This is a genomic window from Pseudomonas sp. No.21, assembly GCF_054558415.1.
On the sequence record NZ_BAAJNO010000012.1, the window covers coordinates 1 to 54,754 of the forward strand.

A 54,754-nucleotide genomic window follows, 5' to 3' on the forward strand; every position below is an offset into this window, starting at 1 on the left:
CAGCGCGGCGGGTGCGGGAACGGCCGGCGGCGGGGCCAGGGCTTCGCCACCCGGGAGCGGCGCGGCGGCCGCCTGGGGCTCGTCGGCGCTGTCGCCCTGGCCTCCGAACAGGCGCTGCAGCAGGCCGGGCTTGGGCGCGGCGGATTCGGCATTGACGATTTCGTCGAGGGCGCGCTGTTGCAGGCCGCTGAGCTCACCGAGGAGGGCGGGCATCTCCCGCGCCTGGCTGGCGCGCTCGTCGATGCGCTTGGCGAACTGCTTGAGGGCCTTGCGCACGTCACGCGGCACATCCAGCTTGAGCAACTGGTTGGTCAGCCCGGTGAGGGCGCCGACGTTCTGGTCGATGCGTTGCTGGCGGCGCTGCTCGGAGTCCAGCACGGCCTTTTCCAGGCGCGGGATCAAAGCGGAGAGGCCGGCGTCGATCTGGTCGCCACGGATGATCTCGCGCAGCTCCTGCATGCACTGGTCGACGGCCTTGTCGGTGCCTTCGGCGGCGAGGGAGCTGCGCACCAGGCCACGGCGCAGGAGGTCGAGGCGGGCGTCCCAGCGACGCTCCAGCTTCTCCTGCTGTTCGAGGCTCTGCAGGTACTTTTCTTTCCAGCGCTGGCCGTCGTCGCTCATGAAGGTGTTCCGTGGGGGGTGTCCACCAGGGCCGGCAGCGCATCCCCGGCGAGGGAGGCGGGCAAGCGGATGTCCACCGCCACTGGCAGGTGGTCGGAGATGGGTTGGCTGAGCACCTGCACGCGCTCCAGGGTGAGGCTGGGGCTGAGCAGGATGTGGTCGAGGCAGCGCTGTGGGCGCCAGCTCGGGAAGGTGGCCTCGACCTGCGGCGCGAGCAGCCCGAGATCACGCAGGGGCGAGGTCTTCAGCAGGTCGTTGGCGTGGGTGTTCATGTCGCCCATCAGTACCTGGTGGCGGTAGCCGCCGATCAGCTCGCGGATGTAGGCGAGCTGGCGGGTACGGGCCTTGGTGCCGAGGGCCAGGTGCATCATCACCACCACCAGCGCGTCCTCGCCCTCGCCGAAGCGCAGGAGGATGGCGCCGCGACCGGGCGGGCCGGGGAGGGGGTGGTCTTCGAGGCAGGTGGGCTGCAGGCGGCTGAGCAACCCGTTGCTGTGCTGGGCGATGCGCCCGAGGTTGCGGTTGAGCTGCTGGTACCAGAAGGGAAACGCGGCCAGGTGGGCAAGGTGCTCGACCTGGTTGACGTAGCCCGAACGCAGGCTGCCGCCGTCGACTTCCTGCAGGGCCACGAGGTCGAAATCGCCGAGCAGGGCACCGATGCGTTGCAGGTTGCTGGCACGGCCGGCATGGGGCAACAGGTGCTGCCAGCTGCGGGTCAGGTAGTGCCTGTAGTGGCCGGTGCTGATGCCGACCTGGATGTTGAAGCTGAGCAGCCGGAGGCGGCCGTCCTGGGGCAGGCCGCCGGAGTCGCAATGCGGGTTGACCTGCGGAGTCCGCAGGCCAGCGGTGCGATCGTTGCTCCAGCGGCGCAGCATCTTCGCTCTGCCGGGCGCCGCTTACTTCGCGGCGCGCTCCTTGGCGATGAGGAAGTCGGCAACCTGGGTGGCCTGCTCGGGGCCGCCGGAGGAGCCGATGTCGAAGCGGTATTTGCCGTTGACGATCAGGGTCGGCACGCCGGAGATCTGGTACGCCATGGCGAGCTTCTTGGCCTTCTCCATCTGGCTCTTCACGCCGAAGGAGTTATAGGCCTTGATGAAGGCGGCCTTGTCCACGCCCTGGCCAGCGAGGAACTCGGCCATCTCGTCGGGGGTGGAGAGCTTCTTGCCTTCCTTGTGGATGGCCTCGAACACCGCCTTGTGCACGGCGTGCTCGACGCCCATGCTCTCCAGGGTGATGAACAGCTGGCCATGGACGTTCCACACGCCGCCGAACATGGCGGGGATGCGCACGAAGTTGACGTCTTCGGGCAGCTTCTCGGTCCAGGCGTTCAGGGTGGGTTCGAATTGGTAGCAATGGGGGCAGCCGTACCAGAACAGTTCCACCACTTCGATCTTGCCGGGCTTGGACACCGGGACCGGGCTGCTCAGTTCGACGTACTGTTTGCCGGCCTGGATGTCCTCGGCCTGTGCGGTCATGCCGAAGAGGCTCGCACTGGCAAGAACGGCGGAAAGAATCAGGTTACGCATGCTTAACTCCTAAGCGGTCAGTATGGTTCTGCGGCGGGCCTTGCTTCGACCGATCGCGGTGCGACGGGTTCCGGCAATTGTAGCGGCGGAACCAATGAAAAAGGGTGGCCATGGCCACCCTTTTATTTACCGATTTCTACCGCTGGGTCGGACTCAGTGCAGACCCTGAATGTAGCTGGACACGGCTTCGATGTCCTTGTTGCTCAGCTTCGCGGCGATGGCGCGCATGATCATGCTGTCGCCGTCGTTGGTGCGGTTGCCTTCGCGGAAGTCGGTCAGCTGCTTGGCCACGTACTGGGCGTGCTGGCCACCCAGGTGCGGGAAGCCGGCGGCGGCATTGCCGGCACCGTTGGGGGAGTGGCAACCGGTGCAGGCGGGCATGCCTTCTTCCAGCTTGCCGCCACGGAACAGGGCTTCACCCCGGGCGACCAGCTTGGGATCGGCGGCGCCGACGCTGCCGGACTGGCTGGAGAAGTAGGCGGCGATGTCGGCCAGGTCCTGGTCGCTCAGGTTGGTCAGCAGGCCGGTCATTTCCAGCACTTGGCGGTTACCGGACTTGATGTCGTGCAGCTGCTTGAGCAGGTAGCGCTCGCCCTGGCCAGCCAGTTTCGGGAAGTTGGGGGCGGCGCTGTTGCCGTCCGGACCATGGCAGGCACCACATACGGCAGCTTTCGCCTGACCGGCTTTGGCGTCGCCAGCGGCGTGGGCCAGACCGGTGATGCCCAGGGTCAACAGCAGACTCACGAGTACTTTGTTCATCAGCTAATCCAATTACGGCTAAGGGTGAAAGAGTTAGCGCCGGGCTACCTTGATTATTGGCTCATCCACTGGATGACCGCTTGGTAGTCCTCGGCACTGCAGTCCATGCACAAGCCTCGGGGAGGCATGGCGTTCAAACCATTGGTGACGCTCTTGACCAGAGCATCGTTGCCCTTGGCCAGACGCGGCTCCCAGGCGGCCTTGTCGCCTTTTTTCGGCGCCATAGGCAGTTGACCGTTGTGACAGGCACCGCAGGCCCGGTTGAAAACCGCTTCCGGATCCTGGGCGGCCTGAGCGCCAAAGGCCAGCGCCGCAAGGCTTGCGACGAGTAGCACTTTCTTCATGATCAACCTCATCAGAGGGGCCCTGCCATGCGTTCTGTCGCGCAACGGTCAGTCCCGTGGACACTGAACCCTGGGGGATAAAGCGCACACTAAATCTGCGGCATTATATACTGGCGATGCTCAAACGGAAACGAAACAGCCCCCTGCGACACCGCGTCGCACCCGTGGACACCTCATGTCATTCAAGAACCCGATCATCGGCCTGTGCCAACAGGCCCGCTTTCTCATCAGTGCCGCCAAGGTCGACCAGTGCCCTCCCGACGAAGGCCTGGAAGTGGCGTTCGCCGGGCGTTCCAACGCCGGCAAGTCCAGCGCGCTGAATACACTCACCCACGCCAGCCTGGCGCGCACCTCGAAGACCCCGGGGCGCACCCAGCTGCTCAACTTTTTCTCGCTGGACGAGCAGCGGCGCCTGGTCGACCTGCCCGGCTACGGCTACGCCAAGGTGCCGATCCCGCTCAAGCAGCACTGGCAACGCCACCTGGAAGCCTACCTGAGCAGCCGCGAGAGCCTGGCCGGGCTGATCCTGATGATGGACATCCGCCACCCGCTGACCGACTTCGACCGCCTGATGCTCGACTGGTCCGCCGCCGGCAACATGCCCATGCACATCCTCCTGACCAAGGCCGACAAGCTGGCGTTCGGCGCCGCCAAGAACGCGCTGCTCAAGGTTCAGCAGGACATCCGCAAGGGGTGGGGCGAGGGCGTGACCATCCAGCTGTTCTCGGCACCCAAGCGCCAGGGCATCGAGGAAGCGCAAGCGGTGCTGGCCAACTGGCTGCAACTGGGCGAGGAATTCGAGCAGGTCGAGCCGGAGGCCTGAATCGCAGGCAAAAAAAACCCCGAGCTTCGTATGGGGAGGGGGAAGTTCGGGGTTCAAGTCTGAACCGCTAGGGCGGGGTCCAGATATCTGCCAACACTAAACACAGCAAAAGGAGCATCGAAGGCTTCACCAGCCATTCCCGAACTCTGACTCTGCGCTCAGTGGAAAAGTTCACCCTCTTTCTGAAATCCGTTCGTTATGAAGGCCTCCGGCGTTATGCGCCGGAGGCCTAAGCCAGGGCTGGCGCCGCCTCAGTGCGCCTCGTCCCAGTTGTCACCCACCCCGACTTCCACCAGCAGCGGCACGTCCAACTGCGCCGCGCCGCTCATCAAGGGGCGGATGGCCTCGCGCACCTGTTCCACCAGGTCTTCGCGCACCTCCAGTACCAGTTCGTCGTGCACCTGGAGGATGACCCGCGCATCCAGGCCGGATTCGCTCAGCCAGTTATCCACAGCCACCATGGCGCGCTTCATGATGTCGGCGGCGGTGCCCTGCATCGGCGCGTTGATCGCGGTGCGTTCGGCGCCCTTGCGCATGGCCTGGTTCTTCGAGTTGATCTCCGGCAGGTACAGGCGCCGACCGAACAGCGTCTCGACGAAGCCCTGCTGCGCCGCCTGCTCGCGGGTGCGCTCCATGTAGGCGAGCACGCCGGGGTAGCGGGCGAAGTAGCGGTCGATGTACGCCTGGGACTGCTTGCGGTCGACGCCGATCTGCTTGGCCAGGCCGAAGGCGCTCATGCCGTAGATGAGGCCGAAGTTGATCGCCTTGGCGCTGCGTCGCTGGTCGTTGCTCACCTGCTCCAGCTCGACGCCGAAGACTTCCGCCGCCGTGGCCCGGTGCACGTCGCGGTCGTGACGGAACGCGTCCAGCAGGCCTTCATCCTTGGCCAGGTGAGCCATGATGCGCAGCTCGATCTGCGAGTAGTCCGCCGCCAGCAGCTTGTAGCCCTTGGGCGCGACGAAGGCCTGGCGGATGCGCCGGCCCTCGGCGGTGCGGATCGGGATGTTCTGCAGGTTCGGGTCGGTGGAGGACAGCCGCCCGGTGGCCGCCACCGCCTGGTGATAGGAGGTGTGGATGCGCCCGGTGCGCGGGTTGATCTGCTCCGGCAGCTTGTCGGTGTAGGTGCTCTTGAGCTTGCTCACGGTGCGGTACTGCATGATCACCTTGGGCAGCTCGAAGTCCTGCTCGGCCAGCTCCGCCAGCACGTTCTCGGCGGTGGACGGCTGGCCGGTGGCGGTCTTGGACAGCACCGGCAGGCCCAGCTTCTCGTAGAGGATGGCACCGAGCTGCTTGGGCGAGCCGAGGTTGAACTCCTGGCCGGCCAGCTCGTAGGCCTGGCGCTCCAGCTCCACCATGCGGGTGCCCAGCTCGATGCTCTGCTGGCCGAGCAGCTTGGCGTCCACATAGGCGCCGTTGCGCTCGATGCGCGCCAGCACCGGCACCAGCGGCATCTCGATGTCACGGAACACGGAGGCCAGCGACGGCGTGGCCTCGAGCTTCTGCCACAGGGTCTGGTGCAGGCGCAGGGTGATGTCGGCGTCCTCGGCGGCGTAGGGGCCGGCCTGCTCGATGGCGATCTGGTCGAAGGTCAGCTGCTTGGCACCCTTGCCGGCGATGTCCTCGAAACGGATGGTGCTGTGGCCGAGGTACTTCAGCGACAGGCTGTCCATGTCGTGGCGGGTCGCGGTGGAATCCAGCACATAGGACTCGAGCATGGTGTCGAACGCGATGCCCTGCATGAAGATGGGCGTCGAGGCGTTGGCCAGGACGTTCATGTCGTACTTGGCGTGCTGGCCGATCTTGCCCTTGGCCGGGTCTTCCAGCAGCGGCTTGAGGGCCTTGAGCACGGCGTCGCGGTCCAGTTGCTCGGGCCCCCCCATATAGGAGTGGGCCAGCGGCACATAGGCCGCCTCGTGCGGGCTGACGGCAAAGGACACGCCCACCACCTGCGCCTGCTGCGGGTCGAGGCTGGTGGTCTCGGTGTCGAAGGCGAACAGCGGCGCGTCCTGCAGCTTCTTCAGCCAGGCATCGAACTGCGCCTGCTCCAGCACGGTTTCATAGCGGGTCTCGACCGCATCGGCCGGCTGCGCGGGCGGCGGCAGCGTCTCGCCGGCGGCCTTGGCCTGGCGCTGCAGGTCATCCAGGCCGGTCTTGAACTCCAGGGTGCGGTACAGCTCGGTCAGGGCCTCCACGTCCGGCTCGCCGGGGTGCAGCGCCTCGATCTCGACGTTCAGCTCGACGTCACACTTGATGGTCGCCAGCTTGTAGGAGAGGTAGGCCATCTCCTTGTGCTCTTCGAGCTTGGCCGGCAACCCCTTGGCACCGCGGATCGCCAGCTCGGGCACCTTGTCGAGGTTGGCGTAGAGCACGTCCAGGCCACCACCGACGCCGGTCAGCAGGCCCAGGGCGGTCTTCTCGCCGACGCCGGGCACGCCGGGGATGTTGTCGACCTTGTCGCCCATCAGGGCCAGGTAGTCGATGATCAGCTCAGGACCGACGCCGAATTTCTCTTTCACGCCATCGATGTCCAGCACGCTTCCGGTCATGGTGTTGACCAGCGTAATGTGCCCGTCGACCAGCTGCGCCATGTCCTTGTCACCGGTGGAGATCACCACCGCACGGCCCAGCGCCGCGCTCTGCCGGGCCAGGGTGCCGATCACGTCATCGGCCTCCACGCCCTCCACGCACAGCAGCGGCAAACCCAGGGCACGCACGGTGGCGTGCAGCGGTTCGACCTGCACCCGCAGCTCGTCGGGCATCGACGGCCGGTTGGCCTTGTACTCGGCGAACATCTCGTCGCGGAAGGTTCCGCCCTTGGCGTCGAAGACCACTGCGAAGGGGCTGTCCGGGTACTGCTTGCGCAGGCTCTTGAGCATGTTCAGCACGCCCTTGACCGCACCCGTCGGCAGGCCGGCGGAGGTGGTCAGCGGAGGCAGGGCATGAAAGGCACGGTACAGGTAGGAGGAACCGTCCACCAGGACGAGAGGGGCTTGGCTCATGCGTGAATTCAACCTTTATTCGCCGGACCCGCAGTAGAATGGCCCGATCATTGACGATAAGGGACAAGGTTACCACCATGCGCGCCATCAACCGCCTGTTGCTTGCCAGCCTGCTGGTCGTCGCCCCGGCCGGCGTATTCGCCGCCGACGACGCCCCCTCTGCCGAGCCCGACGTGACCATCCGCCAGGACGGCGACAAGACCATCCAGGAATACCGCGTCAACGGCTTCCTCTATGCCATCAAGGTCACCCCCAAGGGTGGCAAGCCCTATTTCCTGGTCCGCGCAGACGGCGACAGCAACTTCATCCGGTCGGACAACCCGGACATGCTGATCCCGCAGTGGGAAATCTTCAGCTGGTAAGGCCGCCGTGCCGGCCGTAACAAGGTAGTCCAATGTCCGTTTTCACCCCGCTCGAACGCCCTGAACTCGAAACCTTCCTGGCCCCCTACGGGCTGGGGCGCCTCAAGGACTTCAAGGGCATCGCCGAAGGCTCGGAGAACAGCAACTTCTTCGTCAGCCTGGAGCGGGGTGAATACGTGCTGACCCTGGTGGAGCGCGGCCCCAGCCACGACCTGCCGTTCTTCATCGAGCTGCTCGACGTGCTCCACGACGCCGGCCTGCCGGTGCCCTACGCCCTGCGTACCGCCGATGGCCAGGCCCTGCGCGAGCTGGCCGGGAAGCCCGCACTGCTGCAACCCCGGCTCGCCGGCAAGCATGTGCGCGAGCCCAACGCGCATCATTGCAGCGAGGTCGGCGCACTGCTGGCCCGCCTGCACCTGGCCACCCGCGCACACCCCATCGAGCGCAAGAGCGACCGCGGCCTGGACTGGATGCTCAAAGAGGGCCCGTCCCTCGCCCTGCAGCTGGACGCCGCCGCGCTGCCGCTGCTCCGTGACGCCCTCAAGGAAATCGCCGAGCTCAAGCCGCGCATCCTCGCCCTGCCCCGCGCCAACCTGCACGCCGACCTGTTCCGCGACAACGTGCTGTTCGACGGCCCGCACCTGGCCGGGCTGATCGACTTCTACAACGCCTGCTCGGGGCCGATGCTCTACGACCTGGCGATCTGCCTGAACGACTGGTGTTCCGACGACGAAGGCCGCCTGGACGCCCAGCGCGCCCGCGCCCTGCTTGGCGCCTATGCCGCCCTGCGCCCCTTCAGCGCCGCCGAGGCGGAACTCTGGCCGGCCCTGCTGCGCATCGCCTGCGTGCGCTTCTGGTTGTCGCGCCTGATCGCCGCCAACGCCTTCGCCGGCCAAGACGTGCTGATCCACGACCCCGCCGAATTCCAGCGCCGCCTGGCCCACCGCCAGGACGTGCACCTGCCGCTGCCCTTCGCGCTCTAGCTGGAAGGCTCGTCCACCACCGCCCAGCCGAAGGCGGGGTACAGCGCGCCGTCCGCGTCGCGCTGGGCCACGCCGAACAGGCCGCCCACCAGGCGGGCATTGCGCTTCGTGCCGGTGGTGAATTCATCGATCAGCAGCGCCGCGCTCACCAGGCTCTTGGGGATGGCCTGCAGGCCCGGCCCCTGGGCCTGGTCCGCCATCAGCCAGTCACCGTTCAGCGCCGCGGCACCCGCCCGCTCGAAGCGTGCCTGCCAATCCCCCAGGTAGGGGTTCGGTCGCAGCGCGTCGGTGGCCGTGTCGACGATGTAGGGGAAGAGCGTGAGGATCCAGCCCGTCAGCTCCGACGGGCCCGAACCGCTGCGATAGCGGAAGAAGGACTCCCAGAAGGCGCGATCCACCTCGCCGGCCGCAGTGCGGGCGATCGCCTCCAGCACCGGCTTCAGGCTCGCCACCCAATGACCCAGGCCGTAACCCTCCAGGGCAGTGAAACGCTCGATGATCAGGCGCCAGTCATCCTCGCTGCCCTGCAGCTCGATTTCGGGGATGCCGCAGCCGGCCAGCATCTCGTAGTCGAAGTAGCCGCTGAAGGCATCCATCCAGCACAGCGAGAAGGCCGCCTGCTCGATGGGCCCGGTGGTGGAAAAGGCCGTGGCGATGAAGTCGGAGAACGGCGGGATCTCCCCGGCGATCTGCCGGGAGAAATCACCGAACAGCTCGACCCAGCGGCTGTTATCGGCGAAGGGGTAGTCGGGGCAGAACACCGTCAGCGTCTTCTTGCCCTGATGGCTCACCAGGTCGGGCCGCAGCTGCTCGCCATGCAGGGCCATGTGGTTCGCGAAGCCCTGGGCAATGCAGAACCAGATGTCGTCCGGGCGGATCACCAGCGGGTGATGCCCATAGAAGGCACGGCACGCGGCCTTGGCGAAGGCGTTGCAGTTGTCCTCCTCCAGCAGCTCGGCGGCCGCGCAATCCAGCGCCTCCACCGGCCGGTTGAGCAGCGTGCGCATGACGGTATCCGCCGGCAGGCGCCGATAGGCCGCACCGTGTTCTACATCCGAAAGGGTGAAGCGGATCATTCGGGTTCTCCCTGAACCTGGAAAAGCGCCATGGTGCCGGTTTGCCGGAAGCGGTGCAGCTACCTACGTCCGACTCTGGAGCCACGAAATGGCACGGACAGAGGGCAGATGTAGCCTGGGCTTCAGCCCAGGAAATGCGCGCGAGGACGAAGCATGCTTGTCCGAGGAAAGGTAAAGCCCGCTGTAGACGTCCCTGTCGGTGTTCCGCTGCCTCGGTTCGACCCCGGCCCGGCCATCCTTGGCCGGGCGTTCGCCGGCGCAACGCATGCTTGTCCGAGAAAAGGTAAAGCCCGCTGTAGACATCCCTGTCGGTGCTCCGCTGTCTCGGTTCGACCCCGGCCCGGCCATCCATGGCCGGGCGTTCGCCGGCGCAACGCATGCTTGTCCGAGAAAAGGTAAAGCCCGCTGTAGACATCCCTGTCGGTGCTCCGCTGCCTCAGTTCGACCCCGGCCCGGCCATCCATGGCCGGGCGTTCGCCGGCGCAACGCATGCGTTGCGAAAACCCCGGCTCACCCACATTTCGAATGCCCGCAGTTGAGGCAGGTGGCGCAGCCGTCCATCTGCACCACGGCCTGGGTGTTGCACTTGCCGCAGAGCTGGGAGCCGGGCGGGAAGCCTTCGCCGGGTTCGGCGGTGCTGGTGCCCAGGCTGGCCTCGTAGGCGGCGCGTTTCTCGGCGAGGTAGAGCTTCTGCTCCTCGTCCAGTTGCTGGCCTTCCATCAGGCCGATGGCGATCAGGTGGCGCTCCAGCACCGCGCCGATCTCCGCCACCAGCGAGGGCATGTAGATGCCGCCGCGCTTGAGGTAGCCGCCGCGCGGGTCGAACACCGCCTTCAGCTCTTCCACCAGGAAGGTGCAGTCACCGCCCTTGCGGAACACCGCCGACATGATGCGGGTGAGGGCGACTATCCACTGGAAGTGCTCCATGCCCTTGGAGTTGATGAAGATCTCGAAAGGCCGGCGCTGCTCGTAGGCCGTGCCGGGGTTGAGCACCACGTCGTTGATGGTCACGTACAAGGCATGCTCGAACAGCGGCGACTTGATCTTGTAGGTGGCACCCACCAGGGTTTCCGGGCGCTGCAGGGTCTCGTCCATCTGCACCACGGCAGCGGCTTCCTCGGCGGCCAGGCGCACGCGCTCGGCCTCGACGTCGACCACCTTGAAGCCCTTGATCTTCTGGCTGATCTTCACGCTCATCACGGCCTCCGCCAATCAGTACTTGCCGTAATAGCCTTCTTTCAAGGCGTCGAAGAGGTTGGCGGCGCTGTGCAGCTCGCCGTCGTACTCCACCTGCTCGTTGCCCTTGAGCTCCACCACGCTGCCGTCTTCCAGCTCGAAGCGGTAACGGGTCTTCTCCAGGTCCGCGTCCTTCACCAGCACGCCCTGGAAGGCCGCCGGGTTGAAGCGGAAGGTGGTGCAGCCCTTGAGGCCCTGGCGCCAGGCGTAGCGGTAGATGTCCTTGAAGTCTTCGAAGGGGTAGTCGGTGGGCACGTTGGCGGTCTTGGAGATGGACGAGTCCACCCACTTCTGCGCGGCCGCCTGGATGTCCACATGCTCGGCCGGGCTGATGTCGTCGGCGGCGACGAAGTAGTCCGGCAGCTTCTGCGCCGCGGCCTCGGCCCCCGGCACGGCATGGGCGTTGACCAGGGTGCGGTAGGCCAGCAGCTCGTAGCTGCACACCTCGATCTTTTCCTTGGTCTTGCGTCCGGGGCGGATCAGGTTGCGCGAATAGGCATGGGCGAAGCTCGGCTCGATGCCGTTGGAGGCGTTGTTGGCCAGGCTCAGGCTGATGGTGCCGGTGGGCGCGATGGAGCTGTGGTGGGTGAAGCGCGCGCCGACCCGGGCCAGCTCCTCCACCAGCTCCGGCGCGTACTCGGCGATGCGCTGCATGTAGCGCGAATAGCGCGCGTGCAGCAGGCTGCCGGGCACCTCGTCGCCCACCTTGAGGCCGTCCGCGGCCATCTCCGGGCGCTTGCGCAGCATCTCCGCCGTCACCGCGAAGCGCTGGGCCAGCAGCGGCGCCGGGCCTTTCTCCCGGGCCAGCTCCAGGGCCTGCTGCCAGCCCACCAGGGCCATCTCGCGGGCCACTTCCTCGGTGAACACGCAGGCTTCCGGGCTGCCGTAGCGCAGGCGCAGCAGGGTCAGCGCCGAGCCCAGGCCGAGGAAGCCCATGCCGTGGCGGCGCTTGCTGGTGATCTCCTCGCGCTGCTGCGCAAGCGGCAGGCCGTTGATCTCCACCACGTTGTCGAGCATGCGGGTGAAGACCTTCACCACCTCGCGGAAACGGTCCCAGTCGAAGCGCGCATCCTCGCTGAAGGGCGCCTCGACAAAGCGGGTCAGGTTGATCGAGCCCAGCAGGCAGGAGCCATAGGGCGGCAACGGCTGCTCGCCGCAGGGGTTGGTGGCGCGGATCGCCTCGCACCACCAGTTGTTGTTCAGGTCGTTGACCCGGTCGATGAGGATGAAGCCCGGCTCGGCATAGTCGTAGGTGGAGACCATGATCATGTCCCACAGGTGCCGCGCCTTGAGCCGGCCATAGACGCGGCAGGCCACCAGAGCGTCCTCGCGCACCTGGTAGCCCTCGTGCACCGGCCACTCGCGCCACACCACCTGCTCGGGGTCGCCCAGGTCCACCTCGCCCAGCTCCTTGGCGTGCACGGGGAATACCAGGGGCCAGTCGTCGTCGGTCTCCACCGCCTGCATGAAGCCGTCGGTGATCAGCAGGCTGAGGTTGAACTGGCGCAGGCGCCCGTCCTCGCGCTTGACCCGGATGAACTCGCGTACGTCCGGGTGGCTGACGTCGAAGGTGCCCATCTGCGCGCCCCGGCGGCCGCCGGCGGAGCTCACCGTGAAGCACATCTTGTCGTAGATATCCATGAACGACAGCGGCCCGCTGGTATGCGCGCCGGCGCCGGAAACATAGGCGCCGCGCGGGCGCAGGGTGCTGAATTCGTAGCCGATGCCGCAGCCGGCCTTGAGGGTCAGCCCGGCCTCGTGGACCTTGGCCAGGATGTCGTCCATGGAGTCGTGGATGACCCCGGAGACGGTGCAGTTGATGGTGGACGTGGCCGGCTTGTGGCCCAGGGCGCCGGCGTTGGAGATGATCCGCCCGGCGGGGATGGCGCCGTTGCGCAGCGCCCAGAGGAAGCGTTCGTACCAGTGCTCGGGGTCGTTTGCCTCGACCTCGGCCAGGGCCTTGGCGACCCGCTGCCAGGTGTGGTCGAGCGTGGCGTCGACCGGGGTGCCGTCCTTGTGCTTGAGCCGGTATTTGCTGTCCCAGATATCTTCCGAAGCGGGCTGCAGGGCGATGCCCTCGCGCGCCTGGATCGTGGTGCCTGTCTTGGCCATTCGCCGGAACCTCCTGTCGTCTGGATGAACCCTTGGAAGCGGCTCACCCTATCAACATGTAGTGCCAGATCGATGACGCATATCAACATCTTGTGTCACCGAGCCAAAATCCTCGATGACACCTTAGTCGCTGGAACGCCCCCTCGCCGGGCGTTCCGTCCGAACCTTCAGAGCGCTTCCAGGCAACCGGCCAGGCCGTCGCCCAGGTTCTCCAGCAGCTTCTCGTAGCCACCGGCATCCAGGGTTGCCTGCATGCCCAGGGCGTCCAGCTCGGCCAGGCGCACCGGCAGGCCGGCGGTCAGGGTTTCGGCCAGGCGCGGACGCACCGGCGGCTCGTTGAACACGCAGCTGGGGCCGGCTTTTTGCAGCCGCGCGCGCATGGCGGCAACGTGACGGGCACCGGGCTGCACCTCAGCGGCGACGCTGAAGACCCCGGCGTGGCGCAGGCCGTAGGCGGACTCGAAGTAATCGAAGGCCTCGTGGAAGACGAAGAACGGCTTGCCCGACACGGCGGCCATGCGCGCCTTGAGGCGCTGGTCGAGCTGGCCCAGGCGCTCGTCGAAGGCCTTGAGGTTGGCCTGGTAGCGGGCGGCGTTGGCCGGGTCGGCGACGGCCAGGTCGGCGGCCATGCGCGCGGCGATCACCCGCGCATTGGCCGGCAGCAGCCAGAGGTGGGCGTCGAGTGAGCCGGGGCGGTGGTCGTGGTCATGCTCGTGTTCATCCTCGGCCCCGTGCTCATGCTCGTCGTGGCCGATGGCCTCGAAGTGGCGCAGGGTCATGCCGGGCAGGGACTGCACTGCCACCGCCGGCTTGCCGCGGCCTTCCAGCACGCGGGGGAGGAAGCCTTCCAGGTCCGGGCCGACCCAGTACAGCAGGTCCACCTCGCGCACGCGCCGCACGTCGGAGGGGCGCAGCGCGTACTGGTGCGGCGAGGCGCCCGGGGGCAGCAGCACCTCGGGCTGGCCGACGCCGTCCTGCACGGCGGCGGCGATCAGTTGCAGCGGCTTGATGCTGGCCAGCAGGCGCACGTCGGCCTGGGCCGGAAGGGCCAGGCAGGCGAGGAAAAGAAGGGGCAACAGACGTGACACGGGAACAGACTCCGGCTCGAAAGCGTAATAGAATAACGTCTCTTTGCCCGGACGTCGCCGCCCATGCTCAAGCCCATCAAGACCAAAGCCCCCCTGGCCTGCATGCCCCACGACCATTCCCATTGCGTGCGTGATGCCCTGGCCGAAGCCGAGGTGCTCTGCGCTCGCGACGGCCTGCGCCTGACCACCCTGCGCAAGCGCGTGCTGGAGCTGGTCTGGGCCAGCCACAAGCCGCTGGGCGCCTACGACATCCTCGGGGTGCTCACCGAGGAAGACGGTCGCCGCGCCGCGCCGCCCACCGTCTATCGGGCGCTGGATTTCCTCCTGGAAAACGGCCTGGTGCACCGTATCGCTTCCCTCAACGCCTTCGTCGGCTGCAACCACCCGGGCGACGCCCACCAGGGCCAATTCCTCATCTGCCGCGAATGCCAGACCGCCATCGAGCTGGAACAGCCGACCATCAGCAACGCCATCGTCGCCAGCGCCCAGGCCGTGGGCTTCGCCGTCGAAGGGCAGACGGTGGAGATCGTCGGCCTCTGCGCCACCTGCCGGGAGGCGGCATGAGCGATCCGCTGATCCGTCTCGACGGCGTCGGCGTCAGCTTCGCCGGCCAGGCGGTGCTGCAGGACGTCGGCCTCAGCCTCAAGCCCGGCGAGATCGTCACCCTGATCGGCCCCAACGGCGCCGGCAAGACCACCCTGGTGCGCACCGTGCTCGGCCTGCTCAAGCCCGAGCGCGGCAGCGTCTGGCGCAAGCCGCGCCTGCGCATCGGCTACATGCCGCAGAAGCTCCAGGTGGACGCGACCCTGCCGCTCTCCGTGCTGCGCTTCCTGCGCCTGGTGCCGGGGGTGGACCGCGACGCCGCCCTGGCCGCGCTCAAGGAAGTGGGCGCCACCCACGTCATCGACAGCCCGCTGCAGAGCGTTTCCGGCGGCGAGCTGCAACGGGTGCTGCTGGCCCGCGCGCTGCTGCGCCAGCCCGAGTTGCTGGTGCTGGACGAGCCGGTGCAGGGCGTCGACGTCGCCGGCCAGGCCGAGCTCTACCGCCTCATCACCCGCCTGCGCGACCGCCTCGGCTGCGGCGTGCTGATGGTCTCCCACGACCTGCACCTGGTGATGAGCACCACCGACCAGGTGGTCTGCCTGAACCGCCACGTGTGCTGCTCCGGCCACCCCGAGCAGGTCAGCTTCGACCCGGCCTTCGTCGAGCTGTTCGGCCAGGACGCCAAGAGCCTCGCCGTCTACCACCACCATCACGACCATGCCCACGACCTGCATGGCGAGGTCGTGGCCACCCCCACCTTCCCCGAGGGCACCCGCTTCACGCCCGTCCACAAGCACGGCCCCGACTGCAACCATGGCTGATTTCCTCGTCAACGCGCTTCTCGCCGGCCTCGCCCTGGCCCTGGTGGCGGGCCCGCTCGGCTCCTTCGTGGTCTGGCGGCGCATGGCCTACTTCGGCGACACCCTGTCCCACGCCGCCCTGCTGGGCGTCGCCCTGGGCCTGATGCTGGATGTCAGCCCGACACTGGCGGTGACCGTCGGCTGCGTGCTGCTGGCCGTGCTGCTGGTCACCCTGCAGCAACGCCAGCCGCTGGCCTCGGACACCCTGCTGGGCATCCTCGCCCACAGCACCCTGTCCCTCGGCCTGGTGGCCCTGAGCTTCATGAGCGAAGTGCGCATCGACCTGATGGGCTACCTGTTCGGCGACCTGCTGGCGGTGAGCCCCACCGACCTGGCCTGGATCCTCGGCGGCAGCGCCCTGGTGATGCTGATCCTCGTCCCGCTGTGGCGGCCGCTGCTGGCCATCACCGTGCACGAGGAACTGGCGCGGGTGGAAGGCCTGCCCGTGGCGGCCATCCGCCTGGCGCTGATGCTGCTGATCGCCGTGGTCATAGCCGTGGCCATGAAGATCGTCGGCGTGCTGCTGATCACCTCGCTGCTGATCATTCCCGCCGCTGCCGCCCAGCGCCATGCGCGCACCCCGGAGCAGATGGCCGCCGGTGCCAGCCTGCTGGGCCTGGTGGCGGTGTGCGCCGGCCTGGCGCTGTCCTGGTTCAAGGACACCCCCGCCGGCCCCTCCATCGTCGTCTCGGCGGCGGCGCTGTTCCTCCTCAGCTTCGCCCTGCCCAAGCGCGCCTAGCCGCTCACCACCTGCGCCACGGTCGCCTTCGCAGCGCCCGTGGCCGCGTCTTCCAGGATCATCCGCGCCGCCTTCTCGGCGATCATCAGGGTCGGCGAGCAGGTGTTGCCGGAAACGATGGTCGGCATGATCGACGCGTCCACCACCCGCAGCCCCGGCACCCCGTGCACCCGCAGGCGCGCGTCCACCACCGCCTCGCGGCCCTGGCCCATGCGGCAGGTGCCCACCGGATGGAAGATGGTGGTGCCGATGTCGCCCGCCGCCTGGCGCAGCTCCGCCTCGCTCTGCAGGGCCGCGCCCGGCAGGTACTCCTCCGGCTGGTAGCGCGCCAGCGCCGGTGCGCCGGCGATGCGCCGGGTCAGGCGGATGGCGTCGGCGGCCACGCGCAGGTCCTCGTCCTCGCTCAGGTAGTTGGGCTGGATCAGCGGCGCCGCACTGGCCTCGGCGGCGCGGATATCCACCCGCCCCCGGCTGGCCGGGCGCAGGTTGCACACCGAGGCGGTGAAGGCCGGGAAGGCGTGCAGCGGCTCACCGAAGCGCTCCAGCGACAGCGGCTGCACGTGGTATTCGAGGTTGGCGCGGTCCTGCTCCGGGCCGCTGCGGGCGAAGGCGCCCAGCTGGCTCGGCGCCATGGCCAGCGGGCCGCTGCGGCTCAGCAGGTAGCGCAGGCCCATGCCGGCCTTGCCCCAGAGGCTGCCGACCAGCTGGTTGAGCGTCGGCACGCCGCTGACCTTGAAGATCAGCCGCAGTTGCAGGTGGTCCTGCAGGTTGCCACCGACGCCGGGCAGCTCGTGGCGCACGGCGATGCCCAGCCCTTCCAGCAACGGGCGCGGGCCGATCCCCGAGCGCTGCAACAGGGTGGGCGAGCCGATGGCCCCGGCGCTGAGGATCACCTCGCGGGCGCGGAACTCCCGGGCCTGGCCCTGCCAGCGAGCCAGCACGCCCCGGGCGCGGCCGTCCTCCAGCAGCACCCGCTCGGCCTCGACGCCGGTGAGCACGGTGAGGTTGGGGCGCTGGCGCGCGGGGCGCAGGTAAGCCTTGGAGGCATTCCAGCGCACCCCGGAGCGCTGGTTGACCTGGAAGTAGCCGCAGCCTTCGTTGTCGCCGGTGTTGAAGTCCTCCACCGCGGCGATACCGGTCTCGCCCGCCGCCGCGCGGAAGGCGTCCAGCAGGTCCCACGACAGCCGCTGGCGCTCCACCCGCCATTCGCCGCCGGCGCCGTGGTGCTCGGAGGCGCCGCCGTGGTGGTCCTCGCAGTGCTTGAACAGCGGCAGCACGTCGCTCCAGCCCCAGCCCGGGTTGCCCAGCGCCGCCCAATGGTCGTAATCCGCCGCCTGGCCGCGCATGTAGATCATCCCGTTGATCGACGAACTGCCACCCAGCACCCGCCCGCGCGGGTAGCCCAGGGCACGGCCGTTGAGGCCCGGCTCGGCCTCGGTGCGGTAGCACCAGTCGGTGCGCGGGTTGCCGATGCAATAGAGGTAGCCGACGGGGATGTGGATCCAGGGGTGGTTGTCGCGGCCCCCGGCTTCCAGCAGCAGGACCCGATGCCGCCCGTCGGCCGAAAGCCGGTTGGCCAGCAGGCAACCGGCGGGGCCGGCGCCGACGATCAGGTAGTCGTAGTGGCTGTTGTCAGGCTGCATCGGAACCTCGCCAGAGCATGTAATTGTTGTCGTTCACCATGGTAGGGAAGCCGCCGCAGAAATACAGGACGAACGGCGAACGGCGCGCGGGCCGCCGGGTCTGATAGCACGCAGATGGCAAAAAAGTGGCCCCGACTTTTGTCCTGCCCGGTCGCGCAGTGTAGAATTGCGCGTTTTTTGAGCAACACGAGACTTGCAGGAATGATGCTGTTCGCAACCCGATACCTTCCCGTTATCGCGATTTCCCTGCTGTTAGCCGCGTGCCAGAGCAAACCGCAGGTGGCCAGCCTGCCCACCGACGATTTGGTCACCAGTTTCCGTCAACTGGACCTGAGCCTGAACAACGGCCAGTTGGCCGATGCCGAGACCCAGCTCAAGGACCTCCAGCAGCGCGCCGCCGGCGACACCCGCCTGGAGCAGTACCAGCGCCAGCTCACCGAAGCCTGGCTGAAGAAAGGCCAGGCCGCGCTGCAGCAGGGCGACCTGGACACCGCCACCACCGCCCTCAGCCACGCCCGCAGCCTGATGCCCCAGGCACCGGCGCTGACCACCGGCCTCGACGGCGCCATCGCCCAGGCCCGCGCCAGCGAGCTGGACCGCGCCCAGCAGGCCCGCACCGCCAGCGAGCAGGCCGCCGCCAAGGAAGTCGCCGCCCGCACCGAGCAGGCCCGCCAGCAGCGCCTCGCCCTCGAGCGCCAGGCTGCCGAGGCCGCCAGGCTGGTCGCCATCCAGCCCGCCGCCAAGCCGGCCGAACCCGCCAAGCCGGTGCGCCGCGTGGCCAACCAGGTAGCGCTGCCGATGCTCGACAACGACGACAACGAGCGCCTGCGCAGCCTGCTCGACGCCGTGGCCGCCGACGTGGTCGCCTTCGACTGCGGCGTGCGCCTGCAGGTGCGCGAAGCCAGGCAGTACCCCTGGGTCGTGGCCCTGCTTTCCGCCCGGGTGAAGAAGCTCGACCCCAGCTACAAGCTGCGCGTGGACCACAGCATCGACCCCGCCAAGGTGCCGAACCTGGTGCTCAGCCCGAAGAGCTGAAGCCCGGCCAGCGCGCGCCGGGTTCCACCCGACCTGCGTCACGCAACGCTGATCCGTAGGGCGGGTGAACCCCGTGTTCACCCCCGCCTTGGCGTGACGTTGGCGGGACGCGCGCACCTCCATTCTTATTCCAACTGGCTATAGCCATAGGCCGACAAAGATTTCCGGCGCCTATGCGTGAACAGGTAAACTAGCCGGCTTTTTAGGCCCACCCGGCCCCCGAGAACCCACAAGGTTTCCCCCGTGATCGAATTCCATGACGTCCATAAGGCGTACCGCGTCGAAGGCCGCGAGATTCCGGCCTTGCAGCCCACCGACCTGCGCGTCGAGCAGGGCGAGGTGTTCGGCCTGATCGGCCACTCCGGCGCCGGCAAGAGCACCCTGCTGCGCCTGATCAACCGCCTGGAAGAACCCAGCGGCGGACGCATCGTCATCGCCGGCGAAGACGTCACCGCCCTCGATGCCGAAGGCCTGCGCCGCTTCCGCCAGCGCGTCGGCATGATCTTCCAGCACTTCAACCTGCTGTCCTCCAAGACCGTCGCCGACAACGTCGCCCTGCCGCTGAAGCTGGCCGGCGAGCTGTCCCGCACCGAGATCGACGCCCGCGTCGCCGAGCTGCTGGCCCGTGTCGGCCTCAGCGACCATGCGAAGAAGTACCCCGCCCAGCTTTCCGGCGGCCAGAAGCAGCGCGTCGGCATCGCCCGCGCCCTGGCCACCCAGCCGAAGATCCTGCTCTGCGACGAGGCCACCAGCGCCCTCGACCCGCAGACCACCGGCCAGGTCCTGCAGCTGCTGGCGGAGATCAACCGCGAGCTGAACCTGACCATCGTCCTCATCACCCACGAGATGGACGTGATCCGTCGCGTCTGCGACCGCGTCGCGGTGATGGATGCCGGCGTCATCGTCGAGCAGGGCCCGGTGGCGGATGTCTTCCTCCACCCGCAGCACCCCACCACCCAGCGCTTCGTCCAGGAAGACGAGCAGGTGGACGAGGGCGAGCAGCGTGACGACTTCGCCCACGTCCAGGGCCGCATCCTGCGCCTGACCTTCCGCGGCGAGGCCACCTACGCGCCGCTGCTGGGCACCGTCGCGCGCCGCACCGGCGTCGACTACAGCATCCTCGCGGGGCGTATCGACCGCATCAAGGACACCCCCTACGGCCAGCTCACCCTGGCCCTCACCGGCGGCGACATCGAGGCCGCGCTGACCTGCTTCCGCGAAGCGGACGTGCACCTGGAGGTCCTGCGCTGATGCAAGAGCTCATCGCCAACATCGACTGGTTCGAAATCTGGCTGGCCAGCCTGGACACCCTGCTGATGCTCGGTGGCTCGCTGCTGTTCACCGTGCTGCTGGGCCTGCCCCTGGGCGTGCTGCTGTTCCTCACCAGCCCGCGCCAGCTGTTCGAGAACCGCGCCGTCTACAGCCTGCTGTCGCTGGTGGTGAACGTGCTGCGTTCGCTGCCCTTCATCATCCTGCTGATCGTGATGATCCCCTTCACGGTGTTCATCACCGGCACCTCCCTGGGTGTCGCCGGCGCCATTCCGCCGCTGGTGGTGGGCGCCACGCCGTTCTTCGCGCGCCTGGTGGAAACCGCCCTGCGCGAGGTGGACCGCGGCATCATCGAAGCCACCCAGTCCATGGGCGCCACCACCCGGCAGATCGTGGTCAACGCCCTGCTGCCGGAAGCGCGCCCGGGCATCATCGCCGCCATCACCGTCACCGCCATCACCCTGGTGTCCTACACCGCGATGGCCGGCGTGGTGGGTGCGGGCGGCCTGGGCGACCTGGCCATCCGCTTCGGCTACCAGCGCTTCCAGACCGACGTCATGGTGGTCACCGTGGTGCTGCTGCTGGTGCTCGTCCAGATCCTGCAAACCATCGGCGACAAGCTGGTGGTGCATTTCTCGCGCAAGTGAAAGGATGGCCGGCGTCCACCCGACCCGGCCCTCGCATTCCCATAAGGAGCGTTCCATGAAAAAACTGCTGGTGGCCGCTGCCGCCTTCGCCGCCCTCTCCGCCCAGGCCGACACCCTGACCGTGGCCGCCACCCCGGTGCCCCACGCGGAGATCCTCGAATTCATCAAGCCGCAGCTGGCCAAGGAAGGCGTGGACCTGAAGATCAAGGTCTTCACCGACTACGTGCAGCCCAACGTGCAGGTGGCCGAGAAGCGCCTGGACGCCAACTTCTTCCAGCACCAGCCGTACCTGGATGAGTTCAACAAGGCCAAGGGCACCCAGTTGGTGAGCGTCGCCGGCGTGCACATCGAGCCCTTCGGTGCCTACTCCACCAAGATCAAGAAGCTCGACGAGCTGCCCCAGGGCGCTGCGGTGGTCATCCCCAACGACGCCACCAACGGCGGCCGTGCGCTGCTGCTGCTGGACAAGGTCGGCGTGATCAAGCTGAAGGACAACACCAGCATCACCGCCACCCCCAAGGACATCGCCGAGAACCCCAAGGGCATCAAGGTGCGTGAACTGGAAGCGGCCACCCTGCCGCGCGTGCTGACCCAGGTCGACCTCGCCCTGATCAACACCAACTACGCCCTGGAAGCCAAGCTGAACCCCACCAAGGACGCCCTGGCCATCGAAGGCAGCGACTCGCCCTACGTGAACATCCTGGTGTCCCGCCCGGACAACAAGGACAGCGCCGACATGCAGAAACTGGCCAAGGCCCTGCACAGCCCCGAGGTGAAGCAGTTCATCCTCGAGAAGTACAAGGGCGCCGTGGTCCCGGCGTTCTGATCGCTTCCCGGTCATCAAGAAGCCCGCTCATCGAGCGGGCTTTTTTGTGGGCGCTGAACGGCGTCGATCAACACCGTAGGGCGGGTGAAACCCGCGTGTGCACCGTGCTCGGTCGTCGGGTTTCACCCGACCTACGAAACGGCGCCAGGGTGCGGGCCTTCAGCCTGCGTCGGGCAGCCTCTCCGGGCGCGACCAGATCCACGCGGCACCGATGGCCATGCCGACACCGGCCATGATCACCGACGGCAGGTGCGGCACGGTGCAGGCCAGCAGCGTCAGGCCCAGGCACATGCTGGTACTGGCGACGACCTTGGTGCGGCGGGTGATGACCCCGCCGTTGCGCCAGTTGCGCAGCGAGGGGCCGAGCAGGCGGTGGTTCTCCAGCCAGGCGCTGAGGCGCGGCGAACCCTTGGCCGCCGCCCAGGCCGCCAGCAGCACGAACTCGGTGGTGGGCAGCCCCGGCAGCACCACGCCCAGCAGCGCCAGGCCGATGAACAGGTAGGCGAGGGCCTGCCACAACCCGCGCAGTGGCCCGCGCGCGCCGGCCTCAGGCAAAGCAGCGTTCCAGGTGATCGGCGAAGCGGTTGAAGGCGGCGATGGCGGCGGCCTCCGCCTGGCGTTCCTGTTCGGCGTCCAGCTCGATGTCGTCGAGGGTGGCGACGAAGCTCTTCCAGCCCTGGGCGCGCCCGCCTTCCGGATCACCCAGGTGGCGGGCGCCGAAGCTGTCGGACAGCTGCAGCGCCTCGGCGCGCTTGTAGAGGAAGGCGGCGCCGAGCTTGGAGCCCTCGGACACGAACAGCCAGCCCAGTGCAGCACCCAGCGGGTGCTTGGCGCCACGCACGCTCTCGTCGCCCTCGGGCACGGCCTGGCCCAGGTCGGCCAGGTCGAGGCGCGCCTGCTCGTGGCGGGCGCGGCTGGCGAGGTTGTCGAAGATCAGGCCCAGCCCGGCGTCGGCATAGAGCGCCGCCAGGTCGTACTGGAACAGGTACTGGGCGGCGACGAAGCGGGCGAAGTTCTCGCGGCTGCCGAAGGGGTCGTGGCTCTTCACCAGGGCGTCCAGGCGGCTGTGGGGCTCGTGGGTGAGCTGGTTGAGGCGCTGGGAACGCAGGGGATGGGAGAGTTGCGGCTGGGAAGCGGTCATGACGATGTCTCGATTCGGGTTGGCCTGCCCGGTCGATCGGCCGGGCTTTGCACTGGATGACGTTTCAGCGAATGAAACTCAGTAAAAAATGTTCCGAACGGTTTTCCCCGGGCTGCAGCCCGGGCGACCTGCCGGGACGGATCGATGCCCGGGTCAGCTACGGGCCCGGAAGTACCCGGCCAGCACGTCCAGGTCGCCGGCCTCCAGCAACCCGGCGTGGTACTTCAGCTGCAGCCAGGCGCGCAGGTAGCCGTAGCGCGCCTGGGCCAGGTCGCGGCGGGCGCCGTAGAGCTGCTGCTCGGCGTTGAGCACATCGAGGTTGACCCGCTCGCCACCGGCCACGCTGCGTCGGGTGGCCTCGATCAGGGTGCTGGCGGATGCCACCGCCAGCTCGTAGGCCCGCACCTTGGCACCGCTGCTGACGCAGAGGTTGAACTGCTTGCGCAGCTGGTTGAGGGTCGCGGCGGTCTCTGCATCCAGGGCGTGGCTGGCGCGCTCCAGTTCGGCGGCGGCCTGGCGGGTGGAGGCGGAGACCGCGCCGCCGGCGAACAGCGGCAGGCTGATCTGGATGCCGATGCTGTCGGTGTCGTACCTCTGGTTGTAGGTGCTCTCTGACCCTGATCGGGTCTTGCCGGTGCTGGCGTAGGCGCTGAGGCTCGGCAGGTGCCCGGCACGGTTGCGCTCCACCGCGTAGCGGGCGGCGTCCAGGGCGTGGCGCTGGGAGGCCAGCTCGGGGTTGCTGGCCAGGGCCAGGTCACGCCAGGTCTCGAAGCGCGCCGGCTGCAACGGCTGCACGCGGAAGCCCTCGGCCAGGGGCGTCAGGTCCTGGATGTCCAGCGGCTCGCCGACGATGGCCTGCAGCTCGCGCAGGGCCGCATCGAGGTTGTCCACGGCCTCGATCTCCTGGGCCTGGGCCAGGTCATGGCGGGCGCGGGTCTCCAGCAGGTCGGTGCGGGTGCCTTCGCCGGCCTCGAACAGGCGCTGGTTGAGCCGCAGCTGCTCGGCATAGGCGCGGCGCTGGGCCTGGGCGAGGGCGATCTGCTCGTGGGCGAACAGCGCCTCGCAGTAGGCGTTGAACAGGCGCACCGCCAGCTCCTGGCTGCGGCTGCGCAGGCGCTCGTCGGCCAGCAGCGCCTTGGCCTCGCCCTGGCGGTACTCGGCCCAGGCGGCGTAGTCGAACAGCGGCTGCTGCAGGGTGAAGGTGGAGGAGTAGCTGCGGTAGTCGCGCTCGCTGGTGATGTCGCCGATCACGGTGGACTGGGTCACCTTCGAGTCGTTGCGACCGTTGTTGTAGCTGTAGGACAGCTTGGGCAGCAGCGCGGCGCGGCCGATGACGCGCGCCTCCTGGCCGGCGTCGCGCTCGGCGAGGGCGGCGTGGAAGGTCGGGTCGTTGCGCAGCGCCAGGGCATAGGCGTCGCGCAGCTCCAGGGCGCTGGCGGGGAGGACGGGCAACGACAGCAAGAGGGCGAACAGCAGGCGCATCGGGCTCACTCCTCCGCCAGCGCCACGTGGGCGCGGTCGGTCAGCGGCTTGAACAGGTAGTTGAGCAGCGAACGCTCGCCAGTGCGCACGAAGGCCTCCACCGGCATGCCGGGGCGGATGGCCTCGCCGGCGAGCTGGCGCATGCCTTCGTCGGCGACCTTCACCCGCACCTGGTAATAGGGCTGCTGCGTGGCCTCGTCCAGCAGCCTGTCGGCCGAGACCAGCGCCACTTCGCCGGTCACCCGGGGCGTGCGGCTCTGGTTGAAGGCGACGAAGCGCAGCTCCACCGGCAGCCCGGGGCGCAGCCGGTCCACCAGCTCCACCGGGGCCCGCGCGTCCACCAGCAGGGGCGCGTCGGCCGGGACGATCTCCATCAGCTGCTGGCCGGCCGCGACCACGCCACCCTCGGTGAACACGGCGAGGCCGACCACGGTGCCGCTGGCCGGTGCCCGCACCTGGGTGGCCGCCAGCTCGGCCTCGGCGCTGCGCAGGCGGCTGGCCAGGTCTTCGGCGCTGGCCTGGGTATCGGCGAGCTGCTGGTGCACGTCGCGCTGGAACTCCTGCCGGCGCTGCTGGATGCGCAGCTTCAGCTCGAGAATCTGCTGCCGGGTGCGACCGACGTTGCCGAGGTCCTCGGCGATCGCACCGTTGACCTGGGCGTAGAGCCGCTCGTTTTCCAGCAACCGGTTGCGCGCGATGTAGCCGTCCCGGGCCAGTGCGCGCAAGCCGCCCAGCTGCTCCTGCAGGGCGGCGCGCTGCTCTTGCTTGTGGCCCATCGAGGCAGTGAGGCCCTGGAGCATGGCCCGGGCACCGGCGATGTTCTCGCGCAGGCCGTCCAGCTCGCTCTCCAGCGCCTCGCGGCGGCTGGCGCGAAGCGCCTCCTGCAACGCCAGGGCATCGTTCACCCGGGGCTCGCCGGCATCGGCACGCAGCGCCTCGGGGAAGGCGATGCGCGTGCTGCCCTCGCGCTCGGCGCGCAGGCGTGCCTCGCTGGCGCGGGCGTTGAGGTACTGCGCCCGCAGGGCATCGCGCTGGGCGCGCGCCCGGGTGGTGTCCATCCGCAGCAGCACCTGCCCGACCTGCACGCTGTCGCCGTCGCGCACCAGCAGGCGTTCGACCACGCCGCCCAGCGGGTGCTGCACGGCCTGGCGATGACCGGAGACGACCACGGTGCCCGCCACCGGTACGCCCTTGTCGAGCGGGGCCAGGGCGGCCCACAGGAGCAGGCCACCGAAGCCGGCCAGCACCAGCCAGAGGCCGAGCCGCGCGGGGTGGCGATCATCCACCGGCGGTGCCTCATGCAGGGCGGGGCGCGGCGGGAGGGGCGGGCTGTGCAAGGCGGTCATCGGTCAGTTACCCGGGGAGCCGTAGCTCATGCTGATGGTGGGCGCGACCCGCAGGGCGGGGGCCGGTTGAGGGGCGGTCGGCGCGGGCCTGGCGCCGCGCTGCAGGTCCTGCAGCACCCGGGCGCCGGGCCCGAAGGCCTGCATCTGCCCGCCCCGCAGCACTAGCAACTGGTCGGCACCGGCGATCAGGGCCGGCTTGTGGGTGATGAGGACCAGGGTGCGCTTGCACTCGCGCAGCCGGGTGATGGCGGCCAGCAGCGCCTGTTCGCCCGCCTCGTCCAGGTTGGCGTTGGGCTCGTCCAGCACGATCAGCGCCGGCAGGCCGTAGAGCGCGCGGGCGAGGCCGATACGCTGGCGCTGGCCGCCGGAGAGCCCCGCGCCGCCTTCGCCGAGGCGGGTGTCGTAGCCCTGCGGCAGCTTGAGGATCAGCTCGTGCACACCCGCGAGCCGGGCAGCCTCGACCACCCGGGCCGGGTCGACGGCGCCCAGGCGCGCGATGTTCTCGGCGATGCTGCCGGCGAACAGCTGCACGTCCTGGGGCAGGTAGCCGATATGCGGGCCGAGGGCGGCCCTGTCCCAGTGCTGCAGGTCGGCACCGTCCAGGCGCACCTTGCCGGAGGCGGGCTGGGCCGCCCCCACCAGCAGGCGGGCGAGGGTGGACTTGCCCGACCCGGAGGCACCGAGGATGCCCAGGGTCTCGCCCGCGGCCAGCTCGAAGCCGATGTTGGCCAGGCAGGGTTTGCGGGTGCCGGGCTGCATCGCGCCGAGCTGCTCGACCGCCAGGCGGCCCTCGGGCGGCGGCAATGGCATGCCGGCGCTGCGCGGCGGCTGGGCCTGGAGCAGGTCGTGCAGCCGGGCGTAGGCCAGGCGCGCGGTACTCCATTGCCGCCAGACGGCGATGAGCTGGTCGATGGGCGCCAGCACCCGGGCCATGAGGATGGAGCCGGCGATCATCATCCCGGGGCTGATCAGCTGCTCGATGGCCAGCCAGGCCCCCAGCCCCAGCACCAGGGACTGCAGGGCCAGGCGCGCGACCTTGGACAGCGCGGTGATGGCCGCCATGCGCTCGCTGGCCTGGCTCTGCCGTGCCAGGAAGCCCTGGTGCAGGCCCGCCCACTGCTGGCGCAGGGCCGCGAACATGCCCATGGCCTCGGCCACCTCGGCGTTGCGCAGGTTGGCGGCGGCCTGCTGCCCGGCCAGCTGCGAGAGCCGCCCGGCCTCGCTCAGGGGCTCCAGCGTGACGCGCTCGTTGAGCCAGGCCAGCCCCATCAGCACCAGGGCACCGACCAGCGCGAGCAACCCCAGCCAGGGGCTGAACATGAACATCACCAGCAGGTAGAGCGGGAACCAGGGCGCATCGAAGAAGGCGAACAGCGCCTGCCCGGTGGCGAACTGGCGCAAGGCGTTGAGATCGCCCAGAGCCTGCGACGCCGCGCCCCCGCCATCCGCCGCCAGGCTAGCCTGGAAGGCAGCCGCGAAGACGCGCGGATTGAGCTGCATGTCCAGCCGGCTGCCGAGGCGGATCACCACCAGGCTGCGCACCCACTCCAGCACGCCCATGAAGGCGAACAGGCCGAGCACCATGATGCTGAGCATCAGCAGGGTCATCTCGTTGCCGGATGACAGCACCCGGTCGTAGACCTGCAGCATGTAGATCGCCGGGGCGAGCATCAGCAGGTTGGTCACGGCGGTGAACAGGCCGATGTTGAGCAGGGCGGCCCTGCAACCCCCGAGGGCCTGCAGCAGGTCGTCCGGCTTGGGAAAAGGCATGCGCTTCATCGAAGACCCCAGAAGGGCCGCGCCCGGCGATTGACGCCCGCCGGGCGCGGCCACAGAATTCGCGCCACCGCAGCCTGGGCCCTGCAAGACACGGGCTGCGGTGGCAACAACGGAGCGAATGGAGGAGTGATCTTCCATTCGCTTTTTTTACGCCTGGGCTCAGGCGGCCAGGGCCAGGTCCTCGACCGGCGCCTGCACGCCCACCGCCTCGGCCGGAGCCAGGCTCAGCGGGCCGGCGGCCAGGGCGGCGGCCACCACGTCGAAGGTGTCGCCGGTGTCCACGCCGTAGTCGTCCAGCAGGCCGTCGAGCACGCCCTGCAAGGCGGTGGCGTCGCCGCTCATCAGGCCGTAGACGACCTGGTGGACGATGCCGGCATGGCCTTCGCTGAGCAGGCTGGACAGGCCCAGGCCGCTGAAGCTGGCTTCCGCGCCACCGCTGAAGTCGAAGCCGGATGCATCCCGGGTGACGTCGGCGCCCAGCGAGACGGTGTCCAGCGAGCCATACAGGGTGTGGGCCGGTGCGGAGAACAGCGAGTAGGTCAGGTTGCCTTCGGCAACGAAGCCGGCATCGCTGTTCGGGCTGGTCAGCGCGTACTGGGTGCCGCTCAGGGTGCCCGGGTAGAAACCACCGGTGTTCACGCCGTCCTCGACTTCACCGACGCGATGGTTGGCGTCACCGAAGTAGCCCGCCCAGTCGGCCAGGTAGTCGCTGATGGTCCAGCTGGAGTAGGTGGTGGAGTAGGTGATGGAAAGGCTCATGCTCGTTCTCCGATTGAGGTTTCACAGGTTGGCGCCGCACGGCAGGCAGCCGCGCGGCGGTTTTGCCCTTCATGGGCAAATGCGGCTCAGAAGCTGTATTCCACGGTCCCCTGCAAGGTGCGGCCACGGCCGAGGGTGAAGGCCAGCACGTCGCCCAGCGGCACCAGGTAGGCGCGGTCGGTGACGTTGTCGAGGGCCAGGCGCAGGGTCAGGGAGTCGCTGGCCTGGTAGCTGCCGTAGAGGTCGTAGACGGTGTAGGACTTCCAGTCGGCGGGGTAGATCTGGTCGCGGGCATCCGGGTCCCCGCTGTCCAGTGCATAGCCTTCGCTGTAGCGGGCGCGGGCGCCGACATCCAGGCGACGGTCGAACAGGCGGGTGCCGAGGGTCAGGCTGCCGCGGTCCATGGGCATGTGCTCGGCGGTGCCCATCATCCCGCCACAGCCGACCATGGCGTTCGCGGCCTGGTTCGGCACCATGCCGATGACCGGGGGGCGACGCCCGGTGCCATATACCGGCGAGGTGACGCCACCCAGCCAGGCCTGGTTCCGGCAGTACTGGTTCGCGCCGATCATGTGGGTGTAGGTGAGGTTGCCGTAGTAGCCGCCCGTGTCGTAGTCGAGGGCGTATTCGACACCCCGGAAGCGCGTGCTGGTGAGGTCGTTCACATAGGCGGCGATGCCCAGCGCGGGCAGGCCATAGCCGGGGCGCTGCAGGCCGACCGACATGAAGGTGAAGTCTTCGATGCGCGTGTCGAAATAGGCGACCTTCAGGCCCAGGGCATCGCCCTCGGTGATGAGGTTCCGCCTGAAGACGTTGAACCCCGCCTCCCAGGACTGCGAGCGCTCCGGCTTGAGGAGCGGGTTGGGGTACAGGGTCTCCGCGCTGCCGCCGTGGGGGCGGCCGGAGATCAGCGTCTCGGTCACCGCCGGCGGGCGCCAGCCCTCCCCATAGCTGGCGAACAGCTGCAGCCAGTCCACGCCGGGCCTGACCGAGAGGCCGAAGGTCGGGGAAAACCGGCCCTCTTCCCGGTCCACGTCATAGCGCAGCGGCACGGTGGCCTGCTGGGTGGTGCCGAGGGTGAAGGTGCTGATGTTCATGCCGGTCTCGCCCTTGAGGCGGTAGCGGTCGTAACGCAGGCCCGCGCTCAGCGTCAGCCAGTCGTCGTAGTCGAATTCGAGGTTGCCGAACAGGCTGCCCATGGCGCGCTCGCCCCGGGGCGTCATGCCTTCGGATACCGGATAGTCCACCGCCGAGCTGGCGGCCGTGGCCTGGGTGGAGTCGGGGCGGACCTTGTCGAGGAAGTACTCGAGGCCGTAGTTGGCCTTCAGGCCGGCACGGTCGAGCAGCGCGAGGGTCGAGGTGTTCTGCAGCTGCAGGCCATAGGTGTCGGTCTGGTAGGTGACGTCGTAGCCGGCGGCGGCGCCGCGGGTCAGGGTGCTCTGCTCGTTGCGATTGTCGACGTGGTAGAGCTTGGCCTTGAGGTCGACCAGCGGGTCGTCCGGGCTGTAGCTGTAGTCCAGGGCGAAGTTCTGCGACACCACGTTGCTGCTGCCGAGCTTTTCCCAGAGCTCGGCGTTCTCGACGTTCATCATGTTGGCGTCGTCATAGGCCACCTGGGTGCGCAGGTAGGCGAACTGGAGGCGCTGGTCGGCGGGCAGGTTCCACCCCAGCTTGGCCAGGCGCGAGCGCATGGTGGAGCCGGAATAGGCGACGGGCGAGTGTTTGATGCGGTCGGCGACGCCCGGGTCGCTCCCGGCACCGGTGCGCAGTTCGCCGATGCCGCCGTGGGTCCCGGGATCGTAGTCACCCAGGTGGCGCTCGCTCGCCGCGACGAGGATGTCGCCGATCTCGTTGCCCAGGGCGAAGGCGCTGCTGCCGATGAAATCGGTGCCGTTGGCGTGGCCACCGAGGCCGGTGGTGGCGCGCAGGCGGCCGCCGAACTCCTTGCCCGGGCGGATGAATTCGCGGGCATCGAGGGTGCTGAACTCGGCCACGCCACCGATCACCCCGGCGCCGCCCATCCCGGAGGTGGCGCCCTTCTCGAGGGTCACGGCCGAGAGCAGCTCCGGGTCGATGTACATCGTGCCGTTGCGCTGCTGGTGGCCACTCTGCTGGAAGTTCTGGCGCATGCCGTCGATGTTCATGTTGACCCGGCCATAGTCCTGCAGGCCGCGGATGTTCACCGAAAGCCCCGGGTCCTGCTGACTGACGGCGGTGTACACGCCCGAGGTGGCCTCCAGCATGTCGGCGGCGTGGCGCGGCGGGTTGCGATCGATCTGCTCGCGGCCGATCACGGCGACGGAGCGGGGTGCCTCGTAGACCCAGTCATCGGCGATCGCCTGCCCCTGGACATGGGTGGCGCCCAGTTGCAGGGCGCGGCCATCGGCCCCGGCGTAGGTACGGCTCAGGCTCACCTGGCGCGGCGAGGCGAAGCTGAAGCTCACCGGGTGGCCATGCAGCAGGGCCCGCAGGCCCGCCTGCACATCGAGGCGACCGCGCACCGCATTGCCCTGCAGCCCCTCGAGCAGGGCGGCGTCGAAGATCACCTGCACGCCGGACTGCTCGGCGAAGGCCAGCACCGCGCTGTCCAGCGGCTGCACCGGAATGTCGAAGGCGATCAGGACCTGCTGTGCCTGCCTCGCCAGCGGATCGGACTCGACGGCCTGCAGCGCCCCCGCGCAGGCCAGCACCCAGCTTCCCCCCAAGGCGAGCAGCGCACGACGGCATCGCTGGCCCGGCCCCTTGCATACGTTCATCGGTCTTCCTTACGGCTTCGCTGTTGTTGGTGAATGAAAATCACTCTCAACACCAAGACGAGCCAGCCGGGAAAACTCAGTAAGTTTTTTTCGGGATTCTTGCAGGGGGAATGCCGGAGCCCGCATCGGGCGGGCTGCCGGCTCAGTAGAGGAAGGTGACGCCGGGCAGGTCGAGGCGGTTGACCCCGAGCTCGTGGGTGAGGGTGTCCAGGGCCTCGTCGAGGATGTCGAGGCGGAACACGCCGCTGACCTCGCGACCGGCCAGGGCGGAGTCGCTGATCAGCACGCGGCCGGGGCGGTAGCGGTTGAGCTGCTCGGCGACCTGCCCCAGCGGCACGCGCTCGAACACCAGCACCCCGCGCCGCCAGCTGGTGGCGCGCTGCAAGTCACGCGGGGCGAGGGTCTCGATGCCGCCATGGGCGTCGTAGCGGGCGCTCTGGCCCTCCTGCAGGATCTGCTCGCGCGCCCCCCGCTCGGGCGCCCGTTCCAGCGCCAGCGCGACGCTGTGTTCGGTGACGCCGACCCAGGCGCCGTGCGCATCGTCCTGGCTGACCAGGAACTGGGTGCCCAGCGCGCGGGTGGTGCCCCCGGCGCTCTCGACCACGAAGGGTCGCGTCTCGTTGGGCCCCAGCGGCGCCACGGTGAAGTAGGCATCACCGCCGAGCAGGCGCACCCGGCGCTCGGTGTCGCTGAATTCCAGGTCGATGGCGCTGCGGGTGTCGAGCTCCACGCGGCTGCCGTCCGGCAGCTGCACCTGGCGCACCTCGCCCTTGGCGGTGGCATGGTCGGCCAGCAGGGGCAGCAGCATCTGCTGGCCCTGCTCGACGCCGAGCCCGGCCAGCAGCAACACGGCGGCAGCACTGGCCGCCCAGCGCAGGCGCGGACGCCGGCGGGCCGGCTGCTGTGGCCGCGCCCGTGGCAGCACGGGCGCATACGCGGGCGCGGGCATCTCGCCCAGGCGCGCGAGGTCCGCCCAGGTGCGCTGGGCGAACTGCAGCGCCGGCCCATGGCGCGGGTCCTCGGCCTGCCAGCGGGCCAGGGCCTGCGCCTGTTCGGCGTCCAGGGCCCCGGCGCCGAGGCGGATGGCCCAATCGGCGGCTTGCTGGCGGATGTCCTGCTCGCGCAGGTCGTGGCTGATCACGGCGGTCTCTCGAGTTCTCGTTATAGGAATGCTGACGTCCGAGGGGCCGATACTCGGTAAACCATTTGTCATCTTTCGCTCGAAGCGCCGGTTTGCAGGCGCTGCATGACATGCGCCAGGGCCTTGGACAGGTGCTTCTGCACCGAGCTGTCGGAGATATCCAGCTGCCGGGCGACCTCGGCGTGGGTCAGGCCTTCGAGGCGGTTGAGGCGGAAGATTTCACGGGTGCGCGGCGGCAGTTCCGCCACCGCCTCGCGCAGCCGGTGCATGTGCTGGGCCTCGGCGGCTTCTTCGTCGAGGCCGGGGCGTTCTTCGACTATTTCCTCCAGCGCCTCGTGGGGCACCGACTCGGTCTTGCGCCGCGACTGCTGCCGGGCGTGATCGATCATCAGGTTGTGGGCGGTGCGGTAGAGGTACGCGGGGCTGTTGTCGATGCGTTCCTTGCCACGCTGCTCGGCCAGGCGCAGGAAGCTCTCCTGGACCAGGTCGGCGGCCAGCTGCGGGTCGCGCACCTTGCGCGTCAACAGGCTTTGCAGGGCCTTCGCATGCTTGATGAAAAGGCTCTTGAGATCGGGCTCCGACAAGCGCGCTCCCTGACTGGCGGAGGTGAGGGAGCGCCATTTTATTTTTATTGAGAATTAGTTGCAATTGAGAAAGAGGCTTCTCAGCTGGCCGGCACCAGCAGGGTGGGCAACTGGTCCTTGAGCTTCTGGTTGTTCAGCGGCGCGCGGATGAAGCCGCGCTGGGTGCCGTCCGGGCCGATCACCACGAGGTTGCCGCTGTGATCGACGGTGTAGTTTTCCTTGCTGGTATCGGCCGGGATGAAGGGGATGCTCACGGCATTGGCGAGCTTCTGGATCGAGGCCAGCTCGCCGGTGTAGCCGAGGAAGGCCGGGTCGAAGTAGCCCAGGTACTGCTTGAGCTGCTGCGGGGTGTCGCGGTTGGGGTCGACGCTGACCAGCACCACGCGCAGGTTGTTGCGCGCCGCCTCCGGCAGCAGGCCCTTGAGCTCGCGCATCTGCGCCAGGGTGGTGGGGCAGATGTCCGGGCAGAAGGTGTAGCCGAAGAACAGCAGGCTCCATTTGTCCTTGAGCTCGTTGACCGCCACCGGCTTGCCGTCCTGGTCGGTGAGGCTGATGGACGGCAGGGTGCGGCTCTGCGGCAGTAGCACGATGCCGGCATCGAGCAGTTGGGTGGGGTCGGCCTGGCGCTGGTTGTTGAGCACCTTGTGCACGGTCAGGCCGAGCACCAGCGCCACCAGGGCGATGAGGACGAATACGGTTTTCTGCACACGGGTCATGGGCGGTCTTCACTCGGGAATTCGGTGGCGGCAAGACTAACCGCGAAGCGCGCCGATGGCACGGTCCGCGGTGTAACAGCCTTTGGAGTCAGATGTTCAGCAGCAGGTAGTGGTCCACCAGCAGGGCGATGAACAGCAGGAACAGGTAGGCGATAGAGTACTTGAAGGTCTTGATCGCGGCGTGCGGTCGGCTGTCGCGGTAGAGCACCCAGGCCCACTGCAGGAAGCGCCCGCCCAGGGCGACGGCACAGACCAGGTAGAGCAGGCCGCTCATGTGGATGGCGTAGGGCAGCAGGCTCACGGCGAACATCACCAGGGTGTAGAGCAGGATGTGCACCTTGGTGTAGTGCTCGCCATGGGTCACCGGCAGCATGGGGATGTCGGCCTTGGCGTACTCCTCCTTGCGGTGGATGGCCAGGGCCCAGAAGTGCGGCGGGGTCCAGGCGAAGATGATCAGCACCAGCAGCAGCGGCTCGGCGGACAGGTGCCCGGTGACCGCGACCCAGCCGAGCAGCGGCGGGGCGGCGCCGGCGAGGCCGCCGATGACGATGTTCTGCGGCGTGGCGCGCTTGAGGAAGCCGGTGTAGATCACCGCGTAACCCAGCAGCGAGGCGAGGGTCAGCCAGGCGGTGAGCTCGTTGGTGAAGTGCAGCAGCAGCACCTGCCCGGCCACCGCCAGGAGCAGGGCGAACACCAGCGCAGCGACGGGCGAGACGCGGCCGTTGACCACCGGGCGCTTGAGGGTGCGCGCCATGATCGAGTCGATGCGCCGGTCCACCACGTGGTTCACCGCCGCCGCCGACCCGGCGCACAGGGCGATGCCGAGGTTGCCGAAGATCAGCACCTCCCAGGGCACGCCCGCGCGGGTGGCGAGGAACATGCCCACCAGGGACGTGATGAGCATCAGCACCAGCACCTTGGGCTTGGTCAGCTCCAGGTAGTCGCGCCAGCTGGCGTGGACCCGGGCCTGGCGTTCGCTGAGCGGAATGGCCATGGCGTCTCTCCTTCTTCTTGTGTTCAGGCAGGCTTGCCGGCGTGCAGCCGGACAGCCGTTGTCGAGCGTTCGGCGGCGAGGGCCGGCGCGCGCACGCGGTAGTTCACCAGCACCAGCGTCAGCAGCAGCAACGCGCCGCCGCCGTTGTGGGCCACCGCCACGGGCAGCGGCAGGTGGAAGATCACGTTGCTGATACCCAGGCCGACCTGCAGCGCCAGGGCACCGAGCACGAGCGCGGCGAGGCGGCCGAGACCGGCGGCGCGCAGGCGCCAGGCGAGCACCAGCAGGGTCAGGGTCACCACCAGGGCGCCGAGGCGGTGGGTCATGTGGATGGCGGTGCGGGCGTCGCTGTCCAGCTGCCCGCCCAGGTAGTTGGGGCCGATGTGCTGGCTGAGGTGGAAGCCGTTGGCGAAGTCCATCGCCGGCCACCACTGGCCGTGGCAGGTGGGCAGGTCGACGCAGGCCACCGCCGCGTAGTTGGAGCTGACCCAGCCGCCGAGGGCGATCTGCCCGATCACCAGCAGCAGGCCGAGGGCCGCCAGGCGCCGCAGGCGCGCAGGCAGTTGCAGCGGGGCGAAGGCGCCGGACAGGCGCAGGCTGAGCAGGAACAGCAGCGCCAGGGTGGTGAAGCCGCCGAGCAGGTGCGCGGTGACCACCTGGGGCCAGAGCTTGAGGGTCACCGTCCACATGCCGAACGCGGCCTGGGCGATGACCACGCCCAGCAGCAGCAGCGGCAACTTGCGCGGCTGGCCGTCACGCCCGCGCCGTACCAGGGCATGCACCGCGAGGCCGAGGATGGCCAGGCCCAGGGTGCCGGCGAAGTAGCGGTGGATCATCTCGTTCCAGCCCTTGTCGGCCTCCACCGGCGCCTCGGGGAAATGCACCTCGGCGTGGGCCAGCTGGGCTTCGGTCTTGGGCACGCCGATGAAGCCATAGCAGCCCGGCCAGTCGGGGCAACCGAGGCCGGCATGGGTCAGCCGGGTGTAGGCGCCCAGCAGCACCACCACCACCGCCAGCGCGGTGGCCAGCACCGCGAGGTAGAAACCGGGACGGGAAGATATTTGCATGTGGAGAACTCCGTTTTCTCAGCTGCAAGCTTCAAGCCTCAAGCGACAAGGGAAGAGCAGGCCTCTTGCAGCTTGTAACTTGCAGCTTGCCGCTGCCCTCAACCTATATTCGAGAGCTTCATGAGGTGCCGCAGGTCGTTGAGGATCTGCTTGCCCTTGATCTTCGCGTCGTAGCGCAGCACCAGGTTGCCGTGGGGGTCGACGATCCACAGCTGCGGGCCGGTGACGTCGCTCTCCACCGCCTTGCCGTACAGGGCCGGGTCCAGGCCGTAGCGCTGCAGGCGCGGGTACTCGCGCTCCAGGGTCTGCTGGTAGTCCGCCGACAATGGCTGGCCGACGGCGAAGGCGTGGCTGGCGCGCCCGGCCTCACGGCCGAGGCCGATGTGGATCTGCCGGGCGACGTAGACCAGTTGCTGGCAGTCGGCCTCGCAGCCTTGCGGTGCGGTGACCAGCAGCTGCCACAGCGCCTCGTCGCCTGCGCCCTGCACGCCGAGGTCGGCGCGGGTCTGGCCGTTACCGATCAGCGCGCCGTGGTAGCTGCGCCCGTCCGGCACCCAGAAGCGCAGGTGGTACATGGCCGAGGCCAGCACCATGGGCCCGATCACCACCGCGAGGATCAGCAGCAGCTGCAGGCGCCCGCGCGAGCGGCGCGGCGGCGTATCAGGCAGAGCGAGGGCTGGGTTCATCCGTTGTCTCCCGTGCTTGGCGAAAACCGAAATAGATGAAGAGCGCGCAGAGGGCCGCCGCCATGGCGAACCACTGCACGGCGTAGCCGAGGTGCTTCTCCGGCCCCATGGCCACCACCGGCCAGTCGGCCTCGTAGGCGGCGAGGCCGGGCTCGATGCGCAGCTCGAAGGGCAGGCCGCCACGGCCGAGCTTCTGCCACAGGGTGCGCGGCTCGACCTGGTTGATCAGTTGCGGCCATTCGGTGCCTTCGACGTGCTTGAGCTCGAAGCTGGCGCCGGGCGGCACGTAGACCCAGGCGTCGAGGGCCAGGGCCTGGTGCGGGGTATCGAATTGCGGCGGGGTACGCCGATCCAGCCAGGGCAGCCAGCCCCGGTTGACCAGCAGCCAGAGCCCGCTGGCCTGGTCGTAGAAGGGTTGCAGCAGCTCGACGCCGGGCTTGCCGGCACGGATGCGGCTGTCCAGCAGCAGGCTGTGCTGGTCATCGAAACTGCCTTGCAGGCGCACCCGCACATAGGCCGGGTCGGGCAGGCGCTCCAGGTCGGTGATGGCGATGGGCTCGGCGTTGCGGCGCGCCTCGTAGCCGGCCAGCAGCTGGCGCTTCTCTTCGGCGCGGGACAGCTGCCAGATGCCCAGCCCGACGAGCACGGGCAGCAGCGCCAGCACCACGAGGGTGGGCACGAGGCCAGGCCGGAAAGACCTCACCCGGCGCGGCCTGGAGCCTGGAAAGCTCTGGCTATACTGCACGACATCCCCCTCGCCCCCGGAGTCGCCCCATGCTCAAGGCGCTCATCGTTCTCTTGCTGCTGGCCACCGTGGTCAGCCTGTTCAGCGGCCTGTTCTTCCTGGTCAAGGACGAGGGCCGCGGCTCACGCGTGGTCAACGCCCTCACCGTCCGCGTCATCCTTGCCGCCCTCACCATCGGCCTGGTGGCCTGGGGCTTCTACAGCGGACAGCTGGTGTCGCATACGACCTGGTAACCAGAGCTGGAAGCTTGAAGCCAGAAGCCGGAAGAACTGCTTCGGGCTTCCCGCTTCCGGCTTCCAGCTGCTTTTTCAAAGCACATACACAAAGATGAACAGCCCCACCCAGACCACATCGACGAAGTGCCAGTACCAGCTGGCGGCTTCGAAGCCGAAGTGGTGGTCCGCGTCGAAGTGGCCGCGCAGGATGCGCACCAGCATCACGGTGAGGATCAGCGTGCCCATGGTCACGTGGGCGCCGTGGAAGCCGGTGAGCATGAAGAAGGTGGCGCCGTAGATGCCCGAGCCCAGGGTCAGGCCCAGTTCGGTGTAGGCGTGGATGTATTCCTCGGCCTGCAGGGCGAGGAAGGCGACGCCCAGGAGGATGGTCAGGGCCAGCCAGATCTTCAGCAGCTTGCGGTTGGCCTTCTTCAGCGCGTGGTGGGCGAAGGTGACGGTGAAGCTGGAGGTCACCAGCAGGATGGTGTTGATCAGCGGCAGGTGCCACGGGTCGATCACTTCCTTGGGCCCGGGGAAGAGTTTCGGGTCGGGTGTGTTGAGCAGGGGCCAGGTGTACTGGAAGTTGGGCCACAGCATGTTGGCCACGCCCTTGTCGCCTTCGCCGCCCAGCCAGGGGCCGGCCCAGGTACGCACGTAGAACAGCGCGCCGAAGAAGGCGGCGAAGAACATCACCTCGGAGAAGATGAACCAGCTCATGCCCCAGCGGAACGAGCGGTCCATCTGCGGGCTGTAGAGCCCGCCACGGCTTTCCTTGATCACGGCGCCGAACCAGCCGAACAGCATGTACGCCAGGCACAGGGCGCCGACGAAGAAGATCAGCGGGCCGTTGGAATCGGGGCGCGCGGCCTTGAGGTCGTTGAACCAGGTGCCCAGGCCGTAGACGGTGACGAGCATGCCGATGGTGGCGATGATCGGCCATTTGCTCTGGGCGGGGACGTAGTACTGCTCGTGACTTGCCATCGTTGTTGTTCTCCTTGTCGGCGCGTCAACTGCCGGTCTTGGCGACCGGGGGCTTGCGGGCCGTGATATCGAACAGCGTGTAAGCGAGTGTCAGGTGGTGCACGTCGGGCGGCAGGTCGCGGTCGACGATGAAGCGCACCGGCATCTCGATGCGCTCGCCCGGCTGCAGGACCTGCTGGGTGAAGCAGAAGCATTCGGTCTTGTGGAAGTACGCGGCGGCCTTGGACGGCGAGATGCTGGGCACCGCCTGGGCGGTCATGGGCTTGTCGGTGGTGTTGTGGGCGATGAACAGCATTTCGTTGCTCGCCCCCGGGTGCACCACCAGGTCGTCCGCCTTGGAGCGGAACTCCCAGGTCATGTCCGCCGCATTGGTGGCCAGGAACTGCACCCGCACCTGGCGCTTCTCGTCCAGCGCCTGGCTGCCCTCGTAGGCGTTGGCGTTGGTCTTGCCATTGATGCCGAAGGCCACGCACATCACGTCGTAGATGGGCACCAGGGCGAAACCGAAGCCGAACATCGCCACCACCAGCACCAGCAGGCGCGGGATGAGGCGGCGATTGTTCAGGTCCCCGCTCATTTCACTTCACCTCCGGCGGGGTGCTGAAGGTGTGGTAGGGCGCCGGCGAGGGCACGGTCCACTCCAGCCCCTCGGCACCGTCCCAGGGCTTGGCCGGTGCGGGTTTGCCGCCACGGATGCACTTGATGACGATGAACAGGAACAGCAGCTGGGTGGCGCCGAAGGTGAAGGCGCCGATGGAGGAGATCATGTTGAAGTCGGCGAACTGCAGGTTGTAGTCCGGGATGCGTCGCGGCATGCCGGCCAGCCCCACGAAGTGCATGGGGAAGAAGGCCAGGTTCATGCCGACGAAGCTCATCCAGAAATGCAGCTTGCCGAGGGTCTCGTCGTACATGTGGCCGGTCCACTTCGGCAGCCAGTAGTAGGCCGAGGCGAAGATGCCGAAGATGGCGCCGGGCACCAGCACATAGTGGAAGTGGGCCACCACGAAGTAGGTGTCGTGGTACTGGAAGTCCGCCGGGGCGATGGCCAGCATCAACCCGGAGAAGCCGCCGATGGTGAAGAGGATGACGAAAGCCACCGCGAACAGCATCGGTGTCTCGAAGGTCATCGAGCCCTGCCACATGGTGCTGGCCCAGTTGAACACCTTCACCCCGGTGGGCACGGCGATCAACATGGTGGCGTACATGAAGAACAGCTCGCCGGTCAGCGGGATGCCGACCACGAACATGTGGTGCGCCCAGACGATGAAGGAGAGGAAGGCGATGGAGGCGGTGGCGTAGACCATCGAGGTGTAGCCGAACAGCGGCTTGCGCGCGAAGGCCGGGATGATCGAGCTGACCGCGCCGAAGGCGGGCAGGATCATGATGTACACCTCGGGGTGGCCGAAGAACCAGAACACGTGCTGGAACAGCACCGGGTCGCCGCCGCCGGCCGCGCTGAAGAAGCTGGTGCCGAAGTGGATGTCCATCAGCATCATGGTCACGCAACCGGCCAGCACCGGCATCACCGCGATGAGCAGGAAGGCGGTGATCAGCCAGGTCCAGACGAACAGCGGCATCTTCATCAGGGTCATGCCCGGGGCGCGCAGGTTGAGGATGGTGGCGATCACGTTGATCGCACCCATGATCGAGCTGATGCCCATCAGGTGGATGGCGAAGATGAAGTAGGTGACGCTCTCCGGCGCGTAGGTGGTGGACAGCGGCGCGTAGAAGGTCCAGCCGAAGTTGGGCCCGCCGCCGGCGGTGAACAGGGTGCTGATGAGCAGGCCGAAGGCCGCCGGCAGCAACCAGAAGCTGAAGTTGTTCATGCGCGGCAGGGCCATGTCCGGCGCGCCGACCATCAGCGGGATCATCCAGTTGGCCAGGCCGACGAAGGCCGGCATCACCGCGCCGAAGACCATGATCAGGCCGTGCATGGTGGTCATCTGGTTGAAGAAGGCCGGTTCGACGATCTGCAGCCCGGGCTGGAACAGCTCGGCGCGGATCACCATCGCCATGGAGCCTCCGAGGAGGAACATGGCGAAGGCGAACCACAGGTACATGGTGCCGATGTCCTTGTGGTTGGTGGTGAGCACCCAGCGCATCAGGCCCTTGGCCGGACCGTGGTGGTGATCATGCCCGGCATGATCGTGGTCGATCACTGCACTCATGTCATTTCTCCTCGGCTTGTTTGAGGGCCAGGACTTCCTTGGGCGTGACCATGTCGCCCGTGTTGTTGCCCCAGGCATTGCGCTCGTAGGTGATGACGGCGGCGATGTCGACTTCCGACAGCTGCTTGCCGAAGGCGGCCATGGCGGTGCCGGGCTTGCCGTGGAAGACGATGCTGAGGTGGTCCTCCTTAGGCCCGGTGGCGATCTTCGAGCCCTTGAGCGCCGGGAACATGGGCGGCATGCCCTGGCCCTCGGGCTGGTGACAGGCCGCGCAGGTGGTGTGGTAGACCTTGTCGCCACGGGCGGAGAGCTCTTCGAGCGTCCACTCCTTGTCGGTCAGCTCCTTGAGCTTGGCGACCTCCTCCTTGCGGCCGGCGAGCCACTTGGCGAAGTCCTCCTTGGACTTGGCCTCGACCACGATGGGCATGAAGCCGTGGTCCTTGCCGCAGAGCTCGGCGCACTGGCCGCGATAGAGGCCGGGCTTGTCGATGCGCGTCCAGGCCTCGTTGACGAAGCCGGGGATGGCGTCGCGCTTGACCGCCAGCGCCGGGACCCACCAGGAGTGGATCACGTCGGCGGCGGTGATCAGGAAGCGCACCTTGGTGCCCACCGGGATCACCAGCGGCTCGTCCACCTCCAGCAGGTAGTGCTCGTCCTTCTCCGCCTTGTTGTGGATCTGCTCGGCGGGCGTGGCGAGGTTGCTGAAGAATTCGACGTCCTGGCCCAGGTACTTGTAGTTCCACTTCCACTGGTAGCCGGTGACCTGGATGTCCAGCTCGGATTCGGAACTGTCGTAGATGTCGATCAGGGTCTTGGTGGCCGGTATCGCCATCAGCACCAGGATGACGAAGGGCACGACCGTCCAGAGGATCTCCACCGTGGTGCTCTCGTGGAAATGCGCAGGTTCCTGGCCGGTGGAGCGGCGGTGGATGATCATCGACCAGAACATGGCGCCGAACACGATCACGCCGATCACGACGCAGATCCAGAAGATCGTCATGTGCAGATCGAAAACGGTGCGGCTGACCTCGGTGGCGCCCGGTGTCATGTTGACGGTCCAGGCGGCTTGCGCCTGGCTGAAAATCGACCACAGCAGGAGTCCCATCCAGACTCGTGGATGTCGCATCATTGCGGGTTCCCCTTATCGTTCTTGTTATCCCGCCGGCTGGGCCAGCGGCTAAGGGAGCGGTCGTTAATACGGCTGACTTTAACGGCCGACCTTCAGCACGGTGGTGCGCAGTCGGGTGTCATCAGGTAACGCCTTTCGAGTCGGAGTATAGACACCGACTTGAAGCTGGCAACGCGGGGGGAAAATTGGCGCAACGGCCACAAGCCTTGTCCTAAACGCCACGGCTGGCGCGGGGTTGGCGAAGGTGCACGCACCCCGTTATCGCGAGTGCGCATAAGCATTACGGCATTATGACAATCGGGTCTTAGCTGCCCGCGACGGCGAGCTAAGTTGTGTCTTCCCCCTCCCTTCGATCCATGTCCTATCCAGGAGCAGTCATGAATACCCTCGCCCTGCGCGAACTCATCCAGCGAGCCCACGAACAGGAAGCCCGGAGCGGGCACCTGGCGCGCATCCTCTCCACCCAGCTGGACCGCCTCCACCCCGCGATCCGCCTGCCCGCCACCGACGCCGAAGGCGTACTGGCGCGCTTCGTCAGCGCCTACATCGAGCAGGTGCCGGACGTGCTCGACGCCGCCGCCAACGTCGCCCGCGAGGCCGGCATCGAGGCGCAGGTCAAGCCGGTGCTGAAGGTCGCCGAGCAGTTCTTCCTGCAGCCGCCGAGCATGGTGGAAGGCCACGAGGGCCTGGATGGCCTGCTCGACGAGGCCTACCTCGCCCACCGCCTGGTGGAGGAGGTGAACGATCGCTACATCGCCCACCTGGGCGAGCCGCTGATCCCCCTGGACACCACCGTGGCCAACCTCATCGCCCACCAGCTGATCGGCGAGCCCTTCGCCAACCAGCTGGACGAAGCCGTGCACCATGCGGTGGACGGCATGCTCGACGAGGCGGTGTTCGAACGCGCATCCGTGCAGCATTACCGCGACAGGCTGCACGACCCAAAGGTGGAAGCGGCGTGGAAGCGCTGGCCCTGCCTCTCGCGCCAGCTCGGCGTCGAACTGCAGCTGGACCAGGCGCAACGCGCCGCCGGCTGAACTTCAGACGGCGCGGCCGCGCAGGCTGAGCAGCCGTCCTTCCAGGCGCCGGTTCAGGGCACGGGGCTCGATCTGCAGGGCCCCACCCTGTCGCTGCGCGGCGCGCCCCCAGTCCTCCAGCAGCTCCATGCAGGCGTGGTCGATGTAGCTGAGGTTATCCAGCGGCACCTGCAGCCGCGTGCCCGGCGCCACGCCCTCCAGCACCCGCGCCAGCTGCGGCACCCGCAGGAAGGTGGCAGCGCCGGTCAGGCGCAGCTCCGCCTCGCCGGGAGCCCCCTGTACCAGGGCGATCTTCAGGCGCGAAGCCTTCCAGGCCAGCTTGGCCAGGGTCAGGGCGAAGCCGATCAGCACGCCACTGAGCAGGTCGAAGGCGACGATGCCCAAAGCCGTGGCGGCGTAGATCAGCAAGGGCGCGCGGCCGTAGCGCGAGAGGCCGCGCATGGCCTTGGCATCCACCAGCTTGAAGCCGGTGAACACCAGCACGCCCGCCAGGGCCGCCACCGGAATGCTCTGCAGCACCATCGGCAGCAGGGCGACGAAGGCCAGCAGCCAGCCACCGTGCAGCACGGCGGACAGGCGCGTGCGGGCGCCGGCCTGGACGTTGGCGGAACTGCGCACGATCACCCCGGTCATGGGCAACGCGCCCAGGACGCCACACAGCAGGTTGCCCACACCCTGGGCCGACAGCTCGCGGTCCAGGTCGGAGCGCGGCCCGCCGTGCATGCGGTCCACCGCCGCGGCGGAAAGCAGTGTCTCGGCGCTGGCGACGAACGCCACCACCAGCGCCGCCAGGAGGATCTGCGGGTCGGCCAGGCCGAGCAGATCGGCCGGGCGCAGCCAGTCGATGGCCTCGCCCAGGGTGGCCGGCACCGTCACCCGCTGCACATCGAGCGCGAGAGCCAGGCTGGCCAGGGTCGCCAGGCTGACACCGATCAGCGCACCGGGCAGGAAGCGCAGCGACTGCGGGCGCCAGCGCTCCCAGCCCCACATGCAGGCGATGGTGCCCAGGCCCAGCGCTGCGGCAGCCAGGCCGCTGCCGGGCCCGACCTGGGCGAGCGCGTTGATCAGCGTCTCGGGGAACGCCAGCAGGTTTTCCAGCCCCGATGCCTGGGGCCTGGCATCGAACATCACATGCACCTGCGACATCACGATGAGCGCGCCGATGCCGGCGAGCATGCCGTAGACCACCGCTGGCGCCGTGACCCGGAACCAGCAGCCCAGGCGCAGGCGCCCGGCGCACAGCTGCAACAGCCCGGCCAGCACCAGGATGGGCCCGAGCATGGCCATGCCGTGCTCGCGCACCAGCTCGAAGACCAGCACGGCGAGGCCGGCCGCCGGGCCGCTGACCTGCAACGGCGAGCCCGCCAGCCAGCCGACCACCAGGCCGCCGACGATGCCGGTGATCAGCCCCTTGGCCGGCGGCATGCCGGAGGCGATGGCGATGCCCATGCACAGCGGCAGGGCGACGAGAAAGACGACCACCGAGGCCAGCAGGTCCCGGGGCAAGGTGGATTTCAAGGAAGCAAGGCGCATGTCGCGATCTCCTGCGGCACGAGGGGCGCGGCGGTCTCGACCGCCACGGCGTATGGGGAGGGGCGTCAGGACGCCAGGTAGCGCGGGCGGGGCGTGGCCATGGCGACGCGGCCTTGCTGCAGCGGCAGGAAGCACCCGGCCTCGGCGTCGTAGGCGCGGATGGCGGCGGTCTCGATGTCGTACACCCAGCCGTGGATGAACAGCTGCCCGGCGGCCATGCGCGCCGCCACGGCGGGGTGGGTGCGCAGATGGTCCAGCTGGGCCACCACGTTCTCCTCGGTCAGCACGCCCAGGGCATCGTGCCCGGCACAATCGCAGTTGCGCTCCACCAGGCTGCGAGCCACCTCGGCATGGCGCAGCCAGGCGCTGACGGTGGGCATGCCGCGCAGGGAATCCGGGGCCAGCACGGCCTTCATCGCGCCGCAGTCGGAGTGCCCGCAGACGATGATGTGGTGCACGCCAAGGGCCATGACCGCGTACTCGATGGCGGTGGAAACGCCACCGTTCATCTGGCCGTAGGGCGGCACCAGGTTGCCGACGTTGCGGGTGACGAACAGATCGCCGGGCGAACTGTGGGTGATCAGCTCCGGCGCCACCCGCGAGTCGGCGCAGGTGATGAACATGGCGCGCGGCGACTGCTGCCGGGCCAGGCGCTGGAAAAGACCGCGTTGCTGGGGAAAGGTCTCCTCGCGGAAGCGCCGGCAGCCACGCACCAGGGTGTCGAAGGTGGTTGCGGCGTCGTTCTCTGCCAAGGGGGCGGGCGGGATGCTGCGGATGTCCTGTTTCATGCTTTCTCCTGTTTGCGTTCCGAGCGGGCCGGTGGCCCTCGTGACCTGCCGGTTGGTGGCGGCCTGCAACCCGACCGGGCGGTCGGGATGGAGAAAAACCTTAGGCGCGAAGACTTAACTCAAACTGAAGAAACCGCTCTGGAATGAGCATTACAGACGAATGGCCGATAGCAGTCTGCCAGCCCGGGCCAGCGATGGGACCACCGTGCAGGCGCTCGACGCGACGCAGGCGCAGCCGCGAAAGGGAGGAAGGAAACGGACGTTGCCCCGGCCGAAGCCGGGGCACCGGGGCTCACAGGTAGCGGGCGCGGGGCGTGGCCATCGGCAGCGGGCCGTCGCCGATGGTGCGGAAGCGACCGCTCTCGGCGTCGTAGGCGCGGATGGCGGCGGTCTCGATGTCGTACACCCAGCCGTGGATGAACAACTGGCCGCTGGCCAGGCGCGCCGCCACCGAGGGGTGGGTGCGCAGGTGGTCCAGCTGGGCCACCACGTTCTCCTCGGTGAGCACGCCCAGGGTCTCGTGGTTGGCGCAGCCGCAGTTCTCGGCGACCACGGTGCGGGCCACCTCGGCATGGCGCAGCCAGGCCTTGACGGTGGGCATGCGCTCCAGCTGCTCGGGGTTGAGCACCGCCTTCATGGCGCCGCAGTCGGAGTGGCCGCAGATGATGATGTGGTGCACGCCGAGGGCCATGACGGCGAATTCGATGGCGGTGGAAACGCCGCCGTTCATCTGCCCGTAGGGCGGCACCACGTTGCCGACGTTGCGGGTGACGAACAGGTCGCCGGGGGAGCTCTGGGTGATCAGCTCCGGGACGATGCGCGAGTCGGCGCAGGTGATGAACATGGCGCGGGGTTTCTGCTCATGGGCCAGGCGCTTGAACAGCTCTTCCTGCTCCGGGTAGACCTGGTCGCGGAAACGCTGGAAACCTTCGACGATGTTGCGCAGCGCTTCTTCGGCGCTTTCCTGGAGTTGCGGGGTATCGTGCTCGTCGCTCATGCCGACCTCGTTCGCCTTGGGACTCTGTAGGGGTAAGTGGGATTACTTTACCGACATGGTCGGATTTATCCGACCCCCTACAGGACACCGTTCGGCGCGCTGCGGTCACACGCCGGGTACGTAAAAAGCCGTGCCGTTCATCCCATCGCTCAGAGCAGGGCCATCTGCCCGCCGGGCGGGCAGAAGCGCGAGCAGTCCAGCGCCACGTCGCCGCGCTTCTCCAGGCCCAGGCGACGCATGGCCACGGCGAAGCGCTGGGCCAGCAGCTCGGCAAAGGCGCCTTCGCCGCTGAAGCGCTTGCCGAAGCGGCTGTCATAGACCTCGCCGCCCCGGCACTGGCGGATGATGCTCATCACGTGGGCCGCACGTTGCGGGTAGTGGGCCTGGAGCCATTCCTCGAACAGCGGCGCCACCTCCCGGGGCAGGCGCACCAGCATGTAGGAGGCGCTGCGCGCGCCGGCATCGCGGGCCGCCTCCAGCAGGCTTTCCAGCTCGCTGTCGTTGATCATCGGGATCATCGGCGAGCACAGCACGCCCACCGGTACGCGGTTCTCGCGCAGCACGCGGATCGCCCGCAGCCGTGCGGAGGGCGCCGCGGCGCGGGGCTCGAGCACGCGCTTGAGCGCGTCGTCGAGGGTGGTGAGGCTGATCATCACCTTGACCAGGCGCTGTTCGGCCAGCTGGGTCAGCAGGTCGAGGTCGCGCAGCAGCAGCGAGCCCTTGGTGACGATGGTCAGCGGATGGCGGTAGCGCAGCAGCACTTCCAGCACCTGGCGGGTGATGCGGTGCTCGCGCTCGATGGGCTGGTAGGGGTCGGTGTTGGCCCCCAGGGCGATGGGCGCGCACACGTAGCCGGGCTTGCTCAACTGCTGCTCCAGCAGGGCAGCGGCGTTGGTCTTGGCGATCAGCCGGGTCTCGAAGTCGATTCCCGGGGACATGTCCCAGTAGGCGTGGCTGGGCCGCGCGTAGCAATAGATGCAGCCATGCTCGCAACCACGGTAGGGGTTGATGGAGCGGTCGAAGGGCAGGTCTGGCGACTGGTTGCGGGCGATGATGCTCTTGGCCGTCTCGATGCGCACCTCGGTGGCGCGGGTCGGTGGCACTTCCTGGTACCAGCCGTCGTCCTCGGCCACCGAGAGGGTCGGGGCGAAGCGGTTGTAGGGGTTGCTACCGGTTCCACGGCCACGGGGCGGAAGGGTGACGGACATGGCGGACGCTCCGAAAATACTGTATGCATGAACAGTATATTCTTACAGCGTCCTACGCCAGCCGGTTTTCGTCGGAAAGCCCTACTCGTCCTCGCTCGGCGGCGTGAACGGCTCGATCAGGTACTGGCGACCGTGGGCCTTGCAGTCGGCGAGGGTGCCTTCGGCGGAGGCACGCAGCTGCAGGAAGCTGCTGCCGAAACGCTGTTCGTCGGTCTCCACCAGGCCGTCCTTCAGGTCCACGCTGTTGGCCATGGCCATGGAGTCGGCGTACTTGAAGTCATCCCCCCAGCCGGACTTGCCGGTCCAGAGGACGATGCGCTGGCCCTCCTGCCAGTGCACCGCCGCCTTGCGCTTGCCGTCCGGCCACTGGTAGCCGACCACGCAGAAGTGGTTGGTGCCGTCGTTGCGCCGGGCCTGCACCAGCAGGTAGCGCATGTCCTGTTCGGGATCGGCGAAGGCCTTGTCCTGGGCGATGTCGAAGCGCGCCACCTGGCCGCTGTAGATCGACGGGCCGAAGGGCTCGGCCGCACAGGCACCGAGGGCGACGAGGAGCAGGGCGCCGGAGAAGAGTCCGGCCAGGCGTGGGCTGTTCATTTCTTCGGTTTACCGGGGTTGTTGGGGTTGTCGATGAAGGCCTGGGTGAGGCTGAAGAAGGTCTGGCCACCCTTGTCGACCGCCTTGATGAAATAGCCGCCCGGGTTGCTGCCTTCGGTCATCCAGCCGTAGACCGGCGGCTTGTAGGGCTTGGCCAGGCTCTTGCCCGCCGCCACGTCCAGCGCGTTCTGCACATGCTGGCGGACGAAGGAGAAACGCAGGTCGGAGCCGTCGTTGGCCAGGCGCAGGTAGCTGTCGATCTTGCCTTCCTTGCTGCCGATGGACGGGTAGTTGCCGAACCCCTCGAACTGCAGCGGGTCGCGGGCGGTGATGAAGCCCGTCATGGTCTTGTTGGCCGGCTTGCCGAAGTGCTTGGGTTCGGAGAACGCCATGCGGTTCTCGATGACCTGGCGCATCAGCTGCATGGAGAACAGGGCCTCCTCCAGGCCGCCGGCGTTCTTCGGCACCACCGATTCGGCCAGCAGCAGGCGCGCGAGGCAACCTTCGTCGGTGCTGGCATCGGGCAGCGTCAACGCTTCCAGCACGGTGATGACCACGTGGATGCCGGAAGGCAGGTCGTCGGTGGCGGAAAAGGCTTCTACGCGCACCGACTGGCAGGCGCGCAGCGCCTTGATGGTGATGCTCTGCTCGCTCTGGCGATCGTTCGCGTCCTGCTTCACTTCCAGGCAGGTGTTGGCGCTCTTGATCCGGTAGTGCTTCTTGCCCGGGCCCAGGCCGTTGAGCTTCAGCTTGAGGACGTTGCCGACCACCAGTTCGAGGCTGCCGACGACCGGAAGTTTGTTGCGGGTGAAGGTGGGCACCTGGGTCTCCTTGCTGTATCGCCGCCCTCTGCGGCGGCTCCCTGTGCAGCGGGGCACAGCAGGGAAAATTACTCCCGGCCCCGCGCTGCGGCAAGGCGCCCGGTCGGCGGAAGTGACGCAGTTCGCCTCAGTCTTCGCGGACGCAGCGCTCCAGGGCATCGAGGTCCGCCGCCATGATCGCCGCCATGTGCCGGCTGATCGTCTCCACCGGCCAGTCCCACCAGGCAATGGCCAGCAGGCGCTCCACCACTGCGTCGGGAAAGCGCTGTTTCAGCGGCTCGGCCGGGTTGCCGCCGACCACGGTGTAGGGCGGCACGTCGCGGGTCACCACCGAGCGCGAGGAGATGATCGCGCCGTCGCCGATCGTCACCCCCGGCATGATCAATGCCTCGTAGCCGATCCACACGTCGTTGCCGATCCGGGTATCGCCCTTGTTGGGAAACTCGGACAGCTCCGGCATGTGCCGCTCCCAGCCACCGCCGAAGATCTGGAAGGGGTAGGTGGAGAAGCCGGAAAGCTTGTGGTTGGCGCCGTTCATGATGAACTTCACCCCGCGCGCGATGGCGCAGAAGCGCCCGATCACCAGGCGATCGCCGATGAAGGGGTAGAGATACAGGACGTTGCGCTCGAAATTCTCCGAGTCGTCCGGGTCGTCGTAATAGGTGTATTCGCCGATCTCGATCTGCGGGTTGTTCACCGTATTGCGGATGAAGCAGACCTGCGGGAAGCCGGCCATGGGGTGCGGGTTGCGGGGGTCGGGTCCGTGCATGGGGCCTCCGGCTCGTGAGGGTGGGTGCTGCCCGGATCAGCCGGGCAGCCGCACCTGCAGGCCGCCGTAACCATTGGCGCCGGGCTTGCCCTGGATCTCGACACGGCCCTGGGCGGCCAGTTCACGGGCGCGCCAGAAGAGGAAGAAGTCGGTGGCGAAGAAGCCATCGCAACGGGCCATGACGTCGGCCATCGCGCGGTCCAACGGGCGCCACTCCGATGTGCAGGACCCGATCAGGTCGGCATCGATGAAGCTGAAGTCCTCGCCATGGAAAGCCCCTTCGCGCCAGCGGCGGATGCCCGCGCCTTCGGCCAGCACGCCGCGCCACTGGGCCGCCAGCGCCTGGCGGCGCTCCGCCTCGATCAGCCTGGGCAGGTACAGCTCGGCCAGGTCGTCCGGCGCATGCATGGCCACGGCGCGACGGCTGGCCACGCGGCTGTCACCACTGCCGCAAGGCACTTCCCAGAGCGGCAGCTGGCTGTGTTCCAGCGCCGCCGCGACGCGGGCCAGCAGCAGTTGCTCGGAGGCGCTGTCGCCATGCCAGACGGTCACCGCGTGGCTCTGGGCGGCGAGGCCGGCGAGCCACTGCGCATCCTCAGCCAGGCCGGCCTCGAAGTCCGGCACCGGCTGCACCGCCACCGGCCAGACCCCACGCCAGAAGGCGGCGCGGCGGGTGCAGGGCGGCTGTTCGATGTCCTTCAGCGGGCCGACCGCGAGATCGTCGCGCAGCACCCGCAGGAAGGTGCGCGCCGCGTCTGCGCCGAGCACGGACGCGACACCTTCGACCGCGTTGTCACCGCATACCAGGTGCCACATCACGCCCTCCTTGGCCTCGACGCTACTCGCTGGGCTTCTTCAGTTTCGGATTGGGGAAGAACTGCACGCCCTGGACCTTCGGGTCGGCCGGCTTGGGCACGGCCTTGTTGACCCGCGTGCCCAGCTCCTTGGGCACCGACTGGCCTTGCGCGTTGAGGGTGTCGGCATAGCCGCAGGCCACGCACTGGCGGTGCGGCACGCCGTCCTCGTCCCACATCTGGATGCGGTCCTGCTCGCTGCACGCCGGGCACACGGCACCGGCGATGAAGCGCTTCTTGGTGACGTTCACGGGGCCTTCGCTCATGCGGCCTCCGACGACAGGCCGAGGTGGCGCAGCAGGGCGTCGATGGAGGGCTCGCGGCCACGGAAATCGACGAACAGCACCATCGGCTCCTGGGAGCCGCCACGGGCGAGGATGGCCTCGCGGAAGGCGCGGCCGGTGTCGGCGTTGAACACGCCTTCTTCCTCGAACCTGGAGAAGGCGTCGGCGGAGAGCACTTCCGCCCACTTGTAGCTGTAGTAACCGGCCGCGTAACCACCGGCGAAGATGTGCGCGAAGCTGTTGGCGAAGCGGTTGAAGGCCGGCGGGCGCATCACCGAGACCTCGGCGCGGATGCCTTCGAGCACCTCCAGCACGCTGCGGCCATCGCCGTGGGTGGCGTGCAGCTCGAAGTCGAACAGGGAGAACTCCAGCTGGCGCACCATCATCAGGCCGGACTGGAAGTTCTTCGCCGCCAGCATCTTGTCCAGCAGGTCCTGGGGCAGGGGTTCGCCGCTCTGGTAGTGGCCGGAGATCAGCGCCAGGCCTTCCGGCTCCCAGCACCAGTTCTCCATGAACTGGCTGGGCAGCTCGACCGCGTCCCAGGCCACGCCATTGATGCCGGAGGCCCCGGCGTGCTCGACGCGGGTCAGCAGGTGGTGCAGGCCGTGGCCGAACTCGTGGAACAGGGTGGTGACTTCGTCGTGGGTCAGCAGCGCGGGCTTGCCGCCGACGGCCGGCGTGAAGTTGCACACCAGGTTGGCCACCGGGCTGACCAGCTTGCCGGCGGAGGTGCGGCGCTTGTCGCGGGCACCGTCCATCCACGCGCCACCACGCTTGTTGGCGCGGGCATAGAGGTCGAAGAAGAAGCGGCCGACGTGCTGGCCGTTCTCGCGGATCTCGAACAGGCGCACGTCCGGGTGCCAGGTGTCGAAGCCCGACAGCTCGCGGATCTCGATGCCATAGAGCTTCTGCACGATGGCGAAGAGGCCGGTGAGCACCTTGTCGATGGGGAAGTAGGCGCGGAGGATTTCCTGGGAGATGCTGTAGCGCTGCTCGCGCAGCTTCTCGCTGTAGTAGCCGGTGTCCCAGCTCTGCAGATCATCCAGGCCCTGTTCGGCGGCGAAGGCCTTGAGCTCGTCGAGGTCCTGCTGCGCGAAGGGCTTGCTGCGCACGGCCAGGTCGCGGAGGAAGCTCAGCACCTGGTCGCTGGACTCGGCCATCTTGGTCGCCAGGCTCAGCTCGGCGTAGCTGGCGAAACCGAGCAGGCCGGCCAGTTCCTGGCGCAGGTCGAGGATCTGCTCCATCACCGGGCCATTGTCGTTCTGGCCGGCGTTCGGCCCCTGGTCGGAGGCACGGGTGCAGTAGGCGGTGTAGACCTCTTCGCGCAGGGCGCGGTCGTTGGCGTAGGTCATCACCGCGTAGTAGCTGGGGAACTCCAGGCTGATCAGCCAGCCATCCAGGCCCTTGGCCTGGGCGGCCTGGGCCATCTGCGCGCGGGCGGACTCGGTGAGGCCGTCGAGCGCGGCTTCGTCGGTGACGTGCTTGGTCCAGGCCTGGGTGGCGTCCAGCAGCTGGTTGGAGAAGCGGCTGGTGAGCTCGGAGAGCTTCATCTGGATTTCGCCATAGCGCTGCTGCTCGTCGGCCGGCAGGTCGATGCCGGAGAGGCGGAAGTCACGCAGGGCGTGTTCGAGGATGGTCTTCTGCGCCACGTCGAAGCCGGCGGCCTCGGGGCTGCCGGCCAGTGCCTCGTAGGCCTGGAACAGTTCGCGGTTCTGGCCCAGTTCGGTCCAGTACTCGGAGAGCTTGGGCAGGCAGGCCTCATAGGCGCCGCGCAGCTCGGCGCTGTTGCACACGGCGTTGAGGTGGCTGACCGGGCTCCACGCACGGCCCAGGCGCTCGCCGAGTTCGTCCAGCGCCAGCACCAGGCCCTGCCAGGTCGGCGTACCCTGCTGGCCGGCGAGCAGCGCATCGATGGCGGCGCGGCTGTCGGCGAGGATGGTGTCGATGGCGGGCTCTACATGTTCCGGACGGATGCTGGAGTAGGGCGGCAGGTCGAAATCCTGAAGGAGGGGATTGCTGGAACTCACGGCATTCACCTGTTGCGTCTGGAAAGTTGATGGATCGTTGATACCGGGAAAGAGAGAGGGGGCACAAGGCCCCCTCCGAAAATCATTTCCTGCGCCTGGACAGATGCCAGGAGCCGTTCAGTGGCATACCGCTCACGCCCTTGGCGATCTTCTTGATCTGCCCTCCTCGCCGCAGATAGGCGGCTACATGGGCCTCGAGGGCTTCGCGGGTCACCGTGGCCGCTGCGGCCTTGGGACGATTCGCGGAAGATCTGAAACTCAAGGTAGTCATGGACACTCTCCTTTCCAGAGACGGCCGGCCACTATGCCAGAATTTTGACGTGCCTGCCTGGAAGGGGACTGAAGAGTGGGACAACCATCGAGCCGGGAGGTTTACCCCGGGTCGACAGCGGACATCTTAATTACAATCGGCGTACAACGCAGCCACAGGACTTTCTATGAGCGCGATACGAACCTACCGCGGCACCGCACCACAGCTGGGTGAACGGGTTTTCGTCGATCGATCCGCAGTCGTCATCGGCGATGTCGAACTGGGCGAGGACAGCTCGGTCTGGCCCTTCGCCCTGATCCGCGGCGACATGCATCACATCCGCATCGGGGCACGGACCAGCGTGCAGGACGGCAGTGTCCTGCATATCACCCATGCCGGCCCCTTCAACCCGGACGGCTTTCCCCTTCTCATCGGCGACGACGTGACCATCGGCCACAAGGTGACCCTGCACGGCTGCACCCTCGGCAACCGCATCCTGGTGGGCATGGGCAGCATCGTCATGGACGGCGCCGTGGTCGAGGACGAGGTGGTGATCGGCGCCGGCAGCCTGGTGCCACCGGGCAAGCGCCTGGAGAGCGGCTTCCTCTACGTCGGAAGCCCGGTGAAACAGGCCCGCCCGCTGAGCGACAAGGAAAGGGCCTTCTTCACCTACAGCGCCGCCAACTACGTGAAGCTGAAGGACCTGCATATCGCCGAGGGATACGACCAGTGACGCCACCGGCCGGCCATGCCCAGCGGATGCTCGGCACGGTCGGCCAACCCCGCTATCCTGCCCACCCCCGAGCCCAGACCGCCTAAAGCCATGCACCAGCCGAACATCCTCTTCGACCTCGACGGCACCCTCACCGACCCGCGCGAGGGCATCACCCGCTCCATCCAGTACGCCCTGGGCAAGCTGGATATCCACGAGCCGGACCTCACCCGCCTGGAGCATTTCATCGGCCCGCCGCTGTTGCAGTGCTTCATGCAGACCTACGGTTTCGACGAGCCGCGCGCCTGGGAGGCGGTGAACCACTACCGCGATCGCTTCAAGGTCACCGGGCTCTACGAGAACCGCGTGTTCGAGGGCGTCGCCCAGCTGCTGGGGATGCTCGGCGAGCAGGGCCGCACGCTGTACATCGCCACCAGCAAGCCGGCGGTGTTCGCCCGCGAGATCGCCCGGCACTTCGACTTCGCCAGGCATTTCAAGGTGATCTACGGCAGCGAGCTGGACGGCACCCGCACCAACAAGGTGGACCTGATCCGCCACCTGCTGGACGAGGAGGGATTGGACCCGGCGCAGACGCTGATGATCGGTGACCGCAAGCACGACCTGATCGGCGCCCGGGAGAATGGCCTGCAAGCCATCGGCGTCGGCTACGGCTTCGGCAGCCACGAGGAGCTGATGGCGGAAGCCCCGGCCTGGTACTTCGCCACCCTCGCGGAAATGCACCAGGCCTTCGAAGGCGTGTAGCCCGGGCTTCAGCCCGGGTGCTCCAGGGCTGCGGACTCAGGTCCCGTTGCGCTGGTAGACGATCTTCTTCGTGCCGTTCTCGCAGGTGCCGACCACCATGTTCGGGTCTTCCACCTCGGCGGCCGGCACGATTTCCAGCGTATAGGCGGTCACCCCGGCGGCCTGGATCTTCACCTCGATCTCCTGCTTGAGCGCCTCGCACGGCTTGGGCGCCGCCACGGCGGTGCTCCCCAGCAGGCCGAGCAGCACGGCCAATCCCCATCTGTTCATCGCACACCTCCTGTCAGGCGAATCCGCGTTCATTCGACCGATGCGGCCACCGGCGAGTTCTCCGGCATCAGCTCGGCCAGGGCGGCCTGGCGCTCGACCGGCGGACGCGCCGCCAGCGCTGCCACCCGCCCGTGGAAATCCGTCCAGCCGGCGCTGCGCCGATACAACTCGGCGAAGGCTGGCACCCAGCGGTCGTAGAGGCCGAAAGGCAGCAGCTTGGCGTTGTTCAGCGGGCTTTCGATCCAGCCGTCGTAGCGGCCCACGCCCTGCCACTGGCTGTCACGCAGCTGGCGATAGTCCCGGCGCAGGCGCTCGAACTCGGCCTGCTTGGCCAGGTGCTTCTGCGCCTCGGGCAGGTCGCTGGCGTAGAGCCGCTCCAGGCGCTCGCGGCAGGCCAGCACCAGCGCGGTGAACTGATCGCGCTGGCGCACCCCGGCCTCGCCGCCGACCGGCAGGCCCTGGCGAGCGCGCCACTGGCGCAGGCCCTCGCGCTCGACGAAGCTGGCGAAGGATTCGTTGAAGGCGCTGTCGTCGGCGACATAGAGCTTCTGGTGCGCCAGCTCGTGGAAGATCACCGCCGCCAGCCGGTCATCGTCCCAGCGCACCATGCTGCTGAGGATCGGGTCGTCGAACCAGCCCAGGGTGGAATAGGCCTCGACGCCGCCGAT

At 68.0% G+C, this 54,754-nt stretch carries 55 protein-coding genes and 1 pseudogene (1 of these 56 cut by a window edge); 14 read left to right on the plus strand and 42 right to left on the minus strand.

Going from position 1 to position 54,754, the window contains the following annotated elements; genetic code table 11:
• From ACYJSS_RS23375 to ACYJSS_RS23395, 5 genes and pseudogenes are all read right to left on the minus strand, one after another.
• A pseudogene (locus ACYJSS_RS23375) lies at positions 1-621 on the minus strand (GGDEF domain-containing protein); the annotation flags it as partial.
• Entirely contained in the window at positions 618-1,496 is an 879-nt protein-coding gene (locus tag ACYJSS_RS23380) for an endonuclease/exonuclease/phosphatase family protein (RefSeq protein WP_178082900.1), read from the minus strand. The gene ACYJSS_RS23380 and the pseudogene ACYJSS_RS23375, both read right to left, overlap by 4 nt.
• A gap of 21 nt (positions 1,497-1,517) precedes the next feature.
• Entirely contained in the window at positions 1,518-2,147 is a 630-nt protein-coding gene (locus ACYJSS_RS23385; protein WP_111259325.1) for a thiol:disulfide interchange protein DsbA/DsbL, read from the minus strand.
• Positions 2,148-2,300: 153 nt separating this feature from the next.
• Positions 2,301-2,906: a c-type cytochrome gene (locus ACYJSS_RS23390; RefSeq protein ID WP_111259324.1), complete on the minus strand. Its 606-nt coding sequence runs from the start codon at positions 2,904-2,906 to the stop codon at positions 2,301-2,303.
• A gap of 53 nt (positions 2,907-2,959) precedes the next feature.
• Complete coding sequence (locus ACYJSS_RS23395; protein ID WP_111259379.1) at positions 2,960-3,250, minus strand: c-type cytochrome; 291 nt, start codon at positions 3,248-3,250, stop codon at positions 2,960-2,962.
• Between the two features lie 175 nt (positions 3,251-3,425).
• Here ACYJSS_RS23395 and yihA point away from each other — a divergent pair, with 175 nt between their 5' ends.
• Entirely contained in the window at positions 3,426-4,073 is a 648-nt protein-coding gene (gene yihA / locus ACYJSS_RS23400) for a ribosome biogenesis GTP-binding protein YihA/YsxC (RefSeq protein WP_111259323.1), read from the plus strand.
• A 251-nt stretch (positions 4,074-4,324) separates the two neighbouring features.
• Here yihA and polA read toward each other — a convergent pair whose 3' ends face one another.
• Positions 4,325-7,072 carry a DNA polymerase I gene (gene polA / locus ACYJSS_RS23405; protein ID WP_236205057.1) on the minus strand — a complete coding sequence of 916 codons (2,748 nt, stop codon included), beginning with the start codon at positions 7,070-7,072 and terminating at the stop codon, positions 4,325-4,327.
• Positions 7,073-7,149: 77 nt separating this feature from the next.
• Here polA and ACYJSS_RS23410 point away from each other — a divergent pair, with 77 nt between their 5' ends.
• Together ACYJSS_RS23410 and ACYJSS_RS23415 are read left to right on the plus strand one after the other, a co-directional pair.
• Positions 7,150-7,434, plus strand: a complete 285-nt coding sequence (locus tag ACYJSS_RS23410; RefSeq protein ID WP_111259321.1) for a DUF2782 domain-containing protein — start codon at positions 7,150-7,152, stop codon at positions 7,432-7,434.
• A gap of 32 nt (positions 7,435-7,466) precedes the next feature.
• Positions 7,467-8,417, plus strand: a complete 951-nt coding sequence (locus tag ACYJSS_RS23415; RefSeq protein ID WP_236205058.1) for a homoserine kinase — start codon at positions 7,467-7,469, stop codon at positions 8,415-8,417.
• Here the strand turns inward: ACYJSS_RS23415 and ACYJSS_RS23420 are convergent.
• The 4 genes from ACYJSS_RS23420 to ACYJSS_RS23435 all read right to left on the minus strand — a co-directional run bounded on the left by ACYJSS_RS23420 (position 8,414) and on the right by ACYJSS_RS23435 (position 13,929).
• Entirely contained in the window at positions 8,414-9,493 is a 1,080-nt protein-coding gene (locus ACYJSS_RS23420; RefSeq protein WP_236205059.1) for a DUF4419 domain-containing protein, read from the minus strand. The genes ACYJSS_RS23415 and ACYJSS_RS23420 overlap by 4 nt on opposite strands.
• Positions 9,494-10,003: 510 nt before the next feature.
• Positions 10,004-10,693, minus strand: coding sequence for a TSCPD domain-containing protein (locus tag ACYJSS_RS23425; RefSeq protein ID WP_178082903.1), 690 nt, complete (start codon positions 10,691-10,693; stop codon positions 10,004-10,006).
• Positions 10,694-10,705: 12 nt separating this feature from the next.
• A complete protein-coding gene (locus ACYJSS_RS23430; RefSeq protein ID WP_236205060.1) occupies positions 10,706-12,841 on the minus strand; it encodes an adenosylcobalamin-dependent ribonucleoside-diphosphate reductase in 2,136 nt (711 codons plus the stop codon).
• 167 nt (positions 12,842-13,008) lie between these two features.
• Positions 13,009-13,929 (minus strand): zinc ABC transporter substrate-binding protein, encoded by a 921-nt coding sequence (locus ACYJSS_RS23435; protein WP_236205061.1) that lies wholly within the window; start codon positions 13,927-13,929, stop codon positions 13,009-13,011.
• A gap of 63 nt (positions 13,930-13,992) precedes the next feature.
• On the opposite strand from ACYJSS_RS23435, the gene ACYJSS_RS23440 reads away from it, so the two are divergent.
• Genes ACYJSS_RS23440 through znuB form a run of 3 tightly spaced genes read left to right on the plus strand, consistent with a single transcriptional unit; the run spans position 13,993 to position 16,071 of the window.
• The gene (locus tag ACYJSS_RS23440) at positions 13,993-14,493 is read left to right on the plus strand and encodes a Fur family transcriptional regulator (RefSeq protein WP_111259315.1); all 501 of its coding nucleotides are present in this window, start codon (positions 13,993-13,995) and stop codon (positions 14,491-14,493) included.
• Entirely contained in the window at positions 14,490-15,293 is an 804-nt protein-coding gene (znuC, locus tag ACYJSS_RS23445; protein ID WP_111259314.1) for a zinc ABC transporter ATP-binding protein ZnuC, read from the plus strand. The genes ACYJSS_RS23440 and znuC overlap by 4 nt, the downstream gene beginning before the upstream one ends.
• Positions 15,286-16,071 carry a zinc ABC transporter permease subunit ZnuB gene (gene znuB, locus ACYJSS_RS23450; protein ID WP_111259313.1) on the plus strand — a complete coding sequence of 262 codons (786 nt, stop codon included), beginning with the start codon at positions 15,286-15,288 and terminating at the stop codon, positions 16,069-16,071. The genes znuC and znuB overlap by 8 nt, the downstream gene beginning before the upstream one ends.
• Here znuB and ACYJSS_RS23455 read toward each other — a convergent pair.
• Positions 16,068-17,714 carry a GMC family oxidoreductase gene (locus ACYJSS_RS23455; RefSeq protein ID WP_236205062.1) on the minus strand — a complete coding sequence of 549 codons (1,647 nt, stop codon included), beginning with the start codon at positions 17,712-17,714 and terminating at the stop codon, positions 16,068-16,070. The two genes, znuB and ACYJSS_RS23455, sit on opposite strands and share 4 nt — an antisense overlap.
• A 279-nt stretch (positions 17,715-17,993) precedes the next feature.
• Between ACYJSS_RS23455 and ACYJSS_RS23460 the strand changes: the two genes are divergently transcribed.
• The 4 genes from ACYJSS_RS23460 to ACYJSS_RS23475 all read left to right on the plus strand — a co-directional run bounded on the left by ACYJSS_RS23460 (position 17,994) and on the right by ACYJSS_RS23475 (position 21,491).
• Positions 17,994-18,749: a hypothetical protein gene (locus tag ACYJSS_RS23460; RefSeq protein ID WP_275672222.1), complete on the plus strand. Its 756-nt coding sequence runs from the start codon at positions 17,994-17,996 to the stop codon at positions 18,747-18,749.
• A gap of 243 nt (positions 18,750-18,992) precedes the next feature.
• A complete protein-coding gene (locus tag ACYJSS_RS23465) occupies positions 18,993-20,000 on the plus strand; it encodes a methionine ABC transporter ATP-binding protein (protein ID WP_236205064.1) in 1,008 nt (335 codons plus the stop codon).
• Complete coding sequence (locus tag ACYJSS_RS23470) at positions 20,000-20,665, plus strand: methionine ABC transporter permease (RefSeq protein ID WP_111259309.1); 666 nt, start codon at positions 20,000-20,002, stop codon at positions 20,663-20,665. The genes ACYJSS_RS23465 and ACYJSS_RS23470 overlap by 1 nt, the downstream gene beginning before the upstream one ends.
• A 55-nt stretch (positions 20,666-20,720) precedes the next feature.
• Complete coding sequence (locus tag ACYJSS_RS23475; RefSeq protein WP_021219863.1) at positions 20,721-21,491, plus strand: MetQ/NlpA family ABC transporter substrate-binding protein; 771 nt, start codon at positions 20,721-20,723, stop codon at positions 21,489-21,491.
• A gap of 159 nt (positions 21,492-21,650) precedes the next feature.
• Here ACYJSS_RS23475 and ACYJSS_RS23480 read toward each other — a convergent pair whose 3' ends face one another.
• The 14 genes from ACYJSS_RS23480 to ACYJSS_RS23545 form a co-directional block, all read right to left on the minus strand.
• Positions 21,651-22,046, minus strand: a complete 396-nt coding sequence (locus ACYJSS_RS23480; protein WP_111259308.1) for a YbaN family protein — start codon at positions 22,044-22,046, stop codon at positions 21,651-21,653.
• On the minus strand, positions 22,039-22,632 hold the full coding sequence (locus ACYJSS_RS23485; RefSeq protein ID WP_236205065.1) for a biliverdin-producing heme oxygenase: 594 nt from the start codon (positions 22,630-22,632) through the stop codon (positions 22,039-22,041). The genes ACYJSS_RS23480 and ACYJSS_RS23485 overlap by 8 nt, the downstream gene beginning before the upstream one ends.
• 153 nt (positions 22,633-22,785) lie before the next feature.
• Positions 22,786-24,114 carry a TolC family outer membrane protein gene (locus ACYJSS_RS23490; protein ID WP_236205066.1) on the minus strand — a complete coding sequence of 443 codons (1,329 nt, stop codon included), beginning with the start codon at positions 24,112-24,114 and terminating at the stop codon, positions 22,786-22,788.
• A gap of 5 nt (positions 24,115-24,119) precedes the next feature.
• The gene (locus ACYJSS_RS23495; protein WP_236205067.1) at positions 24,120-25,460 is read right to left on the minus strand and encodes an HlyD family type I secretion periplasmic adaptor subunit; all 1,341 of its coding nucleotides are present in this window, start codon (positions 25,458-25,460) and stop codon (positions 24,120-24,122) included.
• A 3-nt stretch (positions 25,461-25,463) separates the two neighbouring features.
• Positions 25,464-27,239 carry a type I secretion system permease/ATPase gene (locus ACYJSS_RS23500; protein WP_373875106.1) on the minus strand — a complete coding sequence of 592 codons (1,776 nt, stop codon included), beginning with the start codon at positions 27,237-27,239 and terminating at the stop codon, positions 25,464-25,466.
• 159 nt (positions 27,240-27,398) lie between these two features.
• Positions 27,399-27,998 (minus strand): heme acquisition protein HasA, encoded by a 600-nt coding sequence (locus ACYJSS_RS23505; protein WP_111259303.1) that lies wholly within the window; start codon positions 27,996-27,998, stop codon positions 27,399-27,401.
• A gap of 86 nt (positions 27,999-28,084) precedes the next feature.
• Complete coding sequence (locus tag ACYJSS_RS23510) at positions 28,085-30,754, minus strand: TonB-dependent receptor (protein WP_275672223.1); 2,670 nt, start codon at positions 30,752-30,754, stop codon at positions 28,085-28,087.
• Between the two features lie 142 nt (positions 30,755-30,896).
• A complete protein-coding gene (locus ACYJSS_RS23515) occupies positions 30,897-31,895 on the minus strand; it encodes a FecR family protein (protein WP_236205069.1) in 999 nt (332 codons plus the stop codon).
• 68 nt (positions 31,896-31,963) lie between these two features.
• Complete coding sequence (locus ACYJSS_RS23520) at positions 31,964-32,479, minus strand: RNA polymerase sigma factor (RefSeq protein WP_021219872.1); 516 nt, start codon at positions 32,477-32,479, stop codon at positions 31,964-31,966.
• Between the two features lie 80 nt (positions 32,480-32,559).
• Positions 32,560-33,195 (minus strand): SCO family protein, encoded by a 636-nt coding sequence (locus tag ACYJSS_RS23525; RefSeq protein ID WP_236205070.1) that lies wholly within the window; start codon positions 33,193-33,195, stop codon positions 32,560-32,562.
• Positions 33,196-33,283: 88 nt separating this feature from the next.
• A complete protein-coding gene (cyoE, locus tag ACYJSS_RS23530; RefSeq protein ID WP_111259298.1) occupies positions 33,284-34,189 on the minus strand; it encodes a heme o synthase in 906 nt (301 codons plus the stop codon).
• A 23-nt stretch (positions 34,190-34,212) separates the two neighbouring features.
• Positions 34,213-35,256, minus strand: coding sequence for a COX15/CtaA family protein (locus ACYJSS_RS23535; RefSeq protein WP_236205071.1), 1,044 nt, complete (start codon positions 35,254-35,256; stop codon positions 34,213-34,215).
• A 98-nt stretch (positions 35,257-35,354) separates the two neighbouring features.
• Positions 35,355-35,942 (minus strand): hypothetical protein, encoded by a 588-nt coding sequence (locus ACYJSS_RS23540; RefSeq protein ID WP_111259296.1) that lies wholly within the window; start codon positions 35,940-35,942, stop codon positions 35,355-35,357.
• The gene (locus ACYJSS_RS23545; RefSeq protein WP_236205072.1) at positions 35,917-36,645 is read right to left on the minus strand and encodes an SURF1 family protein; all 729 of its coding nucleotides are present in this window, start codon (positions 36,643-36,645) and stop codon (positions 35,917-35,919) included. The genes ACYJSS_RS23540 and ACYJSS_RS23545 overlap by 26 nt, the downstream gene beginning before the upstream one ends.
• 71 nt (positions 36,646-36,716) lie before the next feature.
• On the opposite strand from ACYJSS_RS23545, the gene ACYJSS_RS23550 reads away from it, so the two are divergent.
• Positions 36,717-36,920, plus strand: coding sequence for a twin transmembrane helix small protein (locus tag ACYJSS_RS23550; RefSeq protein ID WP_111259294.1), 204 nt, complete (start codon positions 36,717-36,719; stop codon positions 36,918-36,920).
• A 75-nt stretch (positions 36,921-36,995) separates the two neighbouring features.
• Here ACYJSS_RS23550 and ACYJSS_RS23555 read toward each other — a convergent pair whose 3' ends face one another.
• Genes ACYJSS_RS23555 through coxB form a run of 4 tightly spaced genes read right to left on the minus strand, consistent with a single transcriptional unit; the run spans position 36,996 to position 41,180 of the window.
• Positions 36,996-37,883 carry a cytochrome c oxidase subunit 3 gene (locus tag ACYJSS_RS23555; RefSeq protein WP_111259293.1) on the minus strand — a complete coding sequence of 296 codons (888 nt, stop codon included), beginning with the start codon at positions 37,881-37,883 and terminating at the stop codon, positions 36,996-36,998.
• A gap of 25 nt (positions 37,884-37,908) precedes the next feature.
• Positions 37,909-38,460, minus strand: a complete 552-nt coding sequence (locus ACYJSS_RS23560) for a cytochrome c oxidase assembly protein (protein ID WP_111259292.1) — start codon at positions 38,458-38,460, stop codon at positions 37,909-37,911.
• Position 38,461: 1 nt separating this feature from the next.
• Positions 38,462-40,051, minus strand: coding sequence for a cytochrome c oxidase subunit I (ctaD, locus tag ACYJSS_RS23565; protein ID WP_111259291.1), 1,590 nt, complete (start codon positions 40,049-40,051; stop codon positions 38,462-38,464).
• 1 nt (position 40,052) lies between these two features.
• Positions 40,053-41,180: a cytochrome c oxidase subunit II gene (gene coxB, locus ACYJSS_RS23570; protein WP_236205073.1), complete on the minus strand. Its 1,128-nt coding sequence runs from the start codon at positions 41,178-41,180 to the stop codon at positions 40,053-40,055.
• A 377-nt stretch (positions 41,181-41,557) separates the two neighbouring features.
• On the opposite strand from coxB, the gene ACYJSS_RS23575 reads away from it, so the two are divergent.
• Positions 41,558-42,217 (plus strand): hypothetical protein, encoded by a 660-nt coding sequence (locus ACYJSS_RS23575; RefSeq protein ID WP_111259289.1) that lies wholly within the window; start codon positions 41,558-41,560, stop codon positions 42,215-42,217.
• 3 nt (positions 42,218-42,220) lie between these two features.
• Here ACYJSS_RS23575 and ACYJSS_RS23580 read toward each other — a convergent pair whose 3' ends face one another.
• The 11 genes from ACYJSS_RS23580 to ACYJSS_RS23630 form a co-directional block, all read right to left on the minus strand.
• On the minus strand, positions 42,221-43,750 hold the full coding sequence (locus ACYJSS_RS23580) for a SulP family inorganic anion transporter (protein WP_111259288.1): 1,530 nt from the start codon (positions 43,748-43,750) through the stop codon (positions 42,221-42,223).
• A 65-nt stretch (positions 43,751-43,815) separates the two neighbouring features.
• Positions 43,816-44,538, minus strand: coding sequence for a carbonic anhydrase (locus ACYJSS_RS23585; RefSeq protein WP_236205074.1), 723 nt, complete (start codon positions 44,536-44,538; stop codon positions 43,816-43,818).
• 292 nt (positions 44,539-44,830) lie between these two features.
• A complete protein-coding gene (locus tag ACYJSS_RS23590) occupies positions 44,831-45,535 on the minus strand; it encodes a carbonic anhydrase (protein WP_236205075.1) in 705 nt (234 codons plus the stop codon).
• Between the two features lie 149 nt (positions 45,536-45,684).
• A complete protein-coding gene (locus ACYJSS_RS23595) occupies positions 45,685-46,743 on the minus strand; it encodes a PA0069 family radical SAM protein (RefSeq protein ID WP_459480620.1) in 1,059 nt (352 codons plus the stop codon).
• Positions 46,744-46,824: 81 nt separating this feature from the next.
• Entirely contained in the window at positions 46,825-47,337 is a 513-nt protein-coding gene (locus ACYJSS_RS23600; RefSeq protein ID WP_236205082.1) for a hypothetical protein, read from the minus strand.
• Entirely contained in the window at positions 47,334-48,158 is an 825-nt protein-coding gene (locus ACYJSS_RS23605; RefSeq protein WP_111259284.1) for a hypothetical protein, read from the minus strand. Before ACYJSS_RS23605 ends, ACYJSS_RS23600 begins: the two co-directional genes overlap by 4 nt.
• Positions 48,159-48,285: 127 nt before the next feature.
• The gene (locus ACYJSS_RS23610) at positions 48,286-48,927 is read right to left on the minus strand and encodes a Vat family streptogramin A O-acetyltransferase (RefSeq protein WP_236205083.1); all 642 of its coding nucleotides are present in this window, start codon (positions 48,925-48,927) and stop codon (positions 48,286-48,288) included.
• Between the two features lie 36 nt (positions 48,928-48,963).
• Positions 48,964-49,743 carry a DUF1835 domain-containing protein gene (locus ACYJSS_RS23615; protein WP_236205084.1) on the minus strand — a complete coding sequence of 260 codons (780 nt, stop codon included), beginning with the start codon at positions 49,741-49,743 and terminating at the stop codon, positions 48,964-48,966.
• Positions 49,744-49,765: 22 nt separating this feature from the next.
• Complete coding sequence (locus tag ACYJSS_RS23620) at positions 49,766-50,047, minus strand: YheV family putative zinc ribbon protein (protein ID WP_021219893.1); 282 nt, start codon at positions 50,045-50,047, stop codon at positions 49,766-49,768.
• Positions 50,044-52,092 carry an oligopeptidase A gene (gene prlC / locus ACYJSS_RS23625; protein WP_459480624.1) on the minus strand — a complete coding sequence of 683 codons (2,049 nt, stop codon included), beginning with the start codon at positions 52,090-52,092 and terminating at the stop codon, positions 50,044-50,046. Before prlC ends, ACYJSS_RS23620 begins: the two co-directional genes overlap by 4 nt.
• Positions 52,093-52,174: 82 nt before the next feature.
• Positions 52,175-52,363 carry a hypothetical protein gene (locus ACYJSS_RS23630; protein WP_111259279.1) on the minus strand — a complete coding sequence of 63 codons (189 nt, stop codon included), beginning with the start codon at positions 52,361-52,363 and terminating at the stop codon, positions 52,175-52,177.
• 166 nt (positions 52,364-52,529) lie between these two features.
• Between ACYJSS_RS23630 and ACYJSS_RS23635 the strand changes: the two genes are divergently transcribed.
• Both ACYJSS_RS23635 and ACYJSS_RS23640 read left to right on the plus strand, forming a co-directional pair.
• Positions 52,530-53,075 carry a gamma carbonic anhydrase family protein gene (locus tag ACYJSS_RS23635; RefSeq protein WP_111259278.1) on the plus strand — a complete coding sequence of 182 codons (546 nt, stop codon included), beginning with the start codon at positions 52,530-52,532 and terminating at the stop codon, positions 53,073-53,075.
• Positions 53,076-53,165: 90 nt separating this feature from the next.
• On the plus strand, positions 53,166-53,816 hold the full coding sequence (locus ACYJSS_RS23640; protein ID WP_111259277.1) for an HAD family hydrolase: 651 nt from the start codon (positions 53,166-53,168) through the stop codon (positions 53,814-53,816).
• A 36-nt stretch (positions 53,817-53,852) separates the two neighbouring features.
• Here the strand turns inward: ACYJSS_RS23640 and ACYJSS_RS23645 are convergent, their stop codons facing one another.
• Both ACYJSS_RS23645 and ACYJSS_RS23650 read right to left on the minus strand, forming a co-directional pair.
• Positions 53,853-54,086 carry a DUF1161 domain-containing protein gene (locus ACYJSS_RS23645; RefSeq protein ID WP_111259276.1) on the minus strand — a complete coding sequence of 78 codons (234 nt, stop codon included), beginning with the start codon at positions 54,084-54,086 and terminating at the stop codon, positions 53,853-53,855.
• A gap of 29 nt (positions 54,087-54,115) precedes the next feature.
• A protein-coding gene (locus ACYJSS_RS23650; protein ID WP_236205086.1) for an aminopeptidase crosses the window boundary here: on the minus strand, positions 54,116-54,754 show its 3' portion. Its footprint extends 459 nt past the window's final position; only the last 639 of its 1,098 coding nucleotides appear in the window; its start codon lies beyond the right edge, outside the window; it ends in the stop codon at positions 54,116-54,118.

Coding starts and splice junctions, on each gene's coding strand:
- ACYJSS_RS23390 (WP_111259324.1), bottom strand. CDS start 2,906: ATGAACAAAGTACTCGTGAGTCTGCTGTTGACCCTGGGCATCACCGGT.
- ACYJSS_RS23440 (WP_111259315.1), top strand. CDS start 13,993: ATGCTCAAGCCCATCAAGACCAAAGCCCCCCTGGCCTGCATGCCCCAC.
- ACYJSS_RS23455 (WP_236205062.1), bottom strand. CDS start 17,714: ATGCAGCCTGACAACAGCCACTACGACTACCTGATCGTCGGCGCCGGC.
- ACYJSS_RS23510 (WP_275672223.1), bottom strand. CDS start 30,754: ATGAACGTATGCAAGGGGCCGGGCCAGCGATGCCGTCGTGCGCTGCTC.
- cyoE (WP_111259298.1), bottom strand. CDS start 34,189: ATGGCCATTCCGCTCAGCGAACGCCAGGCCCGGGTCCACGCCAGCTGG.
- ACYJSS_RS23500 (WP_373875106.1), bottom strand. CDS start 27,239: ATGAAGCGCATGCCTTTTCCCAAGCCGGACGACCTGCTGCAGGCCCTC.
- ACYJSS_RS23590 (WP_236205075.1), bottom strand. CDS start 45,535: ATGAGCGACGAGCACGATACCCCGCAACTCCAGGAAAGCGCCGAAGAA.
- ACYJSS_RS23540 (WP_111259296.1), bottom strand. CDS start 35,942: ATGAACCCAGCCCTCGCTCTGCCTGATACGCCGCCGCGCCGCTCGCGC.
- ACYJSS_RS23470 (WP_111259309.1), top strand. CDS start 20,000: ATGCAAGAGCTCATCGCCAACATCGACTGGTTCGAAATCTGGCTGGCC.
- ACYJSS_RS23380 (WP_178082900.1), bottom strand. CDS start 1,496: ATGCTGCGCCGCTGGAGCAACGATCGCACCGCTGGCCTGCGGACTCCG.
- znuB (WP_111259313.1), top strand. CDS start 15,286: ATGGCTGATTTCCTCGTCAACGCGCTTCTCGCCGGCCTCGCCCTGGCC.
- ACYJSS_RS23620 (WP_021219893.1), bottom strand. CDS start 50,047: ATGAGCGAAGGCCCCGTGAACGTCACCAAGAAGCGCTTCATCGCCGGT.
- ACYJSS_RS23420 (WP_236205059.1), bottom strand. CDS start 9,493: ATGATCCGCTTCACCCTTTCGGATGTAGAACACGGTGCGGCCTATCGG.
- ACYJSS_RS23535 (WP_236205071.1), bottom strand. CDS start 35,256: ATGCAAATATCTTCCCGTCCCGGTTTCTACCTCGCGGTGCTGGCCACC.
- ACYJSS_RS23525 (WP_236205070.1), bottom strand. CDS start 33,195: ATGACCCGTGTGCAGAAAACCGTATTCGTCCTCATCGCCCTGGTGGCG.
- ACYJSS_RS23630 (WP_111259279.1), bottom strand. CDS start 52,363: ATGACTACCTTGAGTTTCAGATCTTCCGCGAATCGTCCCAAGGCCGCA.
- ACYJSS_RS23560 (WP_111259292.1), bottom strand. CDS start 38,460: ATGAGCGGGGACCTGAACAATCGCCGCCTCATCCCGCGCCTGCTGGTG.
- ACYJSS_RS23410 (WP_111259321.1), top strand. CDS start 7,150: ATGCGCGCCATCAACCGCCTGTTGCTTGCCAGCCTGCTGGTCGTCGCC.
- ACYJSS_RS23585 (WP_236205074.1), bottom strand. CDS start 44,538: ATGAAACAGGACATCCGCAGCATCCCGCCCGCCCCCTTGGCAGAGAAC.
- ACYJSS_RS23600 (WP_236205082.1), bottom strand. CDS start 47,337: ATGAACAGCCCACGCCTGGCCGGACTCTTCTCCGGCGCCCTGCTCCTC.
- ACYJSS_RS23580 (WP_111259288.1), bottom strand. CDS start 43,750: ATGCGCCTTGCTTCCTTGAAATCCACCTTGCCCCGGGACCTGCTGGCC.
- ACYJSS_RS23550 (WP_111259294.1), top strand. CDS start 36,717: ATGCTCAAGGCGCTCATCGTTCTCTTGCTGCTGGCCACCGTGGTCAGC.
- ACYJSS_RS23485 (WP_236205065.1), bottom strand. CDS start 22,632: ATGACCGCTTCCCAGCCGCAACTCTCCCATCCCCTGCGTTCCCAGCGC.
- ACYJSS_RS23615 (WP_236205084.1), bottom strand. CDS start 49,743: ATGTGGCACCTGGTATGCGGTGACAACGCGGTCGAAGGTGTCGCGTCC.
- ACYJSS_RS23490 (WP_236205066.1), bottom strand. CDS start 24,114: ATGCGCCTGCTGTTCGCCCTCTTGCTGTCGTTGCCCGTCCTCCCCGCC.
- ACYJSS_RS23635 (WP_111259278.1), top strand. CDS start 52,530: ATGAGCGCGATACGAACCTACCGCGGCACCGCACCACAGCTGGGTGAA.
- ACYJSS_RS23640 (WP_111259277.1), top strand. CDS start 53,166: ATGCACCAGCCGAACATCCTCTTCGACCTCGACGGCACCCTCACCGAC.
- ACYJSS_RS23595 (WP_459480620.1), bottom strand. CDS start 46,743: ATGTCCGTCACCCTTCCGCCCCGTGGCCGTGGAACCGGTAGCAACCCC.
- ctaD (WP_111259291.1), bottom strand. CDS start 40,051: ATGAGTGCAGTGATCGACCACGATCATGCCGGGCATGATCACCACCAC.
- polA (WP_236205057.1), bottom strand. CDS start 7,072: ATGAGCCAAGCCCCTCTCGTCCTGGTGGACGGTTCCTCCTACCTGTAC.
- ACYJSS_RS23610 (WP_236205083.1), bottom strand. CDS start 48,927: ATGCACGGACCCGACCCCCGCAACCCGCACCCCATGGCCGGCTTCCCG.
- ACYJSS_RS23415 (WP_236205058.1), top strand. CDS start 7,467: ATGTCCGTTTTCACCCCGCTCGAACGCCCTGAACTCGAAACCTTCCTG.
- ACYJSS_RS23495 (WP_236205067.1), bottom strand. CDS start 25,460: ATGACCGCCTTGCACAGCCCGCCCCTCCCGCCGCGCCCCGCCCTGCAT.
- znuC (WP_111259314.1), top strand. CDS start 14,490: ATGAGCGATCCGCTGATCCGTCTCGACGGCGTCGGCGTCAGCTTCGCC.
- coxB (WP_236205073.1), bottom strand. CDS start 41,180: ATGATGCGACATCCACGAGTCTGGATGGGACTCCTGCTGTGGTCGATT.
- ACYJSS_RS23575 (WP_111259289.1), top strand. CDS start 41,558: ATGAATACCCTCGCCCTGCGCGAACTCATCCAGCGAGCCCACGAACAG.
- ACYJSS_RS23385 (WP_111259325.1), bottom strand. CDS start 2,147: ATGCGTAACCTGATTCTTTCCGCCGTTCTTGCCAGTGCGAGCCTCTTC.
- ACYJSS_RS23430 (WP_236205060.1), bottom strand. CDS start 12,841: ATGGCCAAGACAGGCACCACGATCCAGGCGCGCGAGGGCATCGCCCTG.
- ACYJSS_RS23555 (WP_111259293.1), bottom strand. CDS start 37,883: ATGGCAAGTCACGAGCAGTACTACGTCCCCGCCCAGAGCAAATGGCCG.
- ACYJSS_RS23645 (WP_111259276.1), bottom strand. CDS start 54,086: ATGAACAGATGGGGATTGGCCGTGCTGCTCGGCCTGCTGGGGAGCACC.
- yihA (WP_111259323.1), top strand. CDS start 3,426: ATGTCATTCAAGAACCCGATCATCGGCCTGTGCCAACAGGCCCGCTTT.
- ACYJSS_RS23475 (WP_021219863.1), top strand. CDS start 20,721: ATGAAAAAACTGCTGGTGGCCGCTGCCGCCTTCGCCGCCCTCTCCGCC.
- ACYJSS_RS23395 (WP_111259379.1), bottom strand. CDS start 3,250: ATGAAGAAAGTGCTACTCGTCGCAAGCCTTGCGGCGCTGGCCTTTGGC.
- ACYJSS_RS23505 (WP_111259303.1), bottom strand. CDS start 27,998: ATGAGCCTTTCCATCACCTACTCCACCACCTACTCCAGCTGGACCATC.